The organism is Bordetella hinzii LMG 13501, assembly GCF_001548475.1.
GTDB lineage: Bacteria > Pseudomonadota > Gammaproteobacteria > Burkholderiales > Burkholderiaceae_B > Bordetella > Bordetella hinzii.
The window spans coordinates 1-51,972 of sequence record NZ_LRUJ01000036.1 but is presented as its reverse complement, the minus strand read 5'-3'; the positions used below and the strand labels follow the sequence as shown (position 1 = coordinate 51,972).

At 65.5% G+C, this 51,972-nt stretch carries 56 protein-coding genes and 1 other RNA gene; 27 read left to right on the top strand and 30 right to left on the bottom strand.

All coding sequences use genetic code 11. The annotated features are described in order from the left end of the window. Nucleotides 1-278: 278 nt before the first annotated feature. Nucleotides 279-755, bottom strand: coding sequence for an Lrp/AsnC family transcriptional regulator (locus tag AXA74_RS19340; protein WP_029580309.1), 477 nt, complete (start codon nucleotides 753-755; stop codon nucleotides 279-281). A 143-nt stretch (nucleotides 756-898) separates the two neighbouring features. Here AXA74_RS19340 and hppD point away from each other — a divergent pair, with 143 nt between their 5' ends. Then, nucleotides 899-2,011 carry a 4-hydroxyphenylpyruvate dioxygenase gene (gene hppD, locus AXA74_RS19335; RefSeq protein ID WP_029580308.1) on the top strand — a complete coding sequence of 371 codons (1,113 nt, stop codon included), beginning with the start codon at nucleotides 899-901 and terminating at the stop codon, nucleotides 2,009-2,011. 55 nt (nucleotides 2,012-2,066) lie between these two features. Here hppD and msrA read toward each other — a convergent pair whose 3' ends face one another. Both msrA and AXA74_RS19325 read right to left on the bottom strand, forming a co-directional pair. Further along, entirely contained in the window at nucleotides 2,067-2,624 is a 558-nt protein-coding gene (gene msrA / locus AXA74_RS19330) for a peptide-methionine (S)-S-oxide reductase MsrA (protein WP_029580307.1), read from the bottom strand. Between the two features lie 15 nt (nucleotides 2,625-2,639). After that, on the bottom strand, nucleotides 2,640-2,975 hold the full coding sequence (locus AXA74_RS19325; protein ID WP_029580306.1) for a c-type cytochrome: 336 nt from the start codon (nucleotides 2,973-2,975) through the stop codon (nucleotides 2,640-2,642). Between the two features lie 172 nt (nucleotides 2,976-3,147). Here AXA74_RS19325 and lgt point away from each other — a divergent pair, with 172 nt between their 5' ends. After that, on the top strand, nucleotides 3,148-3,942 hold the full coding sequence (lgt, locus tag AXA74_RS19320) for a prolipoprotein diacylglyceryl transferase (RefSeq protein WP_029580305.1): 795 nt from the start codon (nucleotides 3,148-3,150) through the stop codon (nucleotides 3,940-3,942). Here the strand turns inward: lgt and AXA74_RS19315 are convergent. The 4 genes from AXA74_RS19315 to AXA74_RS19300 form a co-directional block, all read right to left on the bottom strand. Beyond that, the gene (locus tag AXA74_RS19315; protein ID WP_029580304.1) at nucleotides 3,911-4,663 is read right to left on the bottom strand and encodes an SIMPL domain-containing protein; all 753 of its coding nucleotides are present in this window, start codon (nucleotides 4,661-4,663) and stop codon (nucleotides 3,911-3,913) included. The two genes, lgt and AXA74_RS19315, sit on opposite strands and share 32 nt — an antisense overlap. A gap of 91 nt (nucleotides 4,664-4,754) precedes the next feature. Further along, nucleotides 4,755-4,939, bottom strand: a non-coding RNA gene (gene ssrS / locus AXA74_RS19310) — 6S RNA. A 36-nt stretch (nucleotides 4,940-4,975) separates the two neighbouring features. Then, nucleotides 4,976-5,287, bottom strand: coding sequence for a cell division protein ZapA (locus AXA74_RS19305; protein WP_029580303.1), 312 nt, complete (start codon nucleotides 5,285-5,287; stop codon nucleotides 4,976-4,978). Further along, on the bottom strand, nucleotides 5,287-5,733 hold the full coding sequence (locus AXA74_RS19300; RefSeq protein ID WP_029580302.1) for a hypothetical protein: 447 nt from the start codon (nucleotides 5,731-5,733) through the stop codon (nucleotides 5,287-5,289). The genes AXA74_RS19305 and AXA74_RS19300 overlap by 1 nt, the downstream gene beginning before the upstream one ends. 481 nt (nucleotides 5,734-6,214) lie before the next feature. On the opposite strand from AXA74_RS19300, the gene AXA74_RS19295 reads away from it, so the two are divergent. The 5 genes from AXA74_RS19295 (at nucleotide 6,215) to AXA74_RS19275 (ending at nucleotide 10,791) form a co-directional block, all read left to right on the top strand. Continuing rightward, the gene (locus AXA74_RS19295) at nucleotides 6,215-6,670 is read left to right on the top strand and encodes a tripartite tricarboxylate transporter TctB family protein (RefSeq protein WP_029580301.1); all 456 of its coding nucleotides are present in this window, start codon (nucleotides 6,215-6,217) and stop codon (nucleotides 6,668-6,670) included. 21 nt (nucleotides 6,671-6,691) lie between these two features. Continuing rightward, entirely contained in the window at nucleotides 6,692-8,197 is a 1,506-nt protein-coding gene (locus AXA74_RS19290) for a tripartite tricarboxylate transporter permease (protein WP_029580300.1), read from the top strand. Between the two features lie 115 nt (nucleotides 8,198-8,312). Beyond that, a complete protein-coding gene (locus tag AXA74_RS19285; protein WP_029580299.1) occupies nucleotides 8,313-8,882 on the top strand; it encodes a TetR/AcrR family transcriptional regulator in 570 nt (189 codons plus the stop codon). 72 nt (nucleotides 8,883-8,954) lie between these two features. Continuing rightward, nucleotides 8,955-9,809, top strand: coding sequence for an SDR family NAD(P)-dependent oxidoreductase (locus AXA74_RS19280; protein ID WP_029580298.1), 855 nt, complete (start codon nucleotides 8,955-8,957; stop codon nucleotides 9,807-9,809). Nucleotides 9,810-9,885: 76 nt separating this feature from the next. Next, complete coding sequence (locus AXA74_RS19275) at nucleotides 9,886-10,791, top strand: NAD(P)-dependent oxidoreductase (RefSeq protein WP_032979331.1); 906 nt, start codon at nucleotides 9,886-9,888, stop codon at nucleotides 10,789-10,791. Nucleotides 10,792-10,849: 58 nt separating this feature from the next. On the opposite strand, the gene AXA74_RS19270 is transcribed toward AXA74_RS19275, so the two are convergent. Continuing rightward, nucleotides 10,850-11,461, bottom strand: coding sequence for an FMN-dependent NADH-azoreductase (locus AXA74_RS19270; protein ID WP_048940348.1), 612 nt, complete (start codon nucleotides 11,459-11,461; stop codon nucleotides 10,850-10,852). A gap of 110 nt (nucleotides 11,462-11,571) precedes the next feature. On the opposite strand from AXA74_RS19270, the gene AXA74_RS19265 reads away from it, so the two are divergent. The 3 genes from AXA74_RS19265 (at nucleotide 11,572) to AXA74_RS19255 (ending at nucleotide 14,535) form a co-directional block, all read left to right on the top strand. Further along, on the top strand, nucleotides 11,572-12,501 hold the full coding sequence (locus AXA74_RS19265; protein ID WP_029580295.1) for a LysR family transcriptional regulator: 930 nt from the start codon (nucleotides 11,572-11,574) through the stop codon (nucleotides 12,499-12,501). Nucleotides 12,502-12,664: 163 nt separating this feature from the next. After that, nucleotides 12,665-13,813, top strand: a complete 1,149-nt coding sequence (locus AXA74_RS19260) for a CaiB/BaiF CoA transferase family protein (RefSeq protein ID WP_029580294.1) — start codon at nucleotides 12,665-12,667, stop codon at nucleotides 13,811-13,813. Continuing rightward, nucleotides 13,810-14,535: an enoyl-CoA hydratase/isomerase family protein gene (locus AXA74_RS19255; RefSeq protein WP_029580293.1), complete on the top strand. Its 726-nt coding sequence runs from the start codon at nucleotides 13,810-13,812 to the stop codon at nucleotides 14,533-14,535. Before AXA74_RS19260 ends, AXA74_RS19255 begins: the two co-directional genes overlap by 4 nt. On the opposite strand, the gene AXA74_RS19250 is transcribed toward AXA74_RS19255, so the two are convergent. From AXA74_RS19250 to AXA74_RS19225, 6 genes are all read right to left on the bottom strand, one after another. Next, a complete protein-coding gene (locus tag AXA74_RS19250) occupies nucleotides 14,532-15,254 on the bottom strand; it encodes an IclR family transcriptional regulator (protein WP_267912931.1) in 723 nt (240 codons plus the stop codon). The two genes, AXA74_RS19255 and AXA74_RS19250, sit on opposite strands and share 4 nt — an antisense overlap. A 174-nt stretch (nucleotides 15,255-15,428) precedes the next feature. Further along, nucleotides 15,429-16,952, bottom strand: a complete 1,524-nt coding sequence (locus AXA74_RS19245) for a tripartite tricarboxylate transporter permease (protein WP_029580291.1) — start codon at nucleotides 16,950-16,952, stop codon at nucleotides 15,429-15,431. 5 nt (nucleotides 16,953-16,957) lie between these two features. Then, on the bottom strand, nucleotides 16,958-17,407 hold the full coding sequence (locus AXA74_RS19240) for a tripartite tricarboxylate transporter TctB family protein (RefSeq protein WP_029580290.1): 450 nt from the start codon (nucleotides 17,405-17,407) through the stop codon (nucleotides 16,958-16,960). 228 nt (nucleotides 17,408-17,635) lie between these two features. Further along, nucleotides 17,636-19,138 carry a sensor histidine kinase gene (locus AXA74_RS19235; RefSeq protein ID WP_126623690.1) on the bottom strand — a complete coding sequence of 501 codons (1,503 nt, stop codon included), beginning with the start codon at nucleotides 19,136-19,138 and terminating at the stop codon, nucleotides 17,636-17,638. Between the two features lie 22 nt (nucleotides 19,139-19,160). After that, complete coding sequence (locus tag AXA74_RS19230) at nucleotides 19,161-19,847, bottom strand: response regulator (protein ID WP_025515747.1); 687 nt, start codon at nucleotides 19,845-19,847, stop codon at nucleotides 19,161-19,163. Beyond that, nucleotides 19,828-20,397 (bottom strand): RNA pyrophosphohydrolase, encoded by a 570-nt coding sequence (locus AXA74_RS19225; RefSeq protein ID WP_029580288.1) that lies wholly within the window; start codon nucleotides 20,395-20,397, stop codon nucleotides 19,828-19,830. Before AXA74_RS19225 ends, AXA74_RS19230 begins: the two co-directional genes overlap by 20 nt. Nucleotides 20,398-20,462: 65 nt before the next feature. On the opposite strand from AXA74_RS19225, the gene AXA74_RS19220 reads away from it, so the two are divergent. The 8 genes from AXA74_RS19220 to ybgF all read left to right on the top strand — a co-directional run bounded on the left by AXA74_RS19220 (nucleotide 20,463) and on the right by ybgF (nucleotide 27,592). Beyond that, a complete protein-coding gene (locus AXA74_RS19220; protein WP_029580287.1) occupies nucleotides 20,463-22,193 on the top strand; it encodes a proline--tRNA ligase in 1,731 nt (576 codons plus the stop codon). A gap of 53 nt (nucleotides 22,194-22,246) precedes the next feature. Then, nucleotides 22,247-22,669: a tol-pal system-associated acyl-CoA thioesterase gene (ybgC, locus tag AXA74_RS19215; protein ID WP_029580286.1), complete on the top strand. Its 423-nt coding sequence runs from the start codon at nucleotides 22,247-22,249 to the stop codon at nucleotides 22,667-22,669. 2 nt (nucleotides 22,670-22,671) lie between these two features. Next, the gene (gene tolQ, locus AXA74_RS19210) at nucleotides 22,672-23,346 is read left to right on the top strand and encodes a protein TolQ (protein WP_029580285.1); all 675 of its coding nucleotides are present in this window, start codon (nucleotides 22,672-22,674) and stop codon (nucleotides 23,344-23,346) included. Beyond that, entirely contained in the window at nucleotides 23,346-23,807 is a 462-nt protein-coding gene (gene tolR / locus AXA74_RS19205) for a protein TolR (RefSeq protein ID WP_032979328.1), read from the top strand. The genes tolQ and tolR overlap by 1 nt, the downstream gene beginning before the upstream one ends. A gap of 34 nt (nucleotides 23,808-23,841) precedes the next feature. After that, nucleotides 23,842-24,960, top strand: coding sequence for a cell envelope integrity protein TolA (gene tolA / locus AXA74_RS19200; RefSeq protein WP_032955402.1), 1,119 nt, complete (start codon nucleotides 23,842-23,844; stop codon nucleotides 24,958-24,960). Nucleotides 24,961-24,976: 16 nt separating this feature from the next. Beyond that, nucleotides 24,977-26,293, top strand: coding sequence for a Tol-Pal system beta propeller repeat protein TolB (gene tolB / locus AXA74_RS19195; RefSeq protein ID WP_029580282.1), 1,317 nt, complete (start codon nucleotides 24,977-24,979; stop codon nucleotides 26,291-26,293). Nucleotides 26,294-26,324: 31 nt separating this feature from the next. Further along, nucleotides 26,325-26,819 (top strand): peptidoglycan-associated lipoprotein Pal, encoded by a 495-nt coding sequence (gene pal / locus AXA74_RS19190; RefSeq protein ID WP_029580281.1) that lies wholly within the window; start codon nucleotides 26,325-26,327, stop codon nucleotides 26,817-26,819. A gap of 86 nt (nucleotides 26,820-26,905) precedes the next feature. After that, the gene (gene ybgF / locus AXA74_RS19185) at nucleotides 26,906-27,592 is read left to right on the top strand and encodes a tol-pal system protein YbgF (protein WP_029580280.1); all 687 of its coding nucleotides are present in this window, start codon (nucleotides 26,906-26,908) and stop codon (nucleotides 27,590-27,592) included. 16 nt (nucleotides 27,593-27,608) lie between these two features. Here ybgF and AXA74_RS19180 read toward each other — a convergent pair whose 3' ends face one another. Beyond that, nucleotides 27,609-28,106, bottom strand: a complete 498-nt coding sequence (locus AXA74_RS19180) for a YbaK/EbsC family protein (RefSeq protein WP_029580279.1) — start codon at nucleotides 28,104-28,106, stop codon at nucleotides 27,609-27,611. A 96-nt stretch (nucleotides 28,107-28,202) separates the two neighbouring features. On the opposite strand from AXA74_RS19180, the gene AXA74_RS19175 reads away from it, so the two are divergent. Continuing rightward, nucleotides 28,203-29,000 (top strand): alpha/beta fold hydrolase, encoded by a 798-nt coding sequence (locus tag AXA74_RS19175; RefSeq protein WP_032955401.1) that lies wholly within the window; start codon nucleotides 28,203-28,205, stop codon nucleotides 28,998-29,000. 12 nt (nucleotides 29,001-29,012) lie between these two features. Here AXA74_RS19175 and AXA74_RS19170 read toward each other — a convergent pair whose 3' ends face one another. Further along, nucleotides 29,013-29,477, bottom strand: a complete 465-nt coding sequence (locus tag AXA74_RS19170) for an Lrp/AsnC family transcriptional regulator (protein ID WP_029580277.1) — start codon at nucleotides 29,475-29,477, stop codon at nucleotides 29,013-29,015. 223 nt (nucleotides 29,478-29,700) lie between these two features. Here AXA74_RS19170 and AXA74_RS19165 point away from each other — a divergent pair, with 223 nt between their 5' ends. Next, the gene (locus tag AXA74_RS19165) at nucleotides 29,701-30,654 is read left to right on the top strand and encodes a DMT family transporter (RefSeq protein WP_032955399.1); all 954 of its coding nucleotides are present in this window, start codon (nucleotides 29,701-29,703) and stop codon (nucleotides 30,652-30,654) included. 5 nt (nucleotides 30,655-30,659) lie between these two features. Here the strand turns inward: AXA74_RS19165 and fusA are convergent, their stop codons facing one another. The 4 genes from fusA to AXA74_RS19145 form a co-directional block, all read right to left on the bottom strand. Beyond that, on the bottom strand, nucleotides 30,660-32,774 hold the full coding sequence (gene fusA, locus AXA74_RS19160) for an elongation factor G (RefSeq protein WP_029580275.1): 2,115 nt from the start codon (nucleotides 32,772-32,774) through the stop codon (nucleotides 30,660-30,662). A 232-nt stretch (nucleotides 32,775-33,006) separates the two neighbouring features. Further along, complete coding sequence (locus AXA74_RS19155) at nucleotides 33,007-33,471, bottom strand: universal stress protein (RefSeq protein WP_029580274.1); 465 nt, start codon at nucleotides 33,469-33,471, stop codon at nucleotides 33,007-33,009. Nucleotides 33,472-33,556: 85 nt separating this feature from the next. Next, entirely contained in the window at nucleotides 33,557-33,901 is a 345-nt protein-coding gene (locus tag AXA74_RS19150) for a TIGR01244 family sulfur transferase (RefSeq protein WP_029580273.1), read from the bottom strand. A gap of 76 nt (nucleotides 33,902-33,977) precedes the next feature. Continuing rightward, a complete protein-coding gene (locus AXA74_RS19145) occupies nucleotides 33,978-35,459 on the bottom strand; it encodes an aminotransferase-like domain-containing protein (RefSeq protein ID WP_032955398.1) in 1,482 nt (493 codons plus the stop codon). Nucleotides 35,460-35,586: 127 nt separating this feature from the next. Here AXA74_RS19145 and AXA74_RS19140 point away from each other — a divergent pair, with 127 nt between their 5' ends. Genes AXA74_RS19140 through AXA74_RS19130 form a run of 3 tightly spaced genes read left to right on the top strand, consistent with a single transcriptional unit; the run spans nucleotide 35,587 to nucleotide 38,077 of the window. Next, nucleotides 35,587-36,471: a DMT family transporter gene (locus AXA74_RS19140; protein ID WP_032979327.1), complete on the top strand. Its 885-nt coding sequence runs from the start codon at nucleotides 35,587-35,589 to the stop codon at nucleotides 36,469-36,471. A 27-nt stretch (nucleotides 36,472-36,498) separates the two neighbouring features. Then, the gene (locus AXA74_RS19135; protein ID WP_029580270.1) at nucleotides 36,499-37,131 is read left to right on the top strand and encodes a LysE family translocator; all 633 of its coding nucleotides are present in this window, start codon (nucleotides 36,499-36,501) and stop codon (nucleotides 37,129-37,131) included. A gap of 49 nt (nucleotides 37,132-37,180) precedes the next feature. Beyond that, nucleotides 37,181-38,077: an alpha/beta hydrolase gene (locus AXA74_RS19130; protein WP_032955396.1), complete on the top strand. Its 897-nt coding sequence runs from the start codon at nucleotides 37,181-37,183 to the stop codon at nucleotides 38,075-38,077. Here the strand turns inward: AXA74_RS19130 and AXA74_RS19125 are convergent. Beyond that, nucleotides 38,067-38,921, bottom strand: a complete 855-nt coding sequence (locus tag AXA74_RS19125; RefSeq protein ID WP_230584681.1) for a ChbG/HpnK family deacetylase — start codon at nucleotides 38,919-38,921, stop codon at nucleotides 38,067-38,069. The two genes, AXA74_RS19130 and AXA74_RS19125, sit on opposite strands and share 11 nt — an antisense overlap. 81 nt (nucleotides 38,922-39,002) lie before the next feature. On the opposite strand from AXA74_RS19125, the gene AXA74_RS23995 reads away from it, so the two are divergent. Then, complete coding sequence (locus tag AXA74_RS23995) at nucleotides 39,003-39,410, top strand: GtrA family protein (protein WP_172899579.1); 408 nt, start codon at nucleotides 39,003-39,005, stop codon at nucleotides 39,408-39,410. Here AXA74_RS23995 and AXA74_RS19120 read toward each other — a convergent pair. Further along, a complete protein-coding gene (locus AXA74_RS19120; protein WP_029580267.1) occupies nucleotides 39,346-40,935 on the bottom strand; it encodes an ArnT family glycosyltransferase in 1,590 nt (529 codons plus the stop codon). The two genes, AXA74_RS23995 and AXA74_RS19120, sit on opposite strands and share 65 nt — an antisense overlap. Continuing rightward, nucleotides 40,932-41,978, bottom strand: a complete 1,047-nt coding sequence (locus AXA74_RS19115; protein ID WP_029580266.1) for a glycosyltransferase family 2 protein — start codon at nucleotides 41,976-41,978, stop codon at nucleotides 40,932-40,934. The genes AXA74_RS19120 and AXA74_RS19115 overlap by 4 nt, the downstream gene beginning before the upstream one ends. Nucleotides 41,979-42,146: 168 nt before the next feature. Between AXA74_RS19115 and AXA74_RS19110 the strand changes: the two genes are divergently transcribed. Continuing rightward, a complete protein-coding gene (locus AXA74_RS19110; protein ID WP_032955392.1) occupies nucleotides 42,147-42,662 on the top strand; it encodes a GNAT family N-acetyltransferase in 516 nt (171 codons plus the stop codon). Here AXA74_RS19110 and AXA74_RS24505 read toward each other — a convergent pair. Genes AXA74_RS24505 through AXA74_RS19090 form a run of 5 tightly spaced genes read right to left on the bottom strand, consistent with a single transcriptional unit; the run spans nucleotide 42,656 to nucleotide 49,093 of the window. Beyond that, complete coding sequence (locus AXA74_RS24505; protein ID WP_029580264.1) at nucleotides 42,656-42,832, bottom strand: hypothetical protein; 177 nt, start codon at nucleotides 42,830-42,832, stop codon at nucleotides 42,656-42,658. The genes AXA74_RS19110 and AXA74_RS24505 overlap by 7 nt on opposite strands. A gap of 4 nt (nucleotides 42,833-42,836) precedes the next feature. Further along, nucleotides 42,837-44,255, bottom strand: coding sequence for an efflux transporter outer membrane subunit (locus tag AXA74_RS19105; RefSeq protein ID WP_230588841.1), 1,419 nt, complete (start codon nucleotides 44,253-44,255; stop codon nucleotides 42,837-42,839). Between the two features lie 4 nt (nucleotides 44,256-44,259). Further along, complete coding sequence (locus tag AXA74_RS19100; protein ID WP_032963402.1) at nucleotides 44,260-45,387, bottom strand: ABC transporter permease; 1,128 nt, start codon at nucleotides 45,385-45,387, stop codon at nucleotides 44,260-44,262. Nucleotide 45,388: 1 nt separating this feature from the next. Next, nucleotides 45,389-48,103: a ribosome-associated ATPase/putative transporter RbbA gene (gene rbbA / locus AXA74_RS19095; RefSeq protein ID WP_032979326.1), complete on the bottom strand. Its 2,715-nt coding sequence runs from the start codon at nucleotides 48,101-48,103 to the stop codon at nucleotides 45,389-45,391. Nucleotides 48,104-48,106: 3 nt separating this feature from the next. After that, nucleotides 48,107-49,093 (bottom strand): HlyD family secretion protein, encoded by a 987-nt coding sequence (locus AXA74_RS19090; protein ID WP_032963400.1) that lies wholly within the window; start codon nucleotides 49,091-49,093, stop codon nucleotides 48,107-48,109. A 513-nt stretch (nucleotides 49,094-49,606) separates the two neighbouring features. Here AXA74_RS19090 and AXA74_RS19085 point away from each other — a divergent pair. Continuing rightward, entirely contained in the window at nucleotides 49,607-50,764 is a 1,158-nt protein-coding gene (locus tag AXA74_RS19085) for a tyrosine-type recombinase/integrase (protein WP_060833248.1), read from the top strand. On the opposite strand, the gene AXA74_RS19080 is transcribed toward AXA74_RS19085, so the two are convergent. Then, complete coding sequence (locus tag AXA74_RS19080; protein WP_126623624.1) at nucleotides 50,753-51,322, bottom strand: hypothetical protein; 570 nt, start codon at nucleotides 51,320-51,322, stop codon at nucleotides 50,753-50,755. The genes AXA74_RS19085 and AXA74_RS19080 overlap by 12 nt on opposite strands. Nucleotides 51,323-51,432: 110 nt before the next feature. Between AXA74_RS19080 and AXA74_RS19075 the strand changes: the two genes are divergently transcribed. Beyond that, complete coding sequence (locus tag AXA74_RS19075; protein WP_060833246.1) at nucleotides 51,433-51,666, top strand: helix-turn-helix transcriptional regulator; 234 nt, start codon at nucleotides 51,433-51,435, stop codon at nucleotides 51,664-51,666. Nucleotides 51,667-51,781: 115 nt separating this feature from the next. On the opposite strand, the gene AXA74_RS24585 is transcribed toward AXA74_RS19075, so the two are convergent. Continuing rightward, nucleotides 51,782-51,972: hypothetical protein (locus AXA74_RS24585; RefSeq protein ID WP_211269879.1), on the bottom strand; the 191-nt coding region annotated here is incomplete at its 5' end.

Below are 51,972 nucleotides of genomic sequence, written 5' to 3'. Positions count from 1 at the left end.
CTCCAGACCGCCTTGCCGACCCAGCGTCCCGCTCATGCGGCAACCGCCTTTGGATCCGTCACAACACCGCCTCGTTCCGGCCCGCACCACCGACTGCATTGCATTTGCGTTGCGGTCTGTGTTGCGAGGGGGCGAACTATAGCACAGAAAATTTTGGCGCGTCATGGCTTTGACACCTTTTTCTCGGAAAACCGCAAAAATCTTCTGGCCTCGCCCATTCTGCGTCCCCGGTTTGCGCGCCCTCCCCTATATATAGGGGGAGCATCCCAGGTGGCCGCCTATACATGCAGTTCGGTGGTCTCCTTGATTTGCTGCAGGGCGAAGAAGGATTTCATATCGACCACGGCCGGATGCAGCATCAGGGTATCCATGGCAAACCGGGAGAAGTGGGCCAGGTCCTGCACCTGGATGCGCAGCAGATAATCCATATCGCCGGACATGGCATAGCACTCCACCACTTCGGGCCAGAGCTGGACATCCCGATGGAAGTCGGCCATGGAGGCGTGGCTGCCGCCGACATGCTTGTTCAGGCGGATCGTCACATAGGCCAGCAGACCCAGGCCGACCTTGTCGGCATCGACCAGGGCCGCATAGCGTTTTATATAGCCTTGCTCTTCGAGCCGGCGCACCCGGCGCAGACAAGGACTGGGCGAGAGAGAGACACGGTCGGCCAGCTCCTGGTTGCTCAGCCTCCCATCGCGCTGCAATTCAGCCAGGATTCTGCGATCTGTCCTGTCCAATCCAGTTTCGGTCATATTCCACCCCAAATCATCAATTTTGCGCAATTGAATTGCCGATGATAGGACGTGTTCCGCCATTTTCGCAATCGGCTGCCGCGCCAAATGCCTAGAATTTGGCTTTTACATACCCCAAACTAAAGAGACAAGGGAGCGCAGCCATGAGCACGCAATTCCAGCCCTGGGACAACCCCATGGGCACCGCCGGCTTCGAATTCATTGAATACACCGCCCCCGATCCCATTGCCCTGCGCAAGGTGTTCGAGCTGCTCGGCTTCAAGGCCATCGCCAAGCACCGCCACAAGGACGTGACCCTGTATCGCCAGGGCGGCATCAATTTCCTGATCAATGCCGAACCGGATTCCTTCGCGCAACGCTTCGCCCGGCTGCACGGCCCGTCAATCTGCGCCATCGGTTTTCGCGTCGATGACGCGGCCCGCGCCTATAAGCGCGCGCTGGAGCTGGGCGCCTGGGGCTTCGACTCGCACAGCGGCCCGATGGAATTGAACATCCCCGCCATCAAGGGCATCGGCGACTCGCTCATTTACCTGGTGGACCGCTGGCGCGGCAAGAACGGCCATGGCGGCATCGGCGACATCAGCATTTATGACGTCGACTTCGAACCGCTGGACCCGGCCCACGCACAGGAAGACCTGACCCACGCCGGCGCCGGCCTGACCCTGGTCGATCACCTGACGCACAATGTGCACAAGGGCCGCATGGCGGAGTGGGCCGAATTCTATGAGCGCCTGTTCAACTTCCGCGAAGTGCGCTACTTCGACATCGAGGGCAAGGTGACGGGCGTGAAGTCCAAGGCCATGACTTCGCCCTGCGGCAATATCCGCATCCCGATCAACGAGGAAGGCACCGAAGAAAAAGGCCAGATCCAGGAGTATCTGGATCTCTACCGCGGCGAAGGCATCCAGCACATCGCGATGGCGACGGAGAATATCTACCAAACCATCGAGCAGCTGCGCAAAAACGGCGTTGTGTTCCTGGATACGCCCGACACGTATTACGAACTGCTGGACCGCCGCCTGCCGCAACATGGCGAAGACGTCGACCGCCTGCAGAAGAACCGCATCCTGCTGGACGGCGCGCCCGGCGGCGGCCTGCTGCTGCAGATCTTCACCGAGAACCAGATCGGCCCCATCTTCTTCGAGATCATCCAACGCAAGGGCAACGACGGTTTCGGCGAAGGCAACTTCAAGGCCTTGTTCGAATCGATCGAACTCGACCAGATGCGCCGCGGCGTGGTCAAGTCCGTAGACTGAGGCACAAAAACGACCAAGCCCCCGAAAGGGGGCTTGGGCTTTCCGCGCCCGCGCCTCAGCGCTTCAGGCGGTCATGGAATTGCTTGCGGAACTTCGCCACTTTCGGAGCGATCACGAATTGGCAATAACCTTGCTCGGGATGGAGCGCGAAGTAATCGCGATGATAGTCCTCGGCCGGCCAGAATCTCGCGGGCGCCAGCAGCTTGGTGACGATGGGCGCGTCATAGATATGCGCCGCGTTGACCTCGGCGATCACGGCCTGGGCCTGTTCCCGCTGGGCCTCGTCCTGCCAGAAGATGGCCGACTCATACTGCGGACCGACGTCATTGCCCTGGCGGCCGGGCGTGGTCGGATCGTGGGTGGCGAAGAATACGCGCAATAGATCGGCATAGCTCAGCTGCGCCGGGTCGAACTCCACGCGCGCCACTTCGATATGGCCGGTGTCCTTGTTGCACACCTGCTGATAGCTGGGATGATCGACGTGGCCGCCGGCATAGCCGGGCAAGACGCTTTCGACGCCGCGCAAGTCCTTGAACACCGCCTCGACGCACCAGAAGCAGCCGCCGCCCAGCACCGCGACCTCCATGCCGGGACGAGTTGGGGATTCAGACATGATGATTCCTTGAAATCAGGGTTTCTTGGCCGGCGCCAGCGTCAGTATCCATTGCGCCAGCTGCCTGGCCTCGTCGGGCGAGACCTGCGACTGTGCCGGCATGGGCACGGCGCCCCAGGCGCCGCGCCCGCCGTTGCGTATCTTGTTGGCCAGATAGTCGACCGCCTCGGGCTGCCCGGCATAACGCCCGGCCACGCTGCTCAGCGGCGGCCCTACCCGCTTGCTGTCCACCTGGTGGCAAGCCATACAGGCTTTGCTCTTGGCCAGGTCCAGGCCCGTGGTCTGCGCCTGGACCGAGGCGGCCAGCAGCAGCGCCGCGCCGCCCAGGACCCGTTTGAGATTCAAATACATAACGACGGAATTCCACGACAGAGGATACCGGCCGGAACAGCCCCGACCGCATGGATGGTAACCGAGAATGGGGCGCGGAACGAATCCCGCCGCGGGCAGTCTGTGCAACTGCGCTTGCCACGGATGACATCAGCGCCGGTTATCATCGAACAAATTCTTTCACAGACCGCCCATGCTTCAAGCACCTCAATTCGATCCCGTCGCCTTGCGCCTGGGTCCGCTGGCCGTTCATTGGTACGGCCTGATGTACCTGCTGGCTTTTGCCCTGGTCTATTTGCTGGGCCGCTACCGCATCAAGCGCGGTCAAGGCGGCAACCTGACGCCCAAGGATCTCGAAGACCTGATCTTCTACAGCGTGCTGGGCGTGGTGCTGGGCGGCCGACTGGGCTATGTGCTGTTCTACAAGCCGGGCTACTACCTCAGCCACCCGCTGGAGATCGCCTTCCTGTGGGAAGGCGGCATGTCCTTCCATGGCGGGCTGATCGGCGTCATCCTGGTGATGCTGTTCTTCGCGCGCAAGAAAGGCGTGAGCTTTTTTACCATCAGCGATTTCATCGCGCCGCTTATCCCCCTGGGCCTGGGCGCGGGACGCCTGGGCAATTTCATCAACGGAGAGCTCTGGGGCCGCCCGACCACGGTGTCCTGGGCAATGATTTTCCCGCAGTCCGGCGACAACCTGCCGCGCCATCCCTCGCAGCTCTATGAACTGGGCCTGGAAGGCCTGGTGCTGTTTGTGCTGCTGTGGTGGTTTTCGAGCAGACCGCGCCCTACCGGCCAGGTCAGCGCGATGTTCCTGATGGGCTACGGCGCTTTCAGGTTCCTGGTGGAATTCACGCGCGAGCCGGATAACTTCCTGGGCTTGCTGGCCGGCGGCATGAGCATGGGCCAGTGGCTGTCACTGCCCATGTTCCTGGCCGGCCTGGTGCTGTTCGTCCTTACTGCAAGACAATCGTCCCGCCAACCGTAACGCTGACGGTGACTTCGCCGGCTTCCAGGGGCACGCCCGGGGCCGGCGCCGACGCCGCATCGGACTTGGCCATCTGGGCCGCCATCATGCGCGGCATCGGGGCCGGCGCGCCGCCGCCGCCCAGCTCCAGCTTGGACAGGCGATAACCCGAGAACCCGAAAGCATTGGCCGCGGCCAGGGCGCGCTCCTTGAACGCCTGGGCGGCCTGGCTCAGCAGCTTGCGCTCCTCGGCTTCGCGGCCTTCGCGCGACAAGAGGAAAGAAATATTGGAGATGGCGGTCTTGTCGCCCAGCTTGGCGGCCAGCGCCGACGCTGCCTCGAAATCCTTGGACTCCAAAACTACCTCGCCCTGGCCCCGCCAGTTGACGATCTTGCCCTTGGAGTTGGTGTTGGGCCAGACGTTATAGCCGCCCGAGCGGACATCGATGCTCTTGGCGCCGCGAGCGCGCTTGACGACGTCATCCAGCGCCGCGGTCAGCCGCTTGCCGGCCGTGGCCTGGTCATTCGCTTCAATCTCGACCGACAGGCTGATGCGCACTGTGTCCTGCTTGACCTCGGAGGACGCCGAAGCCTGCAGGCTGAGTTCGGGCGCGGTGCGCTGCGCTTCGGCGGCGGCCGGGGCGGCGGTCTGCGCGAAGCTGGGCTGGGCCACGGCGAAGGCCAAGGTGGCGCAGCAGGCAGCCGCGATTCGGGTCAGCGAAAACGCAAAGGGTCGGTGCATGTGGAAACCTGTGAGAGGAATGACAGGAGAAGATCCGGGCGGGCCCGGCCCCGGGGCAGGCCGCGCTTCGAAGAAGCAGGCCTGCCGGGATAGATGCCCCGCGTGTGCCGTCTAGGCCGGCATCTCGAACCCTTAGGTTCAAGGTGGTCGCGATCCGAAGAGCATCGGGTTCGTCAGCAAAGTGACGATCACTCCAGCTCCACACTCCCGCAACCATTATGCCGATAGCATCGGTTCAGAGAATGTATGGCCAAGTCACGAGCACCGCAGGGACAAACTGACAACGCAGTGTCCAAGAAGGTTTGACTACGCTTAAATGAGCTTTTCCTGGCCCGACAAGGCGTCGTCGAGCATCAGGTTCATTTCTTCGATTCTACGCTTGAAGTCGCCGACTGCCAAACCGCCCAGCGGGCCGTCGGGGGCCTTCATGGCGAGCAGTTCTCCAGCGATCTGCAGGGCGGCCATCACGGCGATTCGCTCGTTGCTCGAGACTTTGCCGGTGCCCTGGATGCGCAGCATGAGGTGGTCCACATGGCGCACGGCGGCCAGGAGGACGGGCTTTTCTTCGGCTGAGCACGCGAGCGAATAGTCGCGGCCCAGGATAGAGACATCTAGGCGTTCCATCAGGCTTGTTCTCCCGCCGCGGCGCCAGGCAGGCGCGCCAGCACGGCGTCGATGCGTTCGCGGGCCGAGGAGGCGGCCAGGCGCAGCCGCTGCAATTCGGCCTCGCGCGCGGCGAGCGCCTGCTGCATCTCGCCTTCGCGCGTCGAGACCCGCGCCTCCAGCGCGAGGCGTTCGGCGGATTCGCGCGCCAGTTGTTCGCGCAGCGCCGCTTCGGCCTGTTGGGCCTCGGCCTTGTACAGGTCCAGGGCACCGGTATGGTCGCGCATCTGGTCCTTGAGGGCCTGGAGTTCGGCTTCGCGGTCGGCGCAGCGCTGTTTGAGCGCGCGCGCCTCGGCATCGCTGTCGTTCAGACGAATACGCAACGCATCGCGCTCGGCGTGCAGTTGCCGGGTGCGTTGCACCAATTGCCCGATGCGGGCGGCGAGTTGATCGAGGTCTTGCAGCATGGGCGCTATCGTAAACCATCCGGAACCGATTCGGGCCTCTTCACGCAAGCTGAGAAACACGGCAATATTCAGTACCACATGAAAGCTTTTTGCCAGACGACTGTCATGGCGAGAAAGGCAGAGGCATCCCGGCATGAGACCCCATGCTTTCGCCAAACTTTCTTAAAACTTTCAATAAGCTTTCAAACGCCCTTCAAACTGACGCCGCGGTTACAGAATAGACCCGGATCATCCCCTATTTGGCCCAAAACCGAGGGAAAACCCCAGTGTATCTGGTGTAGCCCAGGGTTTGCATGCGTGGTCCCCTCCATTACCATTCGGCCTTCAAAAAAGCGCAATTTCGCTTTCAACAAGGCGATCCAAGCTTTCAATAAGAACGAATGGCACCTCCAAGTGCCTTTTTTGTGCCCGTCGCCGCTGACCAACACCGGGGCGGGCTTTGCACCATATCTACACGCTGTAAAACAGGAGCCAACCAATCATGCAGCTACGCAATCGACAGGATTTCTGGTCGGGGATGATGTTCATCATCCTCGGACTGGGATTCTCCTGGCAGGCCAGCAGCTACCAAATGGGTACTGCGGCCCGCATGGGACCGGGGTACTTCCCCTTCTGGCTGGGACTCGTCCTTGCCTTGCTGGGCGCGATCGTCTTGATCGGCTCGCTTTCCAAGAAGGCCACCGAAACGCACGTCGACCGCTTCGACTGGCGCATTGTCTTCCTGGTCATTGGCTCCGTCGTCGTCTATGCCCTGGTGCTCAAGCTCCTGGGCGTCTATATCTCGGTCTTCCTGCTGGTCGTGCTCAGCAGCCTGGCGAGCCATGAGTTCAGCCTCAAGGTCGCGGTGGCCAACGGCATTTTCCTGGTGGTGTTCACGTACCTGGCCTTCATCAAGGGCCTGGGCCTGATCTTCCCGCTGTGGCCGTCGTTTATCTAAGGCTAGAGGAGAACACTCGCCATGGAATTGTTTGACAACCTCATGCTGGGTTTTTCGGTGGCCATCAGCCCCGAAAACCTGGCCTACGCCCTGCTGGGCTGCATTCTCGGCACGCTGATCGGCGTGCTGCCGGGCATCGGCCCCGTGCCGACCATCGCCATGCTGCTGCCCATCACCTATGTGCTGCCGCCGGTGGCGGGCCTGATCATGCTGGCCGGCATCTACTACGGCGCCCAGTACGGCGGCTCGACAACCGCCATCCTGGTCGCGCTGCCCGGTGAGACATCCGCAGTGGTGACCGTGCTGGACGGGCACCAGATGGCGCGCAATGGCCGCGCCGGCGCCGCGCTGGCCATCGCCGCCCTGGGGTCCTTCTTCGCCGGCTGCGTGGCCACGCTGCTCCTGGCCGCCTTCGCGCCCCCGCTGGCCGAGGTGGCCTTCAAGTTCGGCCCCGCCGAGTACTTCTCGCTGATGGTGCTGGGCCTGGTGGGCGCCGTGGTGCTGGCTTCGGGCTCGCTGCCCAAGGCGATCGCCATGATCATCCTCGGCCTGCTGCTGGGCATGGTGGGCACCGACGTGAACTCGGGCGTCGCCCGCTTCGACTTCGGCATCCCTGAACTGCAAGACGGTATTGACTTCGCCATCGTGGCCATGGGCGTGTTCGGTTTCTCCGAAATCATGACCAACCTCGAGCAGAAGGAAAACCGCGTCGACATCACCGACAAGATCGGTTCCCTGTACCCCAACAAGCAGGAGTTCAAGGAAGCCGCTCCCGCCGTGATCCGCGGCACCGCCCTGGGTTCGGCCCTGGGCATCCTGCCCGGCGGCGGCGCCGTGCTGTCGTCGTTTGCCTCGTACACGCTGGAAAAGAAGATCTCGAAGAACCCCGAGCGCTTCGGCAAGGGCCACCCGGCCGGCCTGGCGGGTCCGGAATCCGCCAATAACGCCGCGGCCCAGACCTCCTTCATCCCGCTGCTGACCCTGGGCATCCCGGGCAACGCCGTGATGGCGCTGATGGTCGGCGCCATGACCATCCACAACATCCAGCCGGGCCCGCAGGTGATGTCCAGCCACCCCGAGCTGTTCTGGGGCCTGATCGCCTCCATGTGGATCGGCAACCTGATGCTGGTGGTGCTGAACCTGCCGCTGATCGGCCTCTGGGTCAAGCTGCTGAAGGTGCCCTACCGTATTCTCTTCCCGGCCATCCTGGTGTTCTGCACCATCGGTGTGTACTCGCTCAACTACAACACCTTCGATATTTTCATGACGGCGGCCTTCGGTGTGGTCGGCTACGTCTGGGCGAAGCTGAAGTGCGAAGGCGCGCCTCTGCTGCTGGGCCTGGTGCTCGGCCCCATGATGGAAGAGAACTTCCGCCGTGCCCTGCTGCTGTCGCGTGGGGACTTCTCGACCTTCATCAGCCGTCCGCTGTCGGCCACGCTGCTGGCCCTGGCCCTGGCCCTGGTGGTGCTGGTCGCCCTGCCGGCCATCCGCAAGAAGCGGGAAGAAACCTTCGTCGAAGAAGATTAAGCAAGACGGTTTTCGACACACCGGGCCCACGGGCCCGGTTTTTTTTTTGCCGCGGGGCTTGCGGATGGGGGGTGCGGCTTTCTATAATTGAGCAAGCACTCATTCATTCAGCACCATGGCCAGGCCCCGCAGCGAAGACAAACGCAATGCCATCCTCGCCAGCGCGGCCCATGTGATCGCGCGGCAAGGCATCGCCGCGCCCACGGCCCGGATCGCCAAGGAGGCAGGCATCGCCGAGGGCAGCCTGTTCACCTATTTCCCGAATAAGGACGAGCTGCTCAACGCGCTGTACCGGGAGGTCAAGCTGGAGTTGAGCCGGACCATGATGGCCGGTTATCCGCAAGAGGCCTCGGCGCGCGAGCGGCTGCGCCATATGTGGAATCGCTATGTGCAATGGGGTGCGCATTATCCGCAGAAGTTCAAGGCGGTGACGCAGCTGGGCGTGTCGGACCGCGTTCGCGAGGACGTCAAGGCCGAGTGCCGGCAGCACTACACGGCCCTGCAGTCAGTGCTCGAAGAAAGCGTCAGCAACCCGGCGCTGTTGACCGTTCCCTGGCTGTTCGTCTCCACCCTGATGACCGTGGTGGCGGAGACAACGATGGGCTTCATGGCGCGCGAACCGCAACGGGCCGACGACTACTCGGCCGCCGGCTTCGAAGCCTTCTGGAACGCCATCACGGCCTGAAGAACAGGCGGCGGCTGGCAAGCATTGCCGACTTTAAATGAGTGAGTACATAGTCATTAAAAGGAAACCATCATGGCGAAAGTGTGGCTGATCACGGGTGGGGAGCGCGGCCTGGGGCGATATATCGCCGAGGCGGCACTGGCTTCGGGCGAACACGTGCTGGCGACGGCAAGCCGCAGCGAGCGCCTGGCCGACCTGCAAGCTTTGTACGGCACGCGGCTTTGCGTGCTGCCTCAGGCCGCCGATGACTTGGCCGCGCGCGGCCTGGCGCAAGCGGCGCTGGAGGCCTTCGGCCGGGTGGATGTGCTGGTCAATACGGCCGGCCCGGGCCGCATGGCGCCTTTCGAGCAGATCGAGGACGGGGATTTCCGCGCCGAGATGGACGAACACTTCTTCGGGCTGGTCAACCTGACGCGCGCGGTCTTGCCCATCATGCGCCAGCAGCGCAGCGGGCACATCATCAACGTGTCGTCCGTGGGCGGACGCTTCGGCGCGCCGGGACTGGCCGCCTACCAGGCCTCGAAATGGGCGGTCGGCGGCTTTACCGAAGCGCTGGCACGCGAGGTCGCCGCCTTCGGCGTCAAGCTGTGCTGCCTCGAGCCCGGCGACCTGGCGCGCGACCTGCCCCGCGGTATCGAGGAAGGTGCCTGGCTGCCGGAGTACCGCTCCACGATGGAGGCGGGGCATAAACAGTTCATCCACCTGGCGGGCAACGAAACGGGCGACCCGGCGCGCGTGGCGCAGATCGTGCTGCGTCTGGCCTATCACAGCGCGCCGCCCGCCCATCTGCTGCTGGGCAGCGACGCCCTGCGGCAGGCCGGGCAGGCTGACGTGGAGCGCACGGAGGCCGAACTGCGCTGGCGCGTGGTGACGCTGGCGACCGACCGCAATGCCCATCTGCCCTTGCCCGCCCTGCCCCGTCGCTAGGCGTGGCTCGCGGCCTGCGGGCGATTAAGGTAAGTTATCGGCTTTGCTGTCTTACTTCTTACCGGGAAACTCTGGCATGGCAAGCATCGGCTCGAAAACCTATGACAACGTCGCGGCTAAGAAAGTCGCCTTCCTCGGCCTGGGCGTCATGGGCCTGCCCATGGCCGGCCACCTCGCGCGTGCCGGCCACGAGGTCACCGTCTACAACCGCAGCCCGGCCAAGGCGCAAGCCTGGGTGCAGGAATTCGGCGGCAAATCGGCCGCCACGCCCCGCCAGGCCGCGCAAGGCGCCCAGATCGTCTTCGCCTGCGTGGGCAACGACGAGGATCTGCGCAGCGTGGTGCTCGGCGACGAAGGCGCGTTCGCCGGCATGGCGCAAGGCGCGACCTTCGTGGACCACACCACGGCCTCGGCCGATGTGGCGCGCGAGCTGTATGCACGCGCCAAGGAGCTTGGCCTGAATTTCGTCGATGCCCCGGTGTCGGGCGGCCAGGCCGGCGCGGTCAATGGCGTGCTGACGATCATGTGCGGCGGCGAAGTCCCGGTGTTCGACGCCATCAAGCCGGTGGCGGCGGCCTACGGCCGCGCGGTCACGCTGGTGGGCGCTCCCGGCGCCGGCCAACTGGCCAAGATGGTCAACCAGATCTGTATCGCCGGCGTGGTGCAAGGGCTGTCCGAAGCCATTGCCTTCGGCCAGGCGGCGGACCTCGACATGAAGCTGGTGCTCGACGTGATCAGCAAGGGCGCCGCGCAAAGCTGGCAAATGGAAAACCGCGGCGGCACCATGGTCGATGGCAAGTTCGATTTCGGCTTCGCCGTGGACTGGATGCGCAAGGATCTGGGCCTGGTGCTCGCCGAGGCCCGCCACAATGGCGCCCGCCTGCCGCTGACCGCGCTGGTGGATCAGTTCTACGGCGACGTACAGAAAAACGGCGGCGGCCGCTGGGACACCTCCAGCCTCATCACGCGCCTGCGCGACTGAAGCGGCGGATATCGAACAGGACGAGGCGAGCCTCGTCCTTTTTTTTTGCCCGGCCGCCTCAGGCGAGTTCGGGCTGGGCCACCAGGGCGTCGATGGCAGCCTTGGCCTGGGCCAGGCCTTCGGCAGCTCCCAATTCGCCCATGGCCATGCCTTCGGCGGCAATCACCGTCACGTCATCCATGCCCAGGAAGCCGAGCATTTGCTTCAGGTAGGGCGTCATCGTGTCGTCCGGCGTGCCCAGCGCCTTGCCGCCACGCGCTATCAACAGGAAAACCTGCTTACCCTTGAGCAGACCTTCCGGCACGCCTTCAGGGGTATAACGGAAGGTCACGCCGGCGCGGGCGACATAATCCAGATAGGTCTTGAGCTGGGCCGGCAGGCTGAAGTTATAGGTCGGCACCGCGAACACCACACGGTCGGCCGCCTGCAGTTCGGCGATCAGGGCATCAGACAACGCCACGATGTCGCGCTGGGCGTCGCTGCGCATGTCGGCGGGCGTGAAAAGCGCGCCCACGGTATCGGCGCCGAAGTAAGGAATCGGATCGGCTGCCAGATCGCGCACGGCGATGGCGCCGGCTTGCTCGCCCAGCCGGGCGATGAAGTGGTCGGCCAGCTTCTTGGAATTCGAACGATCGCCAAGGATGGAAGAGAGCAGGACAAGGGTATGCACGAAAATCTCCAGTCAGTAGGGGCGTTGAGCCATGACCCGTACTGTACGGAGCTTCATTAAACGCATAAACAGGTCTATGATGAACTGAACGTTCCAGTTTTAGAACAATCATGCAAGATCTCAACGACCTCTTCTATTTTTCCCAAGTCGTCGACCAGGGCGGATTCAGCGCCGCCGCGCGCGTGCTCGATATCCCCAAATCGCGCTTGTCGCGGCGCATCTCGCAGCTCGAGGAAAGGCTGGGGGTGAGGCTTTTGCAGCGCACGACGCGCCGCCTGCGCCTGACCACGGCCGGCGAGCGCTACCTGCACTACTGCCGCGAGATGACCGCCTCGGCCCGCGCCGCCGAGGAAGCCATGCGACAGCTGCAGACGCAACCATCGGGTCCGGTGGTGGTGAGCTGCCCGATTTCCATCGCCCAGCAGCTGCTGGCCCCCTTGCTGCCGGAATTCATGGATACCTGGCCGGAAGTGTCCATCCAGATGCTGGCGACCAACCGGCGGGTGGACCTGATCAACGAAGGCGTGGACTTGGCGCTACGGGTGCGCACCAGGCTGGACACCGATGCGGAACTGGTCGTGCGCCAGTTGGGCGCGGCCAGCGGCACCCTGGTCGCCAGCCCCGCCTATCTGCAGCGCCATGGCGCGCCGGACTCCCCCGAAGACCTGGTGCACCACATGACCTTGAGCTTCAACGATCCGCAGACCGAGGTCGTCTGGTCCTTGCACAATGGCGAGGGCCAGGAGCGCGCCATCACGGTGGCGCCGCGCCTGTGCTGCAATGACTTCATTGTCCTGACCGAGGCCGCCGTGCGCGGGCGCGGCATCGCCCTGCTGCCCTCGGTCGCCACACAGGCGGAGTTGCGCCGCGGCGAACTGGTGCCCGTGCTGCCGGATTGGCGCTCGCCCGAAGGCATCGTGCATTGCATCTATCCTTCGCGGCGCGGCATGATCCCGGCCGTGCGCGCCTTTCTCGACTTTCTATTCGAACGCCTGGCGCCCAGCTATGAACGCATGGGCATGAAACCCCTCACACGCTAGCTCTCGCGCTGCAATCGGTTGTTCCCACCTGGAATCCGTTTGATCCGCCGGCGTTCTTGCCTACAATCTGGATCGGTCCGGAAATACGCCTGAATTAAAAACATCGTTCCAATATTTGGAACACCTATCGCCGGGCAGTGAATAGCCCTTTGGAGAAGATCCGGTGGACACCCCCCTCCCCTTGCAAGGCATCCGCGTCCTTGAGTTCTGCAATGTCGCGGCCGGCCCCTACTGCGGCATGCTGCTGGCCGACATGGGCGCAGATCTGGTGAAGATCGAGCACCCCGGCGGCGGCGACACGCTGCGCGCCTGGCCGCCCATCAATAACGGCTATAGCGAGAATTTCGCCTCGCTCAATCGCAACAAGCGTTCCGTGACGCTGGACCTGAAATCCCCCGCCGGCCTGGCGCAGGCGCGCGCGCTCGCCGCCGAGGCCGACGTGCTCCTGGAGAACAACCGGCCGGGTGTCATGCAGCGCCTGGGGCTGGACTACGAGAGCCTGAAGGCCATCAATCCGCGCCTGCTTTACTGCTCGATTTCGGCCTATGGGCAATCGGGCCCGCGTGCCGCGGAGGGCGGTTTCGACCTCACCATACAGGCCATGGCCGGCGTCATGAGCGTGACCGGCGAAGCCGACGGCGCGCCGGTCAAATGCGGCGTGCCGCTGGCCGATTTCGCGGCCGGCCTGTACGCCGCCTTTTCCATCGCCGCCTCGCTGCGCCAGGTGGAGCAGACCGGCCAGGGCGCGCATATCGACGTGCCCATGCTGGGCACCACGCTGGCCATCGCCGCCTTGCAGACTTCCGAATATTTCGGCAGCGGCAAGGACCCCGCCAAGCTGGGCTCGGCCCACCCGCGCAACGCGCCCTATCAGGCCTTCCGCTGCCGCGACGGCTATTTCGCCATGGCCGCCGGCAATGACGCCCTGTGGCGATCGGTGTGCCAGGTGGTCGAACGGCCGGAGCTGCTGAGCGATGAGCGATTCCAAAGCACGACGCTGCGCGCCCGCAACCAAGTCATCCTGCGCGATCTGCTGGAGACCGTGTTCGTCACGCAGGACGCGGCGCACTGGCTGCGGTGTTTCCAGCAGGCCGGCGTGCCCAGCGCGCCCATCAACACCTATTCGCAAGTCCTGGCCGATCCCCAGGTCGAGCACATGCAATGGGTGCAAGCAATCACCCTGCCCGGCGACCACGTCACCCGCACCTTCACCTCGCCGATCAAGATCAATGGCCAGGGCCTGCCCGTGCGTCTCAATCCCCCCGCCTTGGGCGAACACAATGCGGAAATTCTTCCGGGGACGCCGGCATGAGCGAGGTATTGAAAATCGGCCGGCACGAGGCCCATTGGGAACTGACGCTCAACCGGCCGGAAAAGCGCAACGCCCTATCGGCCGACCTGGTCGAGCGCCTGCTCGACGCCGTGCTGGCGGCGCAGGCCGCGCAAGTGCCGCTGCTGGTGCTGCGCGGCGAAGGCAGCAACTTCTCGGCCGGGTTTGACTTCTCGGGCTTCGAGGACTTGGGCGAGGGCGACCTGGTGCTGCGCTTCATCCGTATCGAGACCCTGCTGCAGGCAGTGGCCTATGGCCCCTGCGCGACGCTGGCGCTGGCGCACGGCAGCAACTTCGGCGCGGGCGTGGACCTCATCGCCGCCTGCCGCCAGCGCTGGGCCGCGCCCGATGCGCGCTTTCGCATGCCGGGCCTGAAATTCGGCCTGGCGCTGGGCACGCGCCGTCTGGCCGAACTCGTGGGCGGGCAGCACGCCTATGACCTGCTGGAAAGCGCCCGCAGCTTCGATGCGGCGCAAGCCCTGGAGATCGGCTTTCTGCAGGGATTGGAGCCGGCCGACAACTGGGACAAGCGGATCGAAAGCGCCCTTGAAAACGTATTATCCCTGGCGCCGGCGGGCCGCCACTGGCTGCGCACGCTCACGCGCGGCGGCAATCCGGATGGCGATATGGCGGCGCTTGTGCGCTCGGCCTCGCAGCCCGGCCTCAAGGACCGGATCCGCGCCTTCCGGGGCGCATCCAGCTAGGCGCGGCCGCTGCCCAGGCGCCGCGAGATCGTGTCGGCGACCTCGCGCACGCGCTTGCCCGCCTGGAGCAGTTTCTGGTGGTCCAGGCGCTCGGCCGGACCGGAGATGCCCACGGCGGCCACGACGCCGCCCGAGGCATCGCGGATGGGCGCCGCCGCCCCCACGACTTGCTCGCGCCACTCGCCACGATTGATGGCAAAACCCTGGGCACGGATAGTTTCGAGCTCGCGCCGCAAATCCCCCAGGCGCATGATGGACTTGCTGGTATGCGGCTTGAAGCGGTTCTTGACCGCGGCCAGCACCGGCTCCTCGGCCCAGGCCAGCAAGGCCTTGCCCGTGGCGACGCATTGGGCGGGCGCGCGGCCGCCGACGGTGGTGTAGGCGCGCACCGGCTGCGGACTGTCTATCTTTTCGATATAAAGCACCTCGGCGCCCTCCAGGATGGATAGATGGACGGTCTCGAGGGATTCCCGCGCCAGCTCGCGCATGAAAGGCAGCGCTTCGGTGCGCACATCGAGGCGATCGGCAATGCGCGCCCCCAGCTCCCAGAGCTTCATGGTGAGTTCATAGCGGCCGGTATCAGAATTCTTGCGGGCAAAACCCTGATGAACCAGGGCCTGCAGCAGACGGTGGACATTGCTCTTGTTGAGCAGCAGCTGCGAGGCCAGTTCGCTGACCCCGGAACCCTTTTCGTTGCGGGCCATGGCTTCCAGGAGCACCAGGCCTTTAAGAAATGTCTTGTCCAATCTCGCCCGCGGGAAGTGTGGAAACCAGCGCCTGATTCTACAGGACGCCCCTCCATCCGGCGGCGGGCCGCCCTGGCATCGTGCCGCCCTGGCGGGCGAAAAAAAGGGCGGTCCGAAGACCGCCCCACACGCTGAAACCGCGGCTCTTCAAGCCGCCGTCTGCGCCGGCGTCTCGGATTTTTTGCGATTGCGCCGCAGGAAGGCCCAGACCTGCAGCAGGATCAGCAGGGCGCTGGCGGCCACGAACCAGGCACTGATCGGGCGCTGGACGAAGATCATCATGTCGCCACGCGACAGCAGCAGGGCGCGGCGGAAATTCTCTTCGACCATGGGGCCGAGCACGAAGCCCAGCAGGATGGGCGCCACCGAGAAATCCAGGAACATGAGCAAGGCACCGATCACGCCGAAGGCCAGCACTTCCCAGATCTGGAACAGGCTGTTCTGCGTGCTGAAGACCCCGACCGCGATGAAGAACAGCGCCGAGGGGAACAGATAGCGGTAAGGCACTTGCAGCAGCTTGACCCAGACGCCAATCAACGGCACGTTGAGCACCATGAGCAGCACGTTGCCCACCCAGAAGCTGGCGATCAGGCCCCAGAAGATGTCCGGATGCTCGGTGATCAGCTGCGGACCGGGCTGGATACCCTGGATGAGCAGCGCGCCCAGGATCAGGGCCATCACGGCATCGCCGGGAATGCCCAGGCTCATCGTCGGGATGAAGTCCACCTGCGTCTTGGAGTGCGAGGAGGCTTCGGGCGCGGCTACGCCGCCTATCATGCCGGTGCCGAACTTCTCGGGCGTCTTGGAGATCTTGCGTTCCAGGGCGTAGGCGATGAAGGTGGTGATGGTCGGGCCGGTGCCGGGCATGGCACCGAAGACCGTGCCCACCAGGGTACCGCGCACCATGGGCATGAAGGCTTCCTTCATCTCGGCCTTGCTGGGCCGCATGTCGCGCACACGCAGCTTGGCGCCGGTGCTGATGGTGGCCATGCGGTTGACGCTCATGAGGAAGTCGGCCACGCCGAACAGCCCCATGGAAATCGCCACCAGCTCAAGGCCGTCGGAGAGGTCCAGCAGGCCGAACGAGAAACGGATGGTGCCCGTGTTCACGTCGGTGCCCACCACGCCGCACAGCAGGCCGAACAGCGTCATGGCCACGCCGCGCAGCGGCGAGCCGCGCGACATGGTGGCGCCGGCCAGCAGGCCCAGCAGCATGATGGAGAAGATCTCGGTCGGACCGAATTTGAAGGCCACCTCGACCAGCAGGGGCGAGGCGAAGATCATCACGATGATGCCGACGGACGCGGCGAAGAACGAACAGATCATCGTGATGCCCAGGGCCGTGCCGCCCTTCCCCTGCTTGGTCAGCGGATAGCCGTCCAGGCAGGTCACGGCATGCGGCGGGTGCGAGGGCAGGTTCAGCAGGATCGCGCCGATGGCGCCGCCATATTGCGAACCGTAGAAGATGCCGGCCAGCATCAGGATCGCGGGCACGGGATGCATGACATACGTCAGGGGCAGCAGGATGGAGATCGCCGACAGCGCGCCCATGCCGGGCAACACGCCGATGAGGTTGCCCACCAACACGCCGAAGAACGACCACATCAGGTTATGCCACTGGAAGGCGATGCCGAAGCCATACCAGAGGTCGGTCAAAGATTGCATGATCATGGCGTTCAACCCCAGCGAAACAGCGGCAACTGCAGCTGCAGCGCCCACCAGAAGACAACGACGGCGATCACGCACATCGACACGGACAGGAGCAAAGCCTGTTTCAAGGTGTTGGTGCGATCGCCCAGCGCCGAGATGAACACAATGGCGAACGTCGCCGGCAGCAGGCCGCCCCACTCGCCCAGGAGCAAGAAGGCCAGGATGCCCAGCAGGATGCAGAAGCTGCCGCGCAGATCCGGAAAGGCGTGGCTGTGCCCGCCGGGTTCGGGAGCCTTGGCCCCCTCCTTGCCAACGTCGGCGGCGCCCTTGGCGCGTGCCGAAACGGCAATCAACAGGCCGACAAAGGCCAACAGAGCGCCTACCGCCGCAGGAAAGAATCCCGGGCCCATATGGGACAGCGAACCCAGATGGTAATCAGTACCGGCATAGACGGCCCCCAGGCCGACCAACACCATCAACGCTCCCCCGTAGTAATCCTTTTTATAACTAGATAAGTCCACACTTGCTCCTCGCGCGCCCTGGGCGCGGTTGTTCTGCCGGCGCTCCAAATGCGAGCGCGGCCTATCCCGCTTTTAACGGGACCGGCACGCAGAATACGAAGCGAAGCTGCTAATTCGCTTTCTATTGACTGTCGGCTTCCTGAATCCCGGGGTTATCCCTAGGATGTATTTGCCCGAATCGCGTCAAGTGTGGGCGTCCGCAGCGGGATCGGACGGCTTGGCGTGGGCGATGGGGATCCAGAAAACGGCGGCCAGGCCGTGTCCGCCCTGCTCGTTGGGCTCGCCGTCGTGCAGCTCGATATCGCCGTCGTTGCGGCGCGCAAAGCCACGCGCGATGGCCAGGCCCAGCCCGGTCCCCGATGAGGCGGCCGAGCGCTCGCCGCCGATGCGGTCAAAGCGCGCGAAGGCCCGGGCGCGCAGCATGGGGTCGATGCCCGGCCCGTTGTCGGCGACGATGACTTCGGCCCGATCGGCGCTTTTCACCACGGACACCGTGATCCGGGCGCCCACCGGAGCGTAGTTGATGGCGTTGTGCACAAGATTTGAAAGCAATTCGTGCAGTTCGGCCTCGCTGCCCAGGACCGGCACGACGGCCTGGCCGCCGTCCTGGTGCGCCGTATCCTCGCCGCGGGCGTCCACCCAGCCCAGGTCCTGGCGTTTTTCATGCGCCAGCGGCAGATACTGCAGCACGACCTCGCGCGCCAGGTCGTTGAGGTCCAGGACCTGCCGCGGCATGACCTCGGCCTGATTGGCGTGCGCCAGCGACAGCAACTGCTCCGTCAGCCGCCGGGTGCGGCGCAATTGGTCCACGATGGCCCGCAGGCCCTCCTGCGCGCGCGCCGGGTCGCGCTCGCGCAGCGCGTACTGCGCCTGAGTGAGCATGATGGCCAGGGGCGTGCGCAACTGGTGCGAGGCGTCGGCCAGGAACTGCGATTGCTCGTCGATGACGTGGCGGTGGCGGGCGATGTGATAGTTGACCGCCTCGACCAGCGGCGCCACCTCGCTAGGCACGCGCGAGGCGTCCAGCGCCGTCAGGTCGTCCTGGCGGCGCGAGCGGATGTCGTTGCGCAGCCGCACCAGCGGCCGCAGCGCCCAGGTCACGCCCCACCAGACCAGCAGCGCCACCAGGGCCAGCATGCGCGCATCGCGCAGGATCTCCTGGCGCTGCGCCGCCGTCTCGGCGGCCAGGCGCTTGCCCATGCTCTCGGCGACGATCACCAGGACCTGGCGGTGCTGGCCGTGATAGTAGAGGTCGCGCAGCACCGCCACCGCGCGCACCGGGTCGTTGCGGTAGACCGCGTCGTAGAACACCGGCTGCCCATTGCCCTGGGGCCATTCCGGCGGGCGGGGCATCTCGGGCATGCCCGCCAGGCTGTGGCCGGCCGGCGGCTCGCCCTTGCGGCCATCGGGCCAGGGCGGATCGATTTCTTCGATGCGGAAATACTTGCGCAGGCCGGCGCGGGATTCGAGCATGACCTGGGCGTACAGGGGCGTGGCCACCTGCAGGCTGCCATCCGGATTGAACTCGAGGCTGCTTTCGAGCACGCGCGCCGGCTCCAGCAAGGCCGAGTCATAGGCCTCGTTGGTGATCGAGGACAGCGTGCGGTAGTCGTTCAGGCTATCGATGACCAGCAGGAGAATCACGCCCGGCAGCAGCAGCGATATCAGCAGCGCCCGGATGCCCAGCAGGGGCCGCCGCCAGCTGCGCTCAGGACTCGGAGGACTCACGCGCCACGCTTTCGAGCATATAGCCCAGGCCACGCACGGTCACGATGCGCACATCGCTGCCGGCGAGTTTCTTGCGCAGGCGGTGCAGCACCACCTCGATGGCGTCGGGATTGGCTTCGCTGTCATGGGTGAACACTTTGCCGAACAGCTGCGCCTTGTCCACCGGATAGCCGCTGCGGGTCAGGAGCGCCGCCAGCGCGGCGTGCTCGCGCGGCGTCAGGAAAAGCAGCGAGCCGTCCAGGGTGAACGCCCGGCTTTCGCCGTCATAGGAAAGCGAGCCGCATTGCAGGCGCGGGTGCTGGCGGCCACGGCTGCGCCGCACCAGGGCGGTCAGGCGCGCCTCGAGCTCTTCGAGCGCGAACGGCTTGGTCAGGAAATCGTCGGCGCCCAGATTCAGGCCGCGCACGCGGTCCTGCAAGGCGCCCTGGGCGGTCAGCAGGAGCACCGGCGTGCGGTCATCGCGGTTGCGCATTTCGCGCAGCAGCACCAGGCCATGCTTGTCCGGCAGGCGCAGGTCCATGACGATGGCGTCGTACTCGTTGCCGGCCATCAGCCCTTCGGCAGTGCGCGCATCCGGCGCGTGATCGGGCAGGAACCCGCTTTGCGCAAGCGCGCGCATGAGCCATGAGGCCATGTCGCGCTCATCTTCAACCAGCAATATGCGCATGTCCGTCTGTTTCCGCGGAATTATCAGAAGAGCGAGGTCCGTGCACACGCTGCCGCAGATAGCGGGTTTCGTGGTGCCTGCGGAACAGGATGGCCGCCAGCTCGTTCAAGGCCTGTGTATACACATCGCGCTTGAACTCGATCACCGCATCCAAGGGAACCCAATACTGGCTCCAGCGCCAGGCGTCGAACTCCGGATGCTGCGTCGAGCGCAGGCATACGTCGCTGTCGCGCCCGACGAGCCGCAGCAAGAACCAAATCTGCTTTTGTCCTTTATAGTGGCCACGCCACTCACGCCGGACGAAGTGATCCGGCACGTTATAACGCAACCAGTCACGTGTACGCCCCAAAATACGGACATGCTCGGGCTTGAGGCCCACTTCCTCATGGAGTTCGCGATACATGGCCTGCACCGGGCTTTCGCCGTACTTGATGCCGCCCTGCGGGAATTGCCAGGCGTGCTCCCGGATCCGCTTGCCCCAAAAGACCTCGTTTTTACCGTTGACGAGAATGATGCCGACATTGGGGCGGTAGCCTTCGCGATCAAGCATGGGCCACCCCCACCGAATTCAATACAATTACGGACGATTATACGTATCTGCTGCCACCTTTAAACATGCGCGCATCCAACTACCACATCAACACCCTGAAAGAGGCGCCTGCCGAGGCAGAAGTCGCCAGCCATAAACTCATGACGCGGGCCGGCATGATCCGGAAGCTGGCCGGCGGCATCTACACCTATATGCCGCTTGGCCTGAGGGTCATCCGCAAGGTCGAAGGCATCATCCGCGACGAAATGAACGCCGCCGGAGCCATCGAGCTGTTGATGCCGGTGGTGCAGCCGGCCGAACTCTGGGTGGAATCGGGCCGCTGGGAGCAATACGGCCCCGAATTGCTGCGCATCAAGGACCGGCACCAGCGCGATTTCGTGCTGCAGCCGACTTCCGAGGAGGTCATCACCGACATCGCGCGCAATGAAATCCACAGCTATCGCCAGCTGCCGGTGAACTTCTATCACATCCAAACCAAGTTCCGGGATGAACGCCGCCCCCGCTTCGGGGTGATGCGCGGCCGCGAATTCACCATGAAGGACGCCTATTCCTTCGACCGCGACGAAGCCGGCGCGGGCCGCAGCTATGACGTCATGTATGACGCCTACCACCGGATCTTCCGCCGCCTCGGGCTGGCGTTCCGCGCCGTGGCGGCCGACACCGGCTCCATCGGCGGCACGCGCAGCCACGAATTCCAGGTGATCGCGGATACCGGCGAAGACCTGCTGGTCTTCAACCCCGATTCGGATTACGCAGCCAATATCGAGCTGGCCGAGGCGCCCTGCCTGCTGGCCGGGCGCGCCGCGCCGGCCGAGCCCCTGCAGGAAGTGCCCACCCCGGGCGCGGCCAAGTGCGAGGACGTGGCCAAGCTGCTCGGCCTGCCCCTGTCGCGGACGATCAAATCCATCGTGCTGGCCACCGACTCCGAGAAGGACGGCGTGCAGATCTGGCTGCTGCTGCTGCGCGGCGACCACGAGCTCAATGAAATCAAGGCGGGCAAGCTGCCTGGCCTGAAGGGCTTCCGCTTCGCCACCGAAGCGGAGATCGTCGAGCATTTCGGCTGCAAACCCGGCTATCTGGGCCCGATCCGCACGGCCAAGCCGGTGCACATCATCGCCGACCGCACCGTGGCCAATATGGCGGACTTCGTATGCGGCGCCAACCGCGAGGACTTCCATATCCGAGGGGTGAACTGGGGCCGCGACCTGCCCGAGCCGGAATTGGTGGCGGATCTGCGCAATGTCGTGGCGGGCGACCCCTCGCCCGACGGCAAGGGCACCCTGGCCATCCAGCGCGGCATCGAGGTCGGCCATGTGTTCTTCCTGGGCACCAAGTATTCCGAAGCCCTGAAGGCCACCTTCCTGGACGAGACCGGCAAGCCCGCCCTCATGCAGATGGGCTGCTATGGCATCGGCGTGACCCGCATCGTCGGGGCGGCCATCGAACAGAATTTCGACAGCAAGGGCATCGTCTGGCCCCGCGCGATCGCGCCGTTCGAGGTCGTGATCTGCCCGGTCGGCTGGGGCAAAAGTGAAACTGTTCGTAACAAGGCCGAGGCGCTCTACACGGCCCTGCGCGAACGCGGCGTGGACGTCATCCTCGACGACCGCGATGCCCGTCCAGGCGTGATGTTTGCTGAATGGGAGTTGATCGGCGTGCCCCTGCGGGTGACTGTCGGCGACCGCGGGCTGGCCGACGGCGTGGTGGAACTGCAAGGCCGCCGCGATGCCGAGGCTGCAAAAATTTCGGTGGATTCGGCACTGAAAGAGATACTGGACAAGCTCGAAACGCTGTAGACTGCGCCCCGGGTCATTATTGATCCGGGTTTCCCCTAGGCCGTTTATCCACCGTGAGCCAGCCGACGTCTGCCGAATCCACTCTGAGCGTGCGTGTCTACTATGAAGATACCGACGCCGGCGGAGTGGTTTTCTACGCCAATTACCTCAAGTTCTTCGAGCGCGCCCGCACCGAATGGCTGCGGGGCCTCGGCGTGGACCAGTCCCGGCTTGCGCGCGAAGAAAAACGGCTGTTTGTTGTCCAGGGACTGGACATGGCCTATCGGCGGCCGGCCCGGCTCGATGATCTGCTTACGATCCGCAGCCGTGTCACACGACTGGGCCGAGCTTCGATACACTTCGCGCAGCGCGCCGAGCGGGACGGGGAACTGCTGGCCGAAGGGCAAATCCAAGTCTGCTGCGTAGACTCGGAGCGCATGCGACCCGCGGGGCTGCCCGATTTCCTCCGCGCCCTACTGGAATTCACTCAGGAATAACCATGCAAGTCACCAGCGACATGTCGTTGTCTTCGCTGATTCTCAATGCCAGCGTGCCGGTCCAACTCATCATGCTGCTGCTCCTGGGCATCTCGATCATGTCCTGGACATATATTTTCGCCAAGCGAATGGCGATCAAGCGCGCGCATCAGCAGACCCGCCGCTTCGAGGATGATTTCTGGTCGGGCGGCGACCTGGCCATGCTGCAGCAGGCCGTGGCCAGCCGCCGCGACGAACAGGGCGCCCTGGCCCGCATCTTCGATGCCGGCATGACCGAGTTCCTCAAGGCCCGCCGTGGCGGCGGCGATTCCACCGCCCTGCTCGACGGCCCGCGCCGCGCCATGCGCGCCGCCTACCAGCGCGAGATGGACACGCTGGAGTCCCACCTGAACTTCCTGGCCTCGGCCGGCTCGGTCAGCCCCTACATCGGCCTGCTCGGTACGGTCTGGGGCATCATGCATGCCTTCATCGGCCTGTCGAACATGCAGCAGGCCACCCTGGCCTCGGTGGCGCCCGGCATCGCCGAAGCCCTGATCGCCACGGCCATCGGCCTGTTCGCCGCCATTCCCGCCGTGGTGGCCTACAACCGCTTCACCAATGACATCGACCGCCTCTCGATCCGCTTCGACAGCTTCGTCGACGAATTCCTGAACATCTTGCAGCGGCAGGTGCGCTAATGCCTTCGGTACGCTCCAGCGGCCGCGGCGGCCGCCGCATGAAAGCCGACATCAACGTCGTGCCCTACATCGACGTGATGCTGGTGCTGCTGGTGATCTTCATGGTCACCGCGCCGCTCATCACTCCTGGGCTGATCCAGCTGCCCTCGGTGGGCGCGGCCTCCGATGTGCCGGCCAAGCCGCTGGAAGTGCAGATTTCCCAGGACGGCCAGATCGCCCTGCGCATGCGCGAGCCGGATGCCCAGTTGCAGGATATCGCGCGCGCGGAATTGGTCAGCCAGGTGCGCTCGCGCATCACGGCCGAAACCCCGGTGGTGATCGCCGCCGACGGCAAGGTCCCCTATGAAACCGTGGTCAAGGTGATGGACGAGTTGCGCAGCAATGGCGTGACCCGCCTCGGGCTGCTGGTGGACCAGGGCGGCAATTCGCAGCCGCAGCCCACGCCCGCCAAGAAACGCTGAACGGCGCCCCGCGCCCGCCTGACCTCGCAAGCCCATGCCACCGATTATTCGATCCGACAGCAAAACCCCGTGGTCCCCAGAGCGCAAGGACAATGCCAAGTCCCTGGGCCTGGCGGCGCTGGTGCACATACTGTTGATCGTCGTGCTGTTCTTCGGCCTGAACTGGCATACGCAGAACCCCGGCCCGGTGCAGGTCGAATTGTGGATGGACGGCGACACGCCCGACGCGACGCCGCCCCAGCCCACGCCCGAGCCCGAGCCGCCCAAACCGCAGCCCGAACCGCCCAAGCCCCAGCCTGAACCGGAGCCGCCCAAGCCCGAACCCAAGCCGGAGCCGCCGCCGCCTCCGCCTCCTCCGCAAGTCCAGCCCGAGCCCCAGCCCGATCCCGAGATCGCGCTGGAAGCGGCTCGCAAGAAGCGTGAGCAGGAAGAAAAAGCCCGCCAGGCCGCCGAAGCCGCAAAGGAAAAGGCGCGCCTGGAAGAAGAACGCCGCCAGGCCGAGCTGAAGGAAAAGCAGCGCCTGGAGCAGGAACGCAAGGCCGCCGAACAGAAAGCCAAGGAAGAGGCCGACAGGAAGGCCAAGGAAGACGCCGCCAAGAAGGCCGCCGCCGAGAAGGCGGCTGCCGAAAAAGCCGCGGCGGAAAAGGCTGCCGCCGAGAAAGCCGCCGCCGAAAAGGCCGCGGCGGAAAAAGCCGCGGAGCAGAAAGCCAAGGAAGAGGCGGCCAAGAAGGCGGCCGCCGAGAAAAAGGCCAAGGAAGAAGCCGCCAAGAAGGCCGCCGCCGACAAGGCGCTGCGCGATGCTTTCCGCAACGATATCCTGGGCAATGCGGGCCGCCCCGGCGGCACCGCGGACCGCAACCAGGCCGGCGGCGGCCGCGACGATGGCTATGGCGCCAAGGTCCGCGCCTGCGTGCAGCCCGGCGTGGCATATCCGGCGCCGCCGCGCGCCGGATCGGCCAATCCCACGGCGGAATACCGGGTACAGTTAGGAAGTGATGGCAGGGTGGGCAACGTGACGCTGACGCGCTCCTCCGGCAATACCGCTTTCGACCGCGCGGTCGAGACCGGCATCCGGCGCTGCAACCCCTTCCCCAAGCCTTCGACGGGCCGCTACGAGCCCCTTATCGACGTCGTGTACCGTATGTATGATTGACAGGAGATTGCTGACCATGACAACCGCTTCCAGCCGAGCCTCCCTGCCGGGGGTCTTGCGATCGTATGGCCTTGCACTGCTGCTGCTCCTGGCCGCCCTCGTCGCCTGGCAACCGGCCCATGCGCAGCTGCGTGTCGACATTTCCGGCACCGGCGCCACCCAGTATCCGATCGGCATCGCCGACTTCGCCGGCGACGATGTGCGGGGCCGCGCCCTGGCCGATGTCATCCGCGCCGACCTGACCCGCACCGGCCAGTTCCGCCTTATCAATACCGCGGGTTCCGGCCTGACGGTCGACTCGCCCATCGGCTACGACGAATGGCGCGGCCGCGGCGCGGATTTCCTGGCCTATGGCAGCATCAGCCGCGGCGCCGACGGCCGCTATGAAATCCGCTACCGACTGGCCGATACCGTCAAGAAGGGCCAGCTCGACGGCGTGGCCTTTTCGGGTTCCGAACAGGAACTGCGCCGCATCGCCCATCAGATCGCGGACCGCATCTACGAAAAGATCACCGGCGTGCGTGGCGTATTCGCCACCCGCATCGCCTATGTCCTCAAGCAGGGCAATACCTATGAGCTGCAGGTCGCCGATGCGGACGGCCAGAATCCGCAGGTCGCCCTGCGCTCGCGCGAACCCATCATCTCCCCGACCTGGTCGCCCGATGGCGCCAAGCTGGCCTATGTGAGCTTCCACTCCGGCAAGCCCGTGGTTTATGTGCAGACCCTGGCCAGCCGCTCGCAAATCCCGGTGGCCAATTTCAAGGGCAACAACAGTGCGCCGGCCTGGTCGCCTGACGGTTCGCAACTTGCGGTTGCACTGACCCAGGACGGCCTGTCGCAAATTTACATCGTCTCGGCCGACGGCAGCGCCAAACCGCGCCGTATTACACGTTCTCCTGGCATCGACACCGAGCCGAGCTTTACGCCTGACGGCCGTTCCATTATCTTTACCAGTGACCGTAGTGGCGGACCACAAATCTACCAAGTCGGCCTTGATGGCGGAGACGCCCGCCGACTGACGTTTAATGGTAGTTACAACATTTCACCCCGAATTTCTCCTGATGGATCGACGCTGCTGTACGTTGCAAGACGCGACGGCGCGTTCCGAATCGCCTCGCTAAACCTGTCCTCTGGCACCGAAACTCTGCTGACCGACGGTCGTGATGACCAGTCGCCGAGTTTCGCGCCGAATGGCATGCAGGTGCTCTACGCGACCATCCAAAATGGCCGTAGCGTGCTTGCGGGAGTATCGAGCGATGGCCGCGTGCGGCAGACCCTGTCAGTCCTGAATGGGGAAATACGTGAACCTACGTGGGGCCCATTTACCCGATAACACGTGTGACTCTCTTTGCAAAGGAACTATCATGAAGTCGCGCATTGCCAAAAGCCTAACCATTGCTGCCCTGGCTGCCACCCTGGCCGCTTGCAGCTCCGTCCCTCTCGACGATAAAGCCGGTCAAGGTGGCGGCACCCAGGGTTCGACCACCGGTCAAATCCTGGATCCCTTCAACCCCCAAAGCATCCTGGCGCAACAGCGCTCGGTGTACTTTGATTTCGACAGCTACTCGGTGTCGGATCAGTACCGCGGCCTGGTCGAAACCCACGCCCGTTACCTGGCCTCGCATCCGCAGCAGCGCATCAAGATCGAAGGCAACACCGACGAACGCGGTGGCGCCGAGTACAACCTGGCCCTGGGCCAGCGCCGTGCTGATGCCGTGCGTCGCATGATGACCCTGTTGGGCGTCACCGACACGCAGATCGAAACGATCTCCTTCGGCAAGGAAAAGCCCAAGGCGACCGGTTCGACCGAAGCCGATTTCGCTGAAAACCGCCGCGCCGATATCGTCTATCAGCGCTGATTTTCAGCGGTAATCAAGTGCCCCACATGCGTCGGGACGGTCTACCGGCCGTCCCGGCGTTTTGCTTTCAGAGACCTGGAATTTCTATGCGCGATCGAGTTCTCTCCCTGCGTAACCTGACCCTGGCCGCCAGCATCGCCATGGCCACCCTGGCTGCGCCGGCCCATGCTTTTTCCGATGACGAAGCGAGGCGGGCCATCCTGGACCTGCGCCAGCAATTGCAGCAGCAGAACGAACAGAATTCGCGTGCCCGCCTGCAGCTGGCGGACCAGCTCCAGTCGCTCCAGCAAGAAATCGCCCAATTGCGCGACCAGCTCGAACTGGTGTCGCGCCAGCAGCCTAACGCCCAGGGACAGGGCCAGCAGCATCCCGGCAACCCGCAGGGGGTGGAAGTCGGAGATGCGCAGGAACAAGCCGCCTTCGATGGCGCCACCGACCTGTACCGCAAGGGCCAATACAAGGATGCCGCCGAGTCGCTGGCCGCCTTCATCGCCCTCTACCCCAACAGCCAGCTGGCGCCCACGGCGCAGTTCTACCTGGGCAGCGCCCGCTATGCCTCGCGCGACTACAAGGGCGCCATCGAGCAGCTGAACAACCTGCTGCAGAAGTCGCCCGACAACGCGCGCGCGCCCGACGCCCTCCTGGTCATTGCCGGCAGCCAGATCGAACTGAACAACCGCGCGGGCGCCAAGACGACCTTGCAGCGCATCGTGCGCGATTATCCGAATTCTCCGGCGGCCAACACCGCTAAGAGCCGCCTGCAGCTGCTCTGACCGGCCTGGCGGCCGCTCAGGCTCGCAGGGCGACGTCGGCGGCCTCGGCGCCCGTCATGGCGGCCAATTGCCGGGGCGTGAGATTGAAGACGGCGTGCGGGTGGCCAGCGGCCGCCCACAGGCTGTCGTACTGGAAGAGATCACGGTCCAACAGCATCACCGGTGCCACGGCATGCCCGATGGGACAGACGCCGCCAATGGCATAGCCGGTGGTGTCGCGCACGAACTTGGCGTCGGCCTTGCCCAGCTCCCCGACCCGGGCAGCGACCTTGGCTTCGTCGACCCGGTTCACGCCGCTGGCCACCACCAGGACAGGCGCATTGTCGGCAAGACGCCGAAAGACGATGGATTTGGCGATCTGCGCCACGGAGCAGCCTAGCCCGGCGGCCGCCTCGGCGGATGTCTTGCCCGTCGCCGCAAGCATGACCACGGGCTTATCGTGGCCCAGCGATTGCAGCAACAGGGCGACGCGGCGCGCCGAATCCGGCAACTCGTCGATGGCGGTGACGTGCATGGATGGACTCCGGAACAGGGGTGGCCGCCAGTGTATCAGCCGGCCAGACCGCTGCCCGCACTACAATCTGGCGCGACAGTGCCGAAATCCCCGCCCATGCGTTCCGAACCCGAACTTGAGCTGCAAACCGTCGACCTGGACGGCTATCCCCTGAGCTATACCGAAGCCGGCCGCGGCGACCCGTTGGTGTTGGTCCACGGTTCGCTCTGTGACTGCCGCTATTGGAAACCTCAATTGAGCGCCTTGTCGCGGCATTTCCGCGTCCTGTCGCTCTCTCTGCGGCATTACTGGCCTGAGCGCTGGGATGGAGCGGGCGAAGGCTTTTCCATCGCGCGGCATACGGACGACGTGCTCGCCTTCATCGATACGGCCGCCGGCGGCGCGGCGCATCTCGTGGGCCACTCCCGGGGCGGGCGCATTGCCGTGGAGGCCGCCTTGCGCGCGCCGGCCCGCGTACGCAGCCTGGTGCTGGCCGATCCCGGCCTGGCGCGCCCGGGCGAGGACGAGCGGGGCGATTTCCGCCAGCGCGCGCTCGCCCTGATCCAGGCCGGCCAGGCCGACGCGGGGCTGGCGCTGTTCATCGATACGGTGACCGGCCCCGACACTTGGCGCCGCATGGTGCCCTGGTTCAAGGACATGGTGCGCGACAATGCGGCCACCCTGTTGGGCCAGGCCCGCGAACCCGCCGCGCCGCTGGGCGACCTGGCCTCCCTGTCCATGCCCGTGCTGCTGATCGGCGGCGCCCTGAGTCCGGCCCCCTACCCCGCCACGCTGGACCGCCTGCAGGCCCTGCTGCCCCAGGCCCAGCGCGTGAAGATCGCCGGATCTTCCCATGGCATGAACCTCGGCAATCCACGCGCCTTCAACCAGGCCATTCTCGACTTCCTGGCCTGAGCCCGAAGCGTCTCAAACCGCCACCGAAGCGACTTGCTTCAGGCGCTTGAGCACAAAGGTCGAACGGCTATGCCGCACGCCGGGCAGGCGATAGAGCCGCTTGCGCAGAAACTGCTCATAGCCTTCGGTGCCGGCCACGGCGACCTTGATCAAATAGTCGTACTCGCCGGTAACCAGGAAGGCCTCCACCACCTCGGGCAGGGCACAGATCTGCTCGCCGAAGCGCTCCAGGCTCTCGTCGTCATGGTGCTCGAGCGTGACCTCGATCATGACGGTATCCGGCACGCCCAGCGCTTTCTGGTTCAAGAGCGCTGCGTAGCCTTCGATCACGCCGGCCTCTTCCAGCGCCCGGACCCGGTTCCAGCAGGGTGTGGGCGACAGGCCGATACGCTCGGCCAGCCGGATGTTGCTCAGGCGTCCGTCGGCGCGCAGTTCGCGCAGGATCCTGAGGTCGATATCGTCGAGTTTGACGCTCATGTCGGCCACGTCCGGGATGAAAAAGTGATTTATATATCAATCAGCCAGATTGAGAAAATTTTTTTCTCTTGAATGGCGATTTAAAGGCCGAACGCAAAAGCCTATTTCCGGGACACAGGCATAGAATCTCGTCCTGGCAGCGCTTACCCAGCCTGCCGTTTTCGGCCGCTGCCCTTACCGGGGCGCCGGCAGCCCATGCGTGTGATCCACGCCGCTGTTCCTCATGCCCGCCACTTCCCTCCAAGGCGCCCCTGCCGGGCGCGACCTGTCCACGCTGGCCCTGTTGCTGCTGGCACCCGCTCTCTTCGCTTCGAACATGGTGGCCGCCCGATGGGCCCATGGCGCCGATCTGCCGCCCGTTTTCCTGGCCTTCGGACGCTGGCTGCTGGCCTTCGCGTTGCTGCTGCCCTGGGTAGCGCGCGCCGCCTGGCGTCATCGTCGTCAACTGCTGGCCGCCCTGCCCGTGCTGGCCGCGCTTGCCCTGCTGGGCATGGGCGTGGCGGTGGCGCCGCAGTACATCGGCGCGCAATCCACCAGCGCGACCAATATCGCGCTGATCTTCTCGTGCAGCCCGCTGCTGGTGTCGCTGCTGGAGACGCTGATCTGGCGCCAGCCCCTGCCGCCCGGCAAGGCCGCGGGGATGCTGCTGGCCTTGTTGGGGGTGCTCACCGTGCTGAGCCGGGGCGATGTCCAGGCGCTGGGCAGCCTGGCCTTCGGCCGCGGGGATCTCTGGATCATGCTGGCCGCCAGCGGCTGGGCGCTCTATACGGTGCTCTACAAGCGCCTGAGCATCCCGGAGATGCCGGACAGCCTGCGCCTGGCGGCGCTGATCGGCGGCGGCGCCTGCATGCTGGCGCCGGCGGCTGGCCTGGAAGCGGCGCTGGGCGGCATGGTGCCATGGGCGGATCCCCGCCTGGCGCTCACCCTGCTGTTTCTGGCCCTGGTCCCCAGCCTGGGAGCTTATTACGCCTACGGCAAGCTCGTGCGCCGCGCCGGCCCCGGCACGGCGGGCCTGTCGATGTTCCTCGTGCCGGCCTACGCCGCCCTGCTGTCCTGGCCGCTGCTGGGCGAGGCGCCGCGGCCCTACCATGCCATGGGCTTTGCGCTCATCCTGGCCGGCGTGCGCCTGGCCTCGTTCAAGCGGCGGGCGGGCGGCCGCATGGCGGCCGCCGCCTGAAGCCCTCAGCCGCGCGAGCCCGAGCGCGCGGCGATGACCTGCTCGGCCACCTGCCTGGGCGCTTCGGCGTAGTGCTTGAACTCCATGGAATAGGTGGCGCGTCCCTGGGTCAGCGAGCGCAGCGAGGTCGAATAGCCGAACATCTCGGCCAGCGGGACTTCGGCGCGCACCAGCTTGCCGCCCCCGCCGGCGATATCTTCCATGCCTTGCACCATGCCGCGGCGCGAGGACAGGTCGCCCATCACATTGCCCGTGAAGTCTTCCGGCGTCTCGACCTCCACCTGCATCATGGGTTCGAGCAGGACCGGATCGGCGCGGCGCATGCCCTCCTTGAAGGCCATGGAGCCCGCCATGCGGAAGGCGTTCTCGTTGGAATCCACGTCGTGATAGGAGCCGAACGTCAGCGTCACCTTGACGTCCACTACCGGATAGCCCGCCAGCACGCCGGTATTGAGCGTATCGACGATGCCGCGCTCGACCGCGGGAATGAACTCGCGCGGGATGACGCCGCCCTTGATCGCGTCGACGAACTCGAAGCCCTTGCCCGGCGCCTGCGGCTCGACGGTAATGACGGCATGGCCGTACTGACCGCGACCGCCCGATTGCTTGACGAACTTGCCTTCGACGCCCTCGACCTTCTTGCGTAGGGTTTCGCGGTAGGCGACCTGGGGCTTGCCCACCGTGGCCTCGACGCCGAACTCGCGCTTCATGCGGTCGACCAGGATCTCCAGGTGCAGTTCGCCCATGCCGGAGATGATGGTCTGCCCCGATTCTTCGTCGGTGCGCACCCGGAATGAAGGATCCTCCTGGGCCAGGCGGTTCAGGGCCAGGCTCATTTTTTCCTGGTCGGCCTTGGTCTTGGGCTCCACGGCCTGCGAAATCACCGGCTCGGGAAAGACCATGCGTTCCAGCACGATGACGTGCCCGGGGTCGGTCAGGGTGTCTCCGGTGGTGACGTCCTTCAGGCCCACGGCGGCGGCGATGTCGCCCGCATAGACTTCGCTGATTTCCTTGCGCTCGTTGGCGTGCATCTGCAGGATGCGGCCCAGGCGCTCCTTCTTGTTCTTGAGCGGATTGAGCACCGAATCGCCGGACTTGACGACACCAGAGTAGGCGCGAAAGAACACCAACTGCCCGACGAAGGGGTCGGTCATGATCTTGAACGCCAGCGCAGAGAAGGGATCCTTGTCAGACGGATGGCGTTCGATTTCCTTGTCGTGCTCGTCATGGCCCTTGATGGCCGGCACGTCCACCGGCGAGGGCAGGTAATCGATGACCGCGTCCAGCATGGCCTGCACGCCCTTGTTCTTGAAGGCGCTGCCACAGAGCATGGGCACGATTTCGTTGGCGATGGTGCGCTGGCGCAGCCCGGCCTTGATCTCCTCTTCGGTGAGCGTCTCGCCGGAGAGGTATTTTTCGAGCAGCACTTCGTTGGCCTCGGCCGCCTTCTCGATCAGTTTCTCGCGCCATTGCAGGGCCTGGGCCAGCATATCGGCCGGGATGTCGGCATACTCAAAACGCACACCCTGGCTGGCGTCGTCCCAGAGGATGGACTTCATCTTGACCAGGTCGATCACGCCGCGGAAGTGGTCTTCGGCGCCCAGCGGCAGCTGCACCGGCACGGCGTCGCCCTTGAGGCGCTCGACGATCTGGCGCTGCACGCGCAGGAAGTCGGCGCCCACGCGGTCCATCTTGTTGACGAAGGCGATGCGCGGCACGCCGTATTTATTGGCCTGGCGCCACACGGTTTCGGACTGGGGCTGGACCCCGCCCACCGAGTCGTAGACCATGCAGGCGCCGTCGAGCACGCGCATGGAACGCTCCACCTCGATGGTGAAGTCCACGTGCCCCGGGGTATCGATGATGTTGATGCGATGCTCGGGGTAGTTGCCCGCCATGCCGCGCCAGAAGGCCGTGGTGGCCGCCGAGGTGATGGTGATGCCGCGTTCCTGTTCCTGCTCCATCCAATCCATGACCGCGGCCCCCTCGTGCACCTCGCCCAGCTTGTGGGTGATGCCGGTGTAGAAAAGGATGCGCTCGGTCGTCGTGGTCTTGCCGGCGTCGATGTGGGCGCTGATGCCGATGTTCCGATAAAGCTCGATTGGCGTCCTGCGAGTCATGGTGGCCCCTTACTCAAGGCGTTGGATCATGGAAGGCGCAACAGGAAAAACCGTTGTGTCCTGGGCGAAGCCCAGACTGATTAGCATAGTACGGAGACCGCCCGGACGCAGCACTTGACCTCAACCCCCGCCGGGTCATTGCGCCCTGCCGGGGCCGGGGCCAAAAAAAGAAACCCCGCGCGCCGGCAAGCGGCACGCGGGGGATCGCCAAGAGCGGAAGAAGGCGCGCGCCTTACTTCTTTTCTTCCTTGACGCGGTAGACCAGCACCGCCGTGGTGGCCAGCGACAGCACCTTGGCCGTGACGCTGCCCAGCAACAGGCGCGACAGGCCGCTGCGGCCGTGGCTGCCGATGAAGATGAGGTCGCAACCGGTGTCGGCCGCGGCCTGCACCACGCCGTCGGCGACATTGAAATTGGACACAGCACGGGACTCGACCTTCACACCCGCGGTATGGGCGCGATCGACGATCTGCTTCAGGTATTTTTCGGCCTGCTCGGCCGCCGCCTTTTCGTAGTCCTCGTCGGTGATGGCATAGGCCGCGGCCATGCCGTCAAAACCGATGGTGGCCGCGAAGGGCTGGGTCACGTGCAAAGCCACGACTTCGGCGCCAACCGAACGGGCAAAGGTGATGCCCGCGTTGGCGGCTTGTGCGGAAAGCGGGGAACCGTCGGTGGGAATCAGGATCTTCTTGAACATGCTGCCTGCTCCTTCTAGTAGGAATCTACATGCTACCGGAAAACCCCGGCCGCACGCGGGAAAAGTCCCGCCGGCTTGATGGGCATCAAGCCAGCTGCTGGGCCGCCACGAAGAGGTTGGTGCAGCGCGTGCCGGTGCGGCAATACGCCAGCACGGGGCCGGGCAGGCTGCGCAGCAGCTCGGCGAAACGCGCCACGTCGGCGGCGGTCATGGCGCTGCCCACCACCGGCTGGTATTCGACGGCCAGGCCGGCGGCCACCGCCGCCTTGGCCACATCGGCGGCGGTCGGCTGATCCGGGCCGCCTTCGAAGTCGGGACGGTTAATGATCACGCTTTTATAGCCGGCTTCGGCCACGCCGGCCATGTCATCGGGGCCGAGCTGGGGCGCCACGGCGAAGTTTTCGGTCAGGGGACGAATCGGCACGCTCATGAGGGAATTCCTTGGGTGATGGCCCCTGCGGGCCAGCTCCACCGGAGCGCGGCCCGCGAAGGGCGGGGGACAATACTCAAAGTATAGTGGCCCCGGGCTTGCCGGCGGGCTCCGCCATGAGGTCGGCCAGGATGCGCCAGGCTTCGGGCGAGTCGATCATGGCCACCGAGAAGCGCAGCATGGTCGACGGCTGCTGCGAGGGCGAGAACAACGTGCCCGGGGCGAGCAGCATCCCCCGGTCGGCCGCCTGGCGGGCGAGGATTTCGGAGTCGCGCCCGCAATCGGCCCAGACGAACATGCCAGCGTAAGGCTCGTGCGGAACGGCAAAGCCCAGGGCCTGCAACCGGCGCAGGCAATCGCGCCGGGCTTCGTCCACTTTTGCCCGCACCCGATCGAGGTGGCGGCGGTATTGCCCGTCGACCAGAATACGGTGCACGACCCGTTCCCCTAGCTCGGGCGTCGTCAGGCCGGCGAGCATTTTGAGGTCCGCCAGGGGCTGCAGGATGTCGGCGTGGGCCGCCACATAGCCCACACGCAGGCTGGCCGCCAGCATCTTGGAAAAACCGCCCACCAGGATGACCCGGTTGAGGCGGTCCAGCGCGGCCAGGCGCATCGCGCCGCCAGGATGCATTTCGCCGTAGGTGTCGTCCTCGACCACCATGAAATCGTGGCGTTCGGCCAGCCGCAGCACGCCATAGGCCGCGCCGGCCGACAGCGTGTGGCCCGTCGGGTTGTGCACCGCCCCGTTGATGATGAAGAGCCGGGGCTTGTGTTCGGCCGCCAACCGCTCCAATAGCGCCAGGTCCGGGCCATCCGGGCCGCGCGGCACGCCGATCACGCGCGCGCCGAAGGCCGCCAGCCGGCCGAAGAACACAAACCAGGCGGGGTCTTCGACCAGCACGGTGTCCCCGGGCTTGACCAGATGGCGGGCGATGAGGTCCAGCCCGTGGGTCACGCCATTGGTCGTGAGCAGATGGTGCTCGGGATGCGCCGGCACACCGTCTCCCTGCAGCATGGAAGCGATCTGCTGGCGCAGCGGCAAAAAGCCCTGCTGCCGCCCATAGGAGACCAGATTGGCCCGGGCCGAGCGCCCCACCGCGCGGATGGCGCCCGCCACCATCTCGGGATCCAGCCAGTCGGCCGGCAACAGCCCGGCGCCGCCCGGCGAGCCGGGGGTGGTGTCCCGGAACATGCTGCGCAGCAGCCAGGTGACATCCACGCGCGCCGGCACCGCCAGCCCCGGCGAGGCCGGCAGCGCGGGCGCCAGCGAACCGCTGTTGCGGGCACGCACAAAGAAGCCGGCGCCGCGCCGCGATTGGACCAAGCCCCGCGCCACCAGGCGGTCATAGGCCTCGACCACGGTAAAGCGGCTGACCCCCGACTGTTCGGCCATGCGGCGGATAGACGGCAGGCGGGTGCCCGGGCGCAGGCCTTGCTCGTCGATACGACGGGCCAGATCATCGGCCAATTGGGTCACCAGGGTCGCGTCGCCCTCGCGCACGGGCTGCCAGTCGGCGGGTAATTGAGAAGAAGCTGCGGGTTCGGATGCAACTGTCATGGCAGTTTTACCAGGCCAGTGATTAAAGTGAATCGCCAAAGTGTATCGGTACTGTACCGATGACTGTGCGTAGAGTGACAGGCTTCTCCTTCCCGGGCAAGCCCCGACCCTCAATTCCGCCCTTTCCATGTCCCGTAGCCAAGCTGCCCCCTCCTTCGAAGGCTATGCCTTCGGCCTGCTGGGAGTCCTCGTGTTCTCCCTCACCTTGCCCATGACGCGGCTGACCGTGGCCGAGATGCCGCCCTTGCTGGTCGGGCTGGGGCGCGCCCTGGCTGCCGCCGTGCCGGCCGCGCTGCTGCTGCTGGCCAGCCGCAGCCGCTGGCCCACCCGCTCGGAGTTCAGCGGCATTGTCTTGGCCGCGGCCGGCATCGTGGTGGGATGGCCGCTGACCTCGACCCTGGCCATGGCCAGCGTGCCGTCTTCGCATGGCGCCGTCGTCAATGGCCTGTTGCCGCTGTCCACGGCGCTGTTCGCCTGCTGGCGCAGCGGCGAGCGTCCCTCGCCCGCTTTCTGGGGCTGGGCCCTGGTGGGCGCCGTCCTGGTGGTGAGTTTCATCCTGAGCCAGGGCCACGGCAGCCTGCAGCCGGGAGACCTCTGGCTTTTACTGGCCGTTGTGCTGGGCGGCATGGGCTATGCCGAGGGCGCGCGCGCTTCGCGCACGCTGGGCGGCTGGCGCACGATCTGCTGGGCCCTCGTGGTCAGCGCCCCCTTTCTGGCCGGTCCAGTGTGGTGGATGGCGGCCCGCTCGCCCTTGCCCAGCGCACAGGCGCTCTGGGCTTTCGGCTATCTGGCTTTCTTTTCGATGTTCCTGGGGTTTTTCGCCTGGTACCGCGGCTTGGCGGTGGGCGGCATCGCCCGGGTGGGCCAGGTCCAGCTGCTGCAGCCTTTCCTGACGGTGCTGGCCGCGGCGGTGCTTTTCCAGGAGCGGGTCACGCCTGACACTTTCGTGTTCGCCCTGGCGGTGGTGCTGGTCATCGCGGGCGGCCGCCGCGCCCTGATCAAGACACGCTAGCCTCCCTTTTGTTTCCGGTAGACCTCCATGTTGACCGATTCCATCCCCATCCTCTCGCTTTCGCTGCTGGGCCCCCTGGCCCTGTTCGCCCTGGTCTCGTCCATCACGCCGGGCCCCAACAACGTAATGCTGGCGTCCTCGGGGCTGACCTTCGGCTTTCGGCGCACCGTCCCGCACATGCTCGGCGTGACCATCGGCTTTTCGGTCATGATCCTGCTGGTGGGCCTGGGCCTGGGCGCGCTGTTCAGCCAATTGCCATGGCTATATACCGCCCTGAAATACGGCGGCGCGGCCTATCTGCTCTACCTGGCCTGGAAGATCGCGCGTTCCGGCCCCATGGAAGACGGCTCACAGCGAAGCCGGCCGCTGACTTTCATGCAGGCCGCGCTATTCCAGTGGGTCAATCCCAAGGCCTGGGTCATGACGGTGGGGGTGGTGGCCACCTACACGCCCCAGCAGGGTTTCCTGGCCAATCTATGGGTGGCGGCCCTGGTCTGTGGTCTGGTCAACCTGCCCAGCATCTCGATCTGGGTGTCTTTCGGGATGGCCTTGCGGCGCGTCCTGCACCGGCCGGGCGCCGTGCGCGCCTTCAACATGACCATGGCCTTGCTGCTGGTGATCTCCCTCTACCCCATCGTCCTGGAACTGCTGCATCATTGAGGGCGCCGCGGGGAACCTGGAGCCGCCGGGGCGAGTCCGAGATTCCATCATGGTTGCCTTTTCCCGCACATCACGTCGCCTGGCCGGTTCGGCCGCGCTCATCGCCGCCGGCGTCGTCGGCTGCTCCGAACTGGACAGCTGGCAGCGCCAGGCGATTTTCTCTCCCGAAGCCGAGCAGCAGCGCTGGTGGCGCGAACCCCCCGACGGCACGCAGGTATTCGACCTGCCAGTCGTCGACGGCGAAGCCATCCGCGCCTGGTATTGGCAAAGCCCGCTGCCCCAGGCGCCCACGGTGCTCTACCTGCACGGCGCCCGCTGGAACCTGAACGGCAGCGCATTCCGCATGGAGGCCTGGACCCGTCTGGGCTATTCGGTGCTGGCCATCGACTATCGCGGCTTCGGCGCCTCCACGCCGCGCCTGCCCTCCGAACGCTCGGCCCTGCAGGATGCCCAGGCGGCGCTGAACGAATTGGCGCGGCGCCAGCCGGATCCGGCACGCCGCTTCGTCTATGGCCACAGCCTGGGCGGCGCCATCGCCATCGACCTGGTGTCGCAGCCCAGGCAGCCGGAGATCGCCGGCCTGATCGTGGAATCCAGCTTCACCAGCATCGCGGCCATGATGACCCAATACAAATGGGGCAAGGTGCCCGGCGCGTCCTGGCTGCTGACCCAGCATTTCGATTCGGTGGGCAAGCTCGCCCGCCTGTCCACCCCGCTGTTGCTCTTGCATGGCACGGCTGACCGCGTCGTGCCCGACAGCATGAGCGATGAGCTCTACGCGGCCGCCATCAAGGTGCCGCCCGAACTCAGGCGGCTGGTGAAGATAGAGGGTGGCTCGCACTCCGGCGGCGTGCGCGCCGGCAGCCAATATGACCGGGCGGTGGCGGATTTCGTGCGCGATGCCGGCGCCGCCTGGCGTGCCGGCGCTCCCGGCCTCAGCGGCTGATCAGCGGCGGGTTGGCGTCCGCCCCCCAGCCCTGCCGCTTGAGACTGGCGCCGATGCTGGCCTCGCGGGATCCCGCCGGGACCATCTGGCTGAGCCGCGCCACCGACAGCCCATTGGCCACCAGCCACTCGCCCAGTTCGGGGCTGGACAGGACTTCGAATTCCGCCACGCGCTGCGCCGCATGCTCGATGGGCCCAGGCAAGGCGGGGTGGCACATGATCAGGTCGCCGTCGAGGGCGTTAAACAGCCAATGATGCAATAAGCTGGCATAAGCGCGCCGCCCGCCCCCGAAGCCGTAGGCGCCGAAGAAACGCCTGTTGCCGGGCCAGCCGTCCTGGCGGGCCTGGGCGGCCAGCGCATGGCCACCCAGGCCCGCGATGGCATGCGCCTTGAAGACGGCGGCCAAGGGCAGGCCCTGCATGGCGCCGGCCGGCGTCAGGCGCAGCCAGGGACGCTGCCGGGGATAGCGCTGCCGCAAGGCCTCCAGCAGGGGGCCGCGCACGCCGGGCAATTGATGGACATGCTGGTGTCCGTCGACATAGTGAGGCGCCTGGCCCATCTGGTCTTCAAAGGCATCGAGCTGGCGGTCGATCTCCTGGCGGACCTGGGTGCGGTCGAGGCGGCCGGCATAGGCCCGCAGCAAGAGGGTCTTCAGCGGCAGCATGCCGGCGTCGGCGGGCGAAAGGGCCTGGGTAAGATTGAGATGCAGGCCGGTGTCGGCGGCACGACGCTTGAGGTCGGCGGCGTGGCGGGCAAAGCTCGCGCCGGTCGACATGCAGCTCACGGCGCTCAGCCGGCCCGCGTCGACCAGCTGAAAAATCGCGTGGTCTATGCTGGCATCCATGCCAAAATCGTCGCCGCAGACGGCAATACGCCGGCCATGGGCCGAGGCCTTCATCGTCGTATCCATTACCTTCACTTCCGCATGCCCGCCTTGTTTCGTCAAATTGCCTGGTTCGTCTTTGTCGGCTGCGCCGCCGCCGCAACGCACTGGCTGGTCGCCGTGCTGTGCGTCGAATTCGCCGGCCTGGCGCCAGCCTGGGCGAACGTGGCCGGCTGGCTGGTAGCCTTCGTGGTGTCCTTCAGTGGTCACTACCGACTGACTTTTCGTCATTTGACGCTCTCTTGGATCATAGCCGCGCGGCGTTTCTTCCTTGTGTCAGCCGCGGGCTTCGCCTTGAACGAGGCCGCCTACGTCTGGCTGTTGCATGCCACCCGCCTGCCCTATGACCTCCTGCTGGCTTTGATCCTGGTCGGCCTGGCCTTCCTTACTTTTGTGGCGAGCCGCCTATGGGCTTTCCGCCACAAACCCGCTGCCGGACCGCATCGTTGACATCAATGCGCCAGACCTGGCGGCGCCCGTCGACAAAGCGCGGCGCTTCGCCCCGGATGGCCGCATAGGCGTCCCCGTCCGAGGTCTGCCCCCAGACCCAATAACGCGAACCCGTGGGCGCGGCGCACAGGCGCTCATTGAAGACGGCATTCGAAACCAGGACGCGCTTGCCGACCTCGGGCTCGAAAATCGCGGCGTCGTAGAGTTCCTTGCGCCAGTTGTCGCGCGTGGGGATTTCGGGGTTGGACCAGTCGTCGACCACCCACAGCGGTTCGGTCGAGGCCGTGTAGATACCCAGGTCGAAGGGGAAGTGATGCAAGGCCACCATGGTGTCATAGGGCCCGGCTTCGCCGCGGACCTGCTCGCCCAGCGGCCCACTGCCGCCACGCGGGTTAAAGGTGGCGACCAGGATGCCCGTCACGCATAGCGCCATGGCCACGCCCAGGCAAACCTGGGCCCGACGGCGCTGCCCCCGCTCCCAGGCCGGGAGCACCAGTTCGGCAATGAGAAAGGCCAGGGCGGGCACGGCGGGCAGGATGTAGCCGATCAGCTTGGAGCTGGGCAGCGAGAAAAAGCCCACGACGACCACCAGCCAGATCAGCATCAGGCGGCGCAGGCCGTCGACATCCTCGGCACCCCAGAAGCCGCGGCGCAGCGTGCCGCCCATCCAGAGCGACCACGGCAGCGTCAGGCCGGCCAGCACAGGCGGATAGAACCAGAAGGGCTGCACATTGTTAAAGCCCGACAGCGCGAAACGCTCAAAGTGCTGGTAGACAAAGAAATAATGGAAAAACCCGGGATAGCGCAGCTGCATGTCCACGAACCAGGGCAGCGCCACCAGCAGGAAAAGCGCAATGGCGGGTGGCCAGACCAGGGCCTTGAAGCCGTGGAAGTCACGCCGCATCAGCAGCCAGAAAAACAGGATGGCCCCCGGCAAGACAATGCCGATCAGCCCCTTGGCCAGCACGGCCAGGGCTGCCAGCAAGGCGGTGGCCAGCGACATCCGGCGCCAGGGCAGGCCCGCGGCCACCCGCATGATGGTGTCCGCGCCGGCCAGCACGCACAGAGTGATCATGCCGGCGACCGGCATATCCATGTTGGCGAACTGCGCCCCGCCATAGAAAAAGGGCATGCTGGAGAGCACCAGCACGGCGCAAAGGGCGAAGCGCTCGCCGCGATAGCGGCGCGCAAAACCATAGACGCCGGCGATGCTGGCCCAGGCGATCAACAGCGAAGGCAGGCGCGCGGCCCACTCCGACAGCCCGAAGACCGAGAAGGACAGCTGGGCCAGCCAGTAGTACAGCGGCGGCTTGTGGAAATAAGGCATGCCGTCCATGAGCGGCACGAGATAGGAATGGCTGCGCAGCATCTCCCAGGCCACGCCGGCGTAACGCCCCTCGTCGGGCAACGTCAGCGGGCGCGACCAGGCCAGGCCCATCAGCCAAAGCGCAACGGCCGCCAGCACCAGCCAGGCGGGGATACGGTGACGCGCGACGCCGGACACGGGTAAGGCGACGCTGCTCATTGCGCGCGCGCCTTGCGTGCCGCACGGGCGCGCCCGCGCCGCTGGCGGGCGATGTAGAGCGGCCGGCCCTTGACCTCATCGAAGATACGGGCGACATACTCGCCGACCACGCCCAGGGAGATGAGATTGACGCCGGCAAAGAACAGCAAGGCGGTCATGATGGTGGTCCAGCCCGAGACAGCGTTGCCGACCAGCAGGTAGGCGCCCACCAGATAGGCGCCGTAGACCAGGGCGAGCAGGGCGAACAGCACGCCCAGGAGACTGACGGCACGCAGCGGCCAAGTGGTGAAGGCGGTCAGGCCGTCAAGGGCCAACCCGAACAGGCGCATGGGCCGGAAGTGGCTGCGCCCATGCATGCGGCTGTCCGGCGTATACGGCAAGGCTTCGCTCTTGAAACCGACCCATGCGTAGAGGCCCTTCATGAAGCGGGTGCGCTCGGGCAAGGCCACGAGGGCCTCGACCACGCGGCGGTCCATCAGGCGGAAGTCGCCCGCCCCGGCCGGCACGTCGACCCGGCTTCCAGAGAGCAGGCGGTAGAACCAATGCGAACCCAGCTGCTTGAAACGGCTTTCGTCATTGCGATCCCGGCGCAGGGCGTAAACCATTTCAGCGCCGGCGCGCCAGCGGCGCAGCATTTCTTCGATGAGGGCGGGCGGATGCTGCATGTCGGCATCCAGGCAGATCACCACATCGCCGTCGGCGGCCTCCAGGCCCGCGCTGATCGCGGCCTCCTTGCCGAAGTTGCGGGCCAGCTGGATGTAGCGGAAACCGTCAAGCGCAGTCCATTCGGCCATGAGCTCGGGCGTGGCGTCGCTGCTGCCGTCATCGATGACGATGATCTCCCAGGCCGAACACATGGAGTCCAGGCGGCTGCGCAGGGCCGGCAGCAGCACCCGCAGATTATCCGCCTCGTTCAGGCAGGGTACGATGCAGCTGACCTGCGCCTCGACGTAGAAAGAACGGACCTCTCCAGCCATTTCGAGGGGCGCCTCGGAGGGGGGAAGCGAGGCTGGAAATGCCTGAGAGCGGAATTCGACTTGCATAGTGCTGACCCTATAAGAGGGTTGAATATGCGGCAAGTATGCAAATCCCACTGTCAAATTTTTATCAAATCAGCCGAATCCCGATAGAACAGCGGGCAAGCCGGCCAAAAAAAGCCCCTGGGCCAGCACGGTAGAATAGGGCCAACTCGCTGTTTTTATTGATTTTCCATGCCTCGCACACTGAGTTGCCGTCCCATGGCCGCGGACGACCTGCCCCTGATTTTGCGCCTGCAAGCGGACGTCTACCCGGCTGACATTCTTGAAAGCGCGGATTTCTTCCTGAACCGCCTCGAGCTGGCCCCCGCCACCTGCCGGGTGGCCATGCGCGGCGGCAGCCTGGCCGGCTATCTGGTCGCCTATCCCTGGCGTTCCGGCCTGCCGCCGGCGCTGAACCTGCCGCTGCAGGCGCTGCCAGAGGATGCCGACAGCTGGTTCGTGCATGATTGCGCGGTGGCGCCCCAGGCCCAGGGCGCCGGCGTGGCCGGCCTGATGCTGCGGGACAGCGCCCGCGCGGCGGCCCGGGCGGGGCTGACCCGCGCCAGCCTGGTGTCGCTGGCGCCGGCGGTGCGCTACTGGGAAAAACTCGGCTACCAGGCGGCGCCTCCCTCGGCGCCGCTGGCGGCCAAGCTGGCCGGCTATGGCGCCGGCGCGGTCTACATGGCCCGCGACATCCCCTTTCAGTAAAAAGAACTGAAGGTGATATAGGCCTTGTAGAGGATGGTCAGCACGGCCACGATCAGGCCCAGCCCCATCAGGCCCAGACCGAGGTTACGGTCGCGCAGCCCAAAACCCACCAGCATGAGCGCCACGGCAAGGCTCACGATGATGAGCATCGTATTGGTATTCGGGTGCATCGTGTCATTCTCCTGTTTGAGTACTGCCCACGCCGGTCCATCCCCCTCCCAGCGCCTGATATAGCTTGACCGTCACCAGGGCCCGGGCGGTATGCGCCTGGGCCAGTTCATCATCGCGGCGCAGGGCGTCCAGCTGGGCTTCGAGCACATCCTGCAGCGTCTGCCGCCCCCCATCGTAGAGACGCGCGGCCTGCGTCGCGTTGCGGCGCGCCGTGGCGGCCGCCTGCGCGAGCAGCTGTTCGCGCTCATCCAGCCCGCGCCGCATGCCATAGGCGTCGTCCACCTCCCGCAAGGCATCCAGAATGCTCTGATCGTAACGCGCCAGCGCGCCTTGCAGGCGGGCGTCGGCCGCCTCGACGTTGGCCGCGATACGGCCGGCCGTGAAGATGGGCAGGGTGACGCCTATGCCCAACAGGCCGGCCGTGCCCTGCAGGGCCGGCAGGCCGTCGATATCCAGGCGCCCGTCTTGCAGCAGGAAATTGAGGGTGAACCGCGGCAACCACTGCGCCTTGGCGCTGCCCAGCCTGGCCGCGTAGGCGCTGACCTCGTGGGCGCGGCCGCGCACATCGGGGCGTCTTGCCAGGACTTCCGAGGGCAGCATGCCGCCGGGGGCGGCGGGGATGCCGGCCGCGGCCGGCAGGGGCGGCAATGCCGCCTGGCCTTGCGGCGCCCGTCCCGTGAGCACGGCCAGGCGCCGCAGGCGTACCTCGTGCTGGCTGACCAGCAGCGGCCGCTGGGCGCGGATATTCTCGGCCTGCGCCTGGGCGCGATCGACCTCGTAGCGGGTGGCCTGCCCGGCACGGAAGCGGCCTTGGGCATAGCGCAGCAGCCTGTCGCTGGCGGCGATGCTGGCATCCAGCACGCGCAGCCGCGCCTGCAGGCCCCGCGCCTCGAGATAGGCCTGGGCGATATCGGCGGCCACCAGCATGCGCGCGCCATGGAGCCGCTCCTGTTGGCTGGCCGCGGCCTCGCCGGCGGCGGCCGCGTCGCTGCGGCGCCCGCCGAACACGTCGACCTCCCAGACCGCCGCCACCCCGGCCAGGTAGTCGGTGACCATGGCCGTGTCGCGCGGCAAGGGGCGGGGTTGCCGGAGTTCCAGCTTGCCGCGCTGGCCCCCCGCATTGGCCGCCAGATCGGGATAGAGCGCGGAATCCACCACGGCGGCCATGGCGCGGGCTTCGCGCAGGCTGGCCTGGGCCTGCTTGAGGTCGTTGTTGTTCGCCAGTCCGCGGTCGATGAGATCCGTCAGGATGGGGTCGTTCCAGGCCCGCCACCAGGCATCCAGCGCCTGCGGCGCGGCCTCGGCGGGCATCTGGTCGAAGCGGTCCGGCAGCGCATGCTCGGGAGGGGCCTCCACGCGCACCGAGCAGGCAGCCAGCAAGGCCGGCAACAGGATAGGGAACAATCGTGGGATCGGAATCATGAGGCTATCCCTGCTGCGCCAGCATGGAACGGAAACGATGCAGCGCCAGTCCAAGAAAAAGCGCCCCGCACACGGCGATGGCCAGGAATTGCGGCCAGACGACGGCAAAGCCCGCGCCCCGGTACAGGATGGCCTGGGTCAGCATGACGAACTGCGTGGTCGGAAGAATGGGCACGAGACTTTGCATCAGCGGCGGCATGCTTTCGACGGGCGTGGCCGCGCCGGACAACAGATACGCCACCACATAGACGGGCACGGCCAGCAAGCCGAACTGCGGCATGGTCGGCGCCAAGGTGGCCAGGTACATGCCGAGGGCCGTCACCGAGAAGAGATAGAGCGCCAGGCCGGCCATGAAGAGCAGTTGGGATCCGTGCAGGGGGATACCCAGGCCGGCATGCACGACCCAGCGCAGCGACAGCATGGCGGCAAGCAGGATCACGGCGCCGTTGGAAAGAATCTTTGCCATGGCGATTTCGCTGGCGCGCACCGGCATGACCAGCAAGTGCTCGATGGTGCCGTGCTCGCGCTCGCGGATGACGGCCGCCCCGACCAGGATGATGGCCAGCACGGTGACATTGGTCACGATCTGCATCACCGCCGTGTACCACGACGACTGCGCATTGGGATTGAAGAGCTGGCGCGTGACCGGCACGACCGGCAACTGGGCCTCGATGCCTTGCGCATTGAGGAAAGCCAGTACCTCGCGCGCGATGATTTCGTTCAGGTAGGTCACGCCCAGGCCGGCCTGGGTCATCGCGGTGGCGTCCACCAGGACCTGCACGGCCGGTTGGCGGCGCGCCAGCACGTCACGCTCGAAATTGGGCGGGATCTCGATCACGAAGATATAGCGGCCGCGGTCCAGGGCCTCGTCCACCTCATCGCGGGTGATGGCTTGCGGCGGCTTGAAATACGGCGGCAGGATGGCGTCGCGCAGGCGGAAGGACAGATTGGAGCGGTCGCCGTCCAGCACGGCCACCGAGGCATTGGCCACCTCGGCTTTCACGCCGCTGGCGACGGAATAAATAGCCGCCGAGAAGGCGAACACGATGAGCAGCATCAAGGTGTAGTCGCCGGCCAGGCTATGGAATTCCTTGCCGCACAGACGCATCACATTGCGCAGCCATTGCGTCATCTCAGGCCTCCTGCTTGCGCAACAGCAGGCGCGCCGCGCCGATATAGGCCAGGGCGAATGCCGCCAGGGCCGCGTACATGGACAGGAAGCCGCGCCAGTCCAACCCCTTGGTGAAACCGCCCAGGCTGATGAGCTGGAACCACGACGAGGGGAAGCCCACGCCCACCCAATAACTGCTGCCCGTCAGCGTGGAGACGGGATAGAGCAGGCCGGAGAAATTGACCGAGGGGATGAGACAGAGGATGGCCGTGCCGAAGATGGCGGCCACCTGCGAACGCACGAAGGTGGACATGAGCAGCCCCAGGGCCGTGGCGGCCAGCACGAAGAGCAGCGCGCCCAGCGAGAGACCGAGAAACGAGCCGCGCAAGGGCACCCTCAGCAGCACGATGCACAAAAACACCTGGGTGAGGTAACTCAGCATGGCCAGCGCGACATAGGGCATCTGCTTGCCCAGCAGATACTGCCCGACCGAGGCCGGCGAAGCGTAGAGATTGGTGATCGAGCCCATCTCCTTTTCGCGCACCACGCCCAGGGCCGTCAACATGGTGGGGATAAGGATCATCGCCAACATCAGGATCCCCGGTGTGATGGCGTAGATGCTGCGGAATTCCTGGTTGTAGGCGAAGCGCGACTCCACGCGGGCGGGCAAGGCCAATCCGCCCAGGGGGCTGGCCGCCATGAGCCCGGCCGTGTATTCCAGCATGATGCCGGTCGCATAGCCGCGCACGTTCTCGGCCGTGAAAGGCTGGGCGCCGTCGATATAGAAACCGACCTGGGGGCCGCGGCCGGCCAGCAGGTCGCGGCCATAGCCGGGAGGAATGTCGATGATGAGCTTGGCGGGGGTGCCGCGCAGGCGCTCGGTGATCTCCGCGTCGCTGGCCAGGGGCGCGTCCTCGCGGAAATAGCGCGAACCGGAGAAGTGTTCGAGCAGGCGGCGGCTCTCCAGGCTCTGGTCGCGGTCCAGGACTGCATAGCGCACGTTCTCGACGTCGAAGGACACGCTCCAGGCGGCAATGCACAAGAGCACGATGGGTCCGAGCAGCGCGAAAGCCAGGCGCATGCGGTCGCGCCGCAATTCCAGTGACTCGCGTTGCGCGAAGGCCCAGGTCCGGCGCCACCAGGCGGCCAGGCCACCGGCAGCCGGCGGCGCGGTGCCGGCCAGATCGGCGGCGCCCTGCCCGGCCTGTTCCACCGTCTGCTCGGGGTCGGCCTGTTCGAGATAGGCCACGAAAGCATCTTCGAGGGTGGCGGCGTGCTGGCTTTCGGTGAGGGCGTCGGGCGTGCCCACGGCCAGCACGCGGCCGCGGTGCATGAAGGAGATGCGGTCGCAGCGCTGCGCTTCGTTCATGAAGTGGGTGGACACGAAGATCGTCACGCGCTCCTGGCGCGACAGGCGCAGCAAGTGGCGCCAGAACATATCGCGCGCGGCCGGGTCCACGCCCGAGGTGGGCTCGTCCAGGATGAGGACTTCCGGGCTGTGCAGGCAGGCCGCGGCCAGTTGCAGGCGCTGGCGCATGCCCAGCGGCAGGCTGGCCGGATGGATGCCGGCCACGTCGCGCAGCTCGAACTCGTCCAGCGCGCGCGCCACCGCCTGGCGCGCCGCCTCGCCTTCCATGCGGTACAGGCGCGCATGCAGCTCCAGGTTCTTGTGCACGGTCAGCTCTTCATAGAGCGAGAAGGACTGCGACATATAGCCGACCTTCATGCGGGTCGCCATGTCGCCGGCATTGACCGGCTGGCCGAGCAGCTTCGCCGTGCCGCTGGAGACATCCAGCAGCCCGGTGAGCATTTTCATGGTGGTGGTCTTGCCGCAGCCGTTGGAGCCCAGGAAGCCGAAGATCTCGCCGCGCTCGATGCGGAAACTCACCCGGTCCACGGCCACGAAACTGCCGAATTTGCGCGTCAGCCCGGAGGCCTCGATCGCGGGCGGCCCGGGCCGGGGTTCAAAGGGCGTGATGTCCAGGGGCGCGTCCGCCTGGTCCTGCGGCAAGAGGCTGATGTAAGCCTGCTCCAGGGTCTGCGCGCCGGCGCGCCGCATGACCGCATCGGTGGCATCGCTCACCAGCACGTTGCCGGCATCCAGCGCCACCAGGTGCTCGAAGCGCTGCGCCTCTTCCATATAGGCCGTGGCCACCACCACGGTCATGCCGGGCAGCTCGGCGCGCAAGGCGTCGACCAGGGCCCAGAACTGGCGGCGCGACAGCGGGTCCACCCCGGTGGTCGGCTCGTCCAGGATGAGCAGCTCGGGGTTGTGGACCAGGGCGCAGCACAGGCTGAGCTTTTGCTTCATGCCGCCGGACAGCTTGCCGGCCGGGCGGTCCGGGAAAGGCGCAAGGCCGGTGGCGCGCAGCAGCCGCTCGATGCGGCTGCCGCGCGCCGCCGGATCCAGGCCATAAAGTCGGGCGAAGAAGTCCACGTTCTCGTAGACCGAGAGCGTGGGGTAGAGGTTGCGTCCCAGCCCTTGCGGCATGAAGGCCAGCCGCGAGGCGAGTTCATTGCGGAAACCGCGGCGCGCGATATCGCCGCCCAGCACCCGGACCTGGCCCGATTGCAGGCGCTTGACCCCGGCGACCAGGGACAGCAAGGTGGATTTGCCCACCCCATCCGGGCCGATCAGGCCTATGGTCTTGCCCATGGGCAATGCCAGCGACACATCGCGCAGCGCCCACACGGCGCCGTACCGATGCGAGACCTGCTCCAGGACGATGGCGTCCATCGCTCACTCCTTGGGCAGCGAGATGTCCAGCTCGGCGGGCCAGGCCGCATCGGCCTGCAGATTGACATAGCCATTGCCCGTCATGCCGCCCTTGAGCAGCGTGGCATAGCGATTGGCGAGGTCCACGGGCACTTGCAGCTTGACGCGGTACATGAGTTTGTCGCGCTCGTTGACCGTTTCGACATATTTGGGCGTGAACTGGGCCTCGGCCGCCACGAAGCCCACCTTGGCCGGGAACACGGCCCCGGGCACGCCGTCGAGCACGATCCTGGCCTCCTGCCCCACCCGCAGGCGGCCAGCCACCCGCGCCGGCCAGAAGACCGTCATATAGATATCGGAAGTGTTCAGCAGCGTCAGCACCCGTCCGCCGGCCGGCAGGACCGCCCCGACCTCGACCACCCGGTACTCGATCCGGCCGGCCACCGGCGCGCGCAGGTCCATGTCGTCGATGACGCTCTTCACGCGGGCGATCTGGGCCTGGGCCTCCAGACCGGCGGCCTTGGCCTCGCCGAGCGCCGCGCCCGCGGCGGCCAGCCCGGCGCTTTCGCCCTGCAAAGACAATTGGCGGCGCTGCAATTCGATATGCGAGACCAGGGCGTCGCTGCGTAGCCCCTGGGTCTGCTTGAGTTCGATCTGCGCCAGTTTCTCGCGCGCCTGGCGCGCCTCGGTTTCGGCCTGGGCACGGGCCACTGCCTGGTCGGCGCGGCCTTGCGCGGCCTGGGCGGCGGCCAACTGCGCGCGCAGCTCGGTGGTGTCCAGCCGTGCCAGCACCTGCCCGCCGGCCACGCCATCGCCCTCGCGCACCAGCAGCTCCTGCAGGCGTCCGGCATATTTGGTGGCGATGTCGATGCGGCCGACTTCCAGTCGGCCATTGGCGCTGCCGATGTTTTGCGGCATGTCCTGCGCGCGATACTGGTTGACCCAGATCGCCCCCGCGGCGGCCAGCGCGAGCAGCACGGCCACCGATCCCCAAACCAGCGACTTTTTCATCCGATCTCCACGACAGACGGCGGATGCTCGGGTGCGGCGCGGTGCCGTAAGTCGCGCGGTAAGGATCCGCGTCGCTTGCGATCTAGCCTGCCTAGCTGCCCGGCAACGCCATGTTATCCGCCGGCCGGCATGCGCGGTGCGCGCACACCCCGGCGGGCCTTGCGTCAGATCAAGCACTGCTCACGCACGGGCAGGGCTGCTACGACCATACACGAAAAAGGGGGTTGGACCAAAGTGGTCCGGGCGCCAAGGGATTGGCGAGACGGGGCTGGCGGGATTTCGCCGCAGAAAAAGAAAAAGCCCGCTGGATTGGCAGCGGGCTTTCTCAGGTGTCTGGTGGGTGGTACAAGTTTCGAACTTGTGACCCCTGCCGTGTGAAGGCGAAATCTCAATGTTCCAGAAGATCCCGGAAAGCCTTATTTCATAGGGACGACAGGGAATCTAAGCACCAAGAGATACGCGGATATCCCAGAAGATTTTGAGTACTTTTTGAGTACTGGGTATAGTTCGCCCATGGCTACCAAGATCGATTCCGTATCTGCCCGCGACCGTCTCAAACCTCGCCGGGCACCCTACTGGCACAAGATATCCACCGGCTGCTATGTCGGCTTCCGCAAGATGACGGCGGACAGCGTGGGCACCTGGCTGGCTCGCTACAGGGACGGCGACAAGCAACCTTCGCAATCCTTGGGCGCACTGGACGAGTACCCAGCATTTGAACGATTTGACCGCGCCACTGAGCAGGCCAGAGCTTGGTTCGCACACCTGGACAAGGGCGGCACCACTGGACGCAATACCGTCAAGGATATCTGCGCCGACTATGTGACCCACACGCGCCGCGAGAAGGGAGATAAGCCTGCCAACGATATAGCCGGGAGATTCAAGCGATGGGTCGACGCCACACCGCTGGCCGACGTCGAACTGGCGAAACTCACGCGGGATCACGTGAAGGCCTACAGGACGGGATTGATGGCCGCTCCGGTGGTTGTAAAGGGTAAGGAGAGAAAACGCGCCCCAGACACGATTAACCGCGATCTGACGGCCCTGCGCGCTGCCCTGAATCTTGCCTTCGCTGAGGGCAAGGTGACGACCGACTTTGCATGGCGGGAAGCGCTAAAGCCGATCAAGGGCGCTACTCGTCGACGCGAACTGTATCTAGACCGGGACCAGCGCCGGGCCTTCATCGAACACGCCGCGCCGGATGTGGGCGAATTGCTGCGCGGTCTGTCTATGCTTCCGCTTCGGCCTGGAGCGCTGGCCAGCCTGAACGCCGGAGATTATGACCACCGCCTGAAGTCGCTACGGATCGGCCAGGACAAGGCGGGAAAGGATCGCAAGCTGCACGTCACCGGCGCCACTGCCGACTTTCTGGCGAAGCACGCCCAAGGCAAAGCGCCTGGCGCGCCGCTGCTTACCCGTCTTGATGGTATCCGGTGGAACAAAGACGCCTGGAAGCACCCAATCAAGGACGCAGTAGCCGCGGCTGGCCTACCGGCCGAGACGACGGCGTATAGCCTCCGGCACTCGGTAATCACTGATCTCGTGGTGGGTGGCCTGGATCTGCTAACGGTGGCTCAGGTGAGCGGCACCAGCGTGGCCATGATCGAAAAGCACTACGGTCAGCTACGGCAAACTGTCGCCGCCACGGCGCTGGAGCAGCTAGCTCTTTGATCTACCGTGCACCTCTTGACGCCAAAAGGCGACTACCTCGTTGGGCCTGATGTTCGCCGCAAAGGCGTTTTTGCATACGCTCCACAAAACGGTGCTGTCTTCCTTGCTCTGCATTGCGCGCGTGCCGTCATCACCTAGAAGCTCAAGAACGTTCACGAAGAAGCGCTCTTCGTCGGTACGCAAATGGTCCGGGAACATGAAAGCCTTTTCGGCCTCGTTCATCGGCGACACGCTTTCACTCGTTGATCTCACCATGAGATGGCTCGTAGTACTGCGGCCGACCTCGTATACGTCGGGGTTCACTTTTTCTAGAAGCCTACCGTACGCTTCTCTGGCCAAGCTGGCGATCGACTTACCCTCAATCTCGTAAGTATCTGCCAATCGTTTAACCGCGAAGTCCACGGCCTGCGACAGGGACATGTTCTGCTCCCTGGCGAGCAACTCGAGCATCAGCTTTCCCATAAACGGCAAGCGGATACTGAACTGTCCCTGCTTGTCCGGGGCCGCCTTGCGCGGACGCCCTACAGGCCTTTTCGGCTTTTCTGCCACGATCTGCACTCAATAGTGTTAACGGTGGCAAATATTACTTGCTTTGCGTCCCGAGTGTGCGAAACTTTGTCCTAGTGTGTTTTTCACACTATCGAAACTACGAACACTAAGGAGTTTTCATGGAAGAGCAGCTCGATACTACCGAATTGGCCCCTGAGATCACGTTCGACGCCCGGCCGACCGTGTTGAAGATGACCAGCCTTAGCGCAACCCAACTCTACAACGAGATCAAAAACAACGGATTTCCGCAGCCCTATCAGATCGGAAAGCGTCGGATCGTATGGAATCGGGCGCAAGTGCTGGCATGGATCGAATCCCGGCCTCGGGGTATCCGGACGTCTAAAGGAGAGTGATATGACGAACCAAAAACTAAGCCCCGCAAGCGTTGGCGCGCTTAACGGGGCTGGAGAAAGTGCTTGCTTGGTCGCAGGGCACGACGGAAATCATACAACGGGTTGTGCGGCTGGTCTAGCGGCGGGCCGGGCCTGGTTCGCCCAGATCCGCAAAACGATGGGCGAGTACCGCGATACCGAGCGCTGCGCATTCGTCCGCGGCTTGCAGGCGGATGACTCCGACGCTGCCCTGGCATCCCTGGCGTTCGACCAAGGCTTTGCTAAGGGCCTGGCCGAAGCGTTTGCGGGGGTGCGCCATGGCTAAGC

Bases quoted from the DNA above. Each gene is read 5' to 3' on its own strand.
- AXA74_RS19340 (WP_029580309.1), bottom strand. From the start codon at position 755: ATGACCGAAACTGGATTGGACAGGACAGATCGCAGAATCCTGGCTGAA.
- hppD (WP_029580308.1), top strand. From the start codon at position 899: ATGAGCACGCAATTCCAGCCCTGGGACAACCCCATGGGCACCGCCGGC.
- msrA (WP_029580307.1), bottom strand. From the start codon at position 2,624: ATGTCTGAATCCCCAACTCGTCCCGGCATGGAGGTCGCGGTGCTGGGC.
- AXA74_RS19325 (WP_029580306.1), bottom strand. From the start codon at position 2,975: ATGTATTTGAATCTCAAACGGGTCCTGGGCGGCGCGGCGCTGCTGCTG.
- lgt (WP_029580305.1), top strand. From the start codon at position 3,148: ATGCTTCAAGCACCTCAATTCGATCCCGTCGCCTTGCGCCTGGGTCCG.
- AXA74_RS19315 (WP_029580304.1), bottom strand. From the start codon at position 4,663: ATGCACCGACCCTTTGCGTTTTCGCTGACCCGAATCGCGGCTGCCTGC.
- AXA74_RS19305 (WP_029580303.1), bottom strand. From the start codon at position 5,287: ATGGAACGCCTAGATGTCTCTATCCTGGGCCGCGACTATTCGCTCGCG.
- AXA74_RS19300 (WP_029580302.1), bottom strand. From the start codon at position 5,733: ATGCTGCAAGACCTCGATCAACTCGCCGCCCGCATCGGGCAATTGGTG.
- AXA74_RS19295 (WP_029580301.1), top strand. From the start codon at position 6,215: ATGCAGCTACGCAATCGACAGGATTTCTGGTCGGGGATGATGTTCATC.
- AXA74_RS19290 (WP_029580300.1), top strand. From the start codon at position 6,692: ATGGAATTGTTTGACAACCTCATGCTGGGTTTTTCGGTGGCCATCAGC.
- AXA74_RS19285 (WP_029580299.1), top strand. From the start codon at position 8,313: ATGGCCAGGCCCCGCAGCGAAGACAAACGCAATGCCATCCTCGCCAGC.
- AXA74_RS19280 (WP_029580298.1), top strand. From the start codon at position 8,955: ATGGCGAAAGTGTGGCTGATCACGGGTGGGGAGCGCGGCCTGGGGCGA.
- AXA74_RS19275 (WP_032979331.1), top strand. From the start codon at position 9,886: ATGGCAAGCATCGGCTCGAAAACCTATGACAACGTCGCGGCTAAGAAA.
- AXA74_RS19265 (WP_029580295.1), top strand. From the start codon at position 11,572: ATGCAAGATCTCAACGACCTCTTCTATTTTTCCCAAGTCGTCGACCAG.
- AXA74_RS19255 (WP_029580293.1), top strand. From the start codon at position 13,810: ATGAGCGAGGTATTGAAAATCGGCCGGCACGAGGCCCATTGGGAACTG.
- AXA74_RS19245 (WP_029580291.1), bottom strand. From the start codon at position 16,952: ATGATCATGCAATCTTTGACCGACCTCTGGTATGGCTTCGGCATCGCC.
- AXA74_RS19240 (WP_029580290.1), bottom strand. From the start codon at position 17,407: ATGGTGTTGGTCGGCCTGGGGGCCGTCTATGCCGGTACTGATTACCAT.
- AXA74_RS19230 (WP_025515747.1), bottom strand. From the start codon at position 19,847: ATGCGCATATTGCTGGTTGAAGATGAGCGCGACATGGCCTCATGGCTC.
- AXA74_RS19225 (WP_029580288.1), bottom strand. From the start codon at position 20,397: ATGCTTGATCGCGAAGGCTACCGCCCCAATGTCGGCATCATTCTCGTC.
- AXA74_RS19220 (WP_029580287.1), top strand. From the start codon at position 20,463: ATGCGCGCATCCAACTACCACATCAACACCCTGAAAGAGGCGCCTGCC.
- tolQ (WP_029580285.1), top strand. From the start codon at position 22,672: ATGCAAGTCACCAGCGACATGTCGTTGTCTTCGCTGATTCTCAATGCC.
- tolR (WP_032979328.1), top strand. From the start codon at position 23,346: ATGCCTTCGGTACGCTCCAGCGGCCGCGGCGGCCGCCGCATGAAAGCC.
- tolA (WP_032955402.1), top strand. From the start codon at position 23,842: ATGCCACCGATTATTCGATCCGACAGCAAAACCCCGTGGTCCCCAGAG.
- tolB (WP_029580282.1), top strand. From the start codon at position 24,977: ATGACAACCGCTTCCAGCCGAGCCTCCCTGCCGGGGGTCTTGCGATCG.
- pal (WP_029580281.1), top strand. From the start codon at position 26,325: ATGAAGTCGCGCATTGCCAAAAGCCTAACCATTGCTGCCCTGGCTGCC.
- ybgF (WP_029580280.1), top strand. From the start codon at position 26,906: ATGCGCGATCGAGTTCTCTCCCTGCGTAACCTGACCCTGGCCGCCAGC.
- AXA74_RS19180 (WP_029580279.1), bottom strand. From the start codon at position 28,106: ATGCACGTCACCGCCATCGACGAGTTGCCGGATTCGGCGCGCCGCGTC.
- AXA74_RS19175 (WP_032955401.1), top strand. From the start codon at position 28,203: ATGCGTTCCGAACCCGAACTTGAGCTGCAAACCGTCGACCTGGACGGC.
- AXA74_RS19170 (WP_029580277.1), bottom strand. From the start codon at position 29,477: ATGAGCGTCAAACTCGACGATATCGACCTCAGGATCCTGCGCGAACTG.
- AXA74_RS19165 (WP_032955399.1), top strand. From the start codon at position 29,701: ATGCCCGCCACTTCCCTCCAAGGCGCCCCTGCCGGGCGCGACCTGTCC.
- fusA (WP_029580275.1), bottom strand. From the start codon at position 32,774: ATGACTCGCAGGACGCCAATCGAGCTTTATCGGAACATCGGCATCAGC.
- AXA74_RS19155 (WP_029580274.1), bottom strand. From the start codon at position 33,471: ATGTTCAAGAAGATCCTGATTCCCACCGACGGTTCCCCGCTTTCCGCA.
- AXA74_RS19150 (WP_029580273.1), bottom strand. From the start codon at position 33,901: ATGAGCGTGCCGATTCGTCCCCTGACCGAAAACTTCGCCGTGGCGCCC.
- AXA74_RS19145 (WP_032955398.1), bottom strand. From the start codon at position 35,459: ATGACAGTTGCATCCGAACCCGCAGCTTCTTCTCAATTACCCGCCGAC.
- AXA74_RS19140 (WP_032979327.1), top strand. From the start codon at position 35,587: ATGTCCCGTAGCCAAGCTGCCCCCTCCTTCGAAGGCTATGCCTTCGGC.
- AXA74_RS19135 (WP_029580270.1), top strand. From the start codon at position 36,499: ATGTTGACCGATTCCATCCCCATCCTCTCGCTTTCGCTGCTGGGCCCC.
- AXA74_RS19130 (WP_032955396.1), top strand. From the start codon at position 37,181: ATGGTTGCCTTTTCCCGCACATCACGTCGCCTGGCCGGTTCGGCCGCG.
- AXA74_RS19125 (WP_230584681.1), bottom strand. From the start codon at position 38,921: ATGGATGCCAGCATAGACCACGCGATTTTTCAGCTGGTCGACGCGGGC.
- AXA74_RS23995 (WP_172899579.1), top strand. From the start codon at position 39,003: ATGCCCGCCTTGTTTCGTCAAATTGCCTGGTTCGTCTTTGTCGGCTGC.
- AXA74_RS19120 (WP_029580267.1), bottom strand. From the start codon at position 40,935: ATGAGCAGCGTCGCCTTACCCGTGTCCGGCGTCGCGCGTCACCGTATC.
- AXA74_RS19115 (WP_029580266.1), bottom strand. From the start codon at position 41,978: ATGCAAGTCGAATTCCGCTCTCAGGCATTTCCAGCCTCGCTTCCCCCC.
- AXA74_RS19110 (WP_032955392.1), top strand. From the start codon at position 42,147: ATGCCTCGCACACTGAGTTGCCGTCCCATGGCCGCGGACGACCTGCCC.
- AXA74_RS24505 (WP_029580264.1), bottom strand. From the start codon at position 42,832: ATGCACCCGAATACCAATACGATGCTCATCATCGTGAGCCTTGCCGTG.
- AXA74_RS19105 (WP_230588841.1), bottom strand. From the start codon at position 44,255: ATGATTCCGATCCCACGATTGTTCCCTATCCTGTTGCCGGCCTTGCTG.
- AXA74_RS19100 (WP_032963402.1), bottom strand. From the start codon at position 45,387: ATGACGCAATGGCTGCGCAATGTGATGCGTCTGTGCGGCAAGGAATTC.
- rbbA (WP_032979326.1), bottom strand. From the start codon at position 48,103: ATGGACGCCATCGTCCTGGAGCAGGTCTCGCATCGGTACGGCGCCGTG.
- AXA74_RS19090 (WP_032963400.1), bottom strand. From the start codon at position 49,093: ATGAAAAAGTCGCTGGTTTGGGGATCGGTGGCCGTGCTGCTCGCGCTG.
- AXA74_RS19085 (WP_060833248.1), top strand. From the start codon at position 49,607: ATGGCTACCAAGATCGATTCCGTATCTGCCCGCGACCGTCTCAAACCT.
- AXA74_RS19075 (WP_060833246.1), top strand. From the start codon at position 51,433: ATGGAAGAGCAGCTCGATACTACCGAATTGGCCCCTGAGATCACGTTC.